This is a genomic window from Cytobacillus sp. MT66, assembly GCF_058792595.1.
The window spans coordinates 1-57,671 of record NZ_JBXAFB010000011.1 but is presented as its reverse complement, the minus strand read 5'-3'; the positions used below and the strand labels follow the sequence as shown (position 1 = coordinate 57,671).

At 41.3% G+C, this 57,671-nt stretch carries 52 protein-coding genes, 1 other RNA gene, 1 pseudogene and 1 other annotated feature (1 of these 55 running past the window's edge); of the genes and pseudogenes, 49 read left to right on the top strand and 5 right to left on the bottom strand.

Annotated features, from left to right (window positions below; translation table 11 throughout):
• The 4 genes and pseudogenes from AC1Q59_RS18295 to yajC form a co-directional block, all read left to right on the top strand.
• Nucleotides 1-33 (top strand): annotated as a pseudogene (locus tag AC1Q59_RS18295) (DUF2905 domain-containing protein); it begins 173 nt to the left of the window's first position.
• A 70-nt stretch (nucleotides 34-103) separates the two neighbouring features.
• Nucleotides 104-1,132: a tRNA preQ1(34) S-adenosylmethionine ribosyltransferase-isomerase QueA gene (gene queA / locus AC1Q59_RS18290; RefSeq protein WP_492367297.1), complete on the top strand. Its 1,029-nt coding sequence runs from the start codon at nucleotides 104-106 to the stop codon at nucleotides 1,130-1,132.
• A gap of 30 nt (nucleotides 1,133-1,162) precedes the next feature.
• Nucleotides 1,163-2,302 carry a tRNA guanosine(34) transglycosylase Tgt gene (tgt, locus tag AC1Q59_RS18285; protein WP_492367296.1) on the top strand — a complete coding sequence of 380 codons (1,140 nt, stop codon included), beginning with the start codon at nucleotides 1,163-1,165 and terminating at the stop codon, nucleotides 2,300-2,302.
• An 85-nt stretch (nucleotides 2,303-2,387) separates the two neighbouring features.
• Complete coding sequence (yajC, locus tag AC1Q59_RS18280) at nucleotides 2,388-2,672, top strand: preprotein translocase subunit YajC (protein WP_492367295.1); 285 nt, start codon at nucleotides 2,388-2,390, stop codon at nucleotides 2,670-2,672.
• Between the two features lie 44 nt (nucleotides 2,673-2,716).
• On the opposite strand, the gene AC1Q59_RS18275 is transcribed toward yajC, so the two are convergent.
• Nucleotides 2,717-3,223 (bottom strand): TIGR04086 family membrane protein, encoded by a 507-nt coding sequence (locus tag AC1Q59_RS18275; protein WP_492367294.1) that lies wholly within the window; start codon nucleotides 3,221-3,223, stop codon nucleotides 2,717-2,719.
• Between the two features lie 78 nt (nucleotides 3,224-3,301).
• On the opposite strand from AC1Q59_RS18275, the gene AC1Q59_RS18270 reads away from it, so the two are divergent.
• Nucleotides 3,302-3,955, top strand: a complete 654-nt coding sequence (locus tag AC1Q59_RS18270) for a DUF421 domain-containing protein (protein ID WP_492367293.1) — start codon at nucleotides 3,302-3,304, stop codon at nucleotides 3,953-3,955.
• A 31-nt stretch (nucleotides 3,956-3,986) separates the two neighbouring features.
• Here the strand turns inward: AC1Q59_RS18270 and spoVB are convergent, their stop codons facing one another.
• Nucleotides 3,987-5,549, bottom strand: a complete 1,563-nt coding sequence (gene spoVB, locus AC1Q59_RS18265) for a stage V sporulation protein B (RefSeq protein ID WP_492367292.1) — start codon at nucleotides 5,547-5,549, stop codon at nucleotides 3,987-3,989.
• A gap of 140 nt (nucleotides 5,550-5,689) precedes the next feature.
• Between spoVB and AC1Q59_RS18260 the strand changes: the two genes are divergently transcribed.
• The 7 genes from AC1Q59_RS18260 (at nucleotide 5,690) to dtd (ending at nucleotide 15,329) form a co-directional block, all read left to right on the top strand.
• A complete protein-coding gene (locus tag AC1Q59_RS18260; protein WP_492367291.1) occupies nucleotides 5,690-5,980 on the top strand; it encodes a post-transcriptional regulator in 291 nt (96 codons plus the stop codon).
• A gap of 178 nt (nucleotides 5,981-6,158) precedes the next feature.
• Complete coding sequence (gene secDF, locus AC1Q59_RS18255; protein WP_492367290.1) at nucleotides 6,159-8,426, top strand: protein translocase subunit SecDF; 2,268 nt, start codon at nucleotides 6,159-6,161, stop codon at nucleotides 8,424-8,426.
• A gap of 105 nt (nucleotides 8,427-8,531) precedes the next feature.
• Nucleotides 8,532-9,437, top strand: a complete 906-nt coding sequence (locus tag AC1Q59_RS18250; RefSeq protein WP_492367385.1) for a cation diffusion facilitator family transporter — start codon at nucleotides 8,532-8,534, stop codon at nucleotides 9,435-9,437.
• A 98-nt stretch (nucleotides 9,438-9,535) separates the two neighbouring features.
• Nucleotides 9,536-11,893 (top strand): single-stranded-DNA-specific exonuclease RecJ, encoded by a 2,358-nt coding sequence (recJ, locus tag AC1Q59_RS18245; protein WP_492367289.1) that lies wholly within the window; start codon nucleotides 9,536-9,538, stop codon nucleotides 11,891-11,893.
• Between the two features lies 1 nt (nucleotide 11,894).
• Nucleotides 11,895-12,407: an adenine phosphoribosyltransferase gene (locus tag AC1Q59_RS18240; RefSeq protein ID WP_492367288.1), complete on the top strand. Its 513-nt coding sequence runs from the start codon at nucleotides 11,895-11,897 to the stop codon at nucleotides 12,405-12,407.
• Between the two features lie 268 nt (nucleotides 12,408-12,675).
• Nucleotides 12,676-14,874: a RelA/SpoT family protein gene (locus AC1Q59_RS18235; RefSeq protein WP_492367287.1), complete on the top strand. Its 2,199-nt coding sequence runs from the start codon at nucleotides 12,676-12,678 to the stop codon at nucleotides 14,872-14,874.
• Nucleotides 14,875-14,888: 14 nt separating this feature from the next.
• Entirely contained in the window at nucleotides 14,889-15,329 is a 441-nt protein-coding gene (gene dtd, locus AC1Q59_RS18230) for a D-aminoacyl-tRNA deacylase (RefSeq protein ID WP_492367286.1), read from the top strand.
• A gap of 53 nt (nucleotides 15,330-15,382) precedes the next feature.
• Here the strand turns inward: dtd and AC1Q59_RS18225 are convergent, their stop codons facing one another.
• Nucleotides 15,383-16,945: an N-acetylmuramoyl-L-alanine amidase family protein gene (locus tag AC1Q59_RS18225; RefSeq protein WP_492367285.1), complete on the bottom strand. Its 1,563-nt coding sequence runs from the start codon at nucleotides 16,943-16,945 to the stop codon at nucleotides 15,383-15,385.
• A gap of 368 nt (nucleotides 16,946-17,313) precedes the next feature.
• Here AC1Q59_RS18225 and AC1Q59_RS18220 point away from each other — a divergent pair, with 368 nt between their 5' ends.
• From AC1Q59_RS18220 to AC1Q59_RS18200, 5 genes are all read left to right on the top strand, one after another.
• Nucleotides 17,314-17,490, top strand: coding sequence for a hypothetical protein (locus tag AC1Q59_RS18220; RefSeq protein WP_492367284.1), 177 nt, complete (start codon nucleotides 17,314-17,316; stop codon nucleotides 17,488-17,490).
• A 59-nt stretch (nucleotides 17,491-17,549) separates the two neighbouring features.
• Nucleotides 17,550-17,821, top strand: a binding site (T-box leader).
• Between the two features lie 64 nt (nucleotides 17,822-17,885).
• Nucleotides 17,886-19,169, top strand: a complete 1,284-nt coding sequence (gene hisS, locus AC1Q59_RS18215) for a histidine--tRNA ligase (protein WP_492367283.1) — start codon at nucleotides 17,886-17,888, stop codon at nucleotides 19,167-19,169.
• 2 nt (nucleotides 19,170-19,171) lie between these two features.
• Entirely contained in the window at nucleotides 19,172-20,944 is a 1,773-nt protein-coding gene (gene aspS / locus AC1Q59_RS18210) for an aspartate--tRNA ligase (RefSeq protein WP_492367282.1), read from the top strand.
• Nucleotides 20,945-21,063: 119 nt separating this feature from the next.
• Nucleotides 21,064-21,252, top strand: a non-coding RNA gene (ssrS, locus tag AC1Q59_RS18205) — 6S RNA.
• Between the two features lie 142 nt (nucleotides 21,253-21,394).
• A complete protein-coding gene (locus AC1Q59_RS18200; protein WP_492367281.1) occupies nucleotides 21,395-22,165 on the top strand; it encodes a tRNA threonylcarbamoyladenosine dehydratase in 771 nt (256 codons plus the stop codon).
• A 106-nt stretch (nucleotides 22,166-22,271) separates the two neighbouring features.
• Here AC1Q59_RS18200 and AC1Q59_RS18195 read toward each other — a convergent pair whose 3' ends face one another.
• Nucleotides 22,272-23,537, bottom strand: coding sequence for a replication-associated recombination protein A (locus AC1Q59_RS18195; protein ID WP_492367280.1), 1,266 nt, complete (start codon nucleotides 23,535-23,537; stop codon nucleotides 22,272-22,274).
• A 147-nt stretch (nucleotides 23,538-23,684) separates the two neighbouring features.
• Between AC1Q59_RS18195 and AC1Q59_RS18190 the strand changes: the two genes are divergently transcribed.
• From AC1Q59_RS18190 to speE, 16 genes are all read left to right on the top strand, one after another.
• Entirely contained in the window at nucleotides 23,685-24,368 is a 684-nt protein-coding gene (locus tag AC1Q59_RS18190) for a YczE/YyaS/YitT family protein (RefSeq protein WP_492367279.1), read from the top strand.
• Nucleotides 24,365-24,784 (top strand): cysteine metabolism transcriptional regulator CymR, encoded by a 420-nt coding sequence (gene cymR, locus AC1Q59_RS18185; protein WP_492367278.1) that lies wholly within the window; start codon nucleotides 24,365-24,367, stop codon nucleotides 24,782-24,784. The genes AC1Q59_RS18190 and cymR overlap by 4 nt, the downstream gene beginning before the upstream one ends.
• Nucleotides 24,785-24,826: 42 nt before the next feature.
• Nucleotides 24,827-25,969 carry a cysteine desulfurase family protein gene (locus AC1Q59_RS18180; RefSeq protein ID WP_492367277.1) on the top strand — a complete coding sequence of 381 codons (1,143 nt, stop codon included), beginning with the start codon at nucleotides 24,827-24,829 and terminating at the stop codon, nucleotides 25,967-25,969.
• A gap of 110 nt (nucleotides 25,970-26,079) precedes the next feature.
• The gene (gene mnmA, locus AC1Q59_RS18175; RefSeq protein WP_492367276.1) at nucleotides 26,080-27,195 is read left to right on the top strand and encodes a tRNA 2-thiouridine(34) synthase MnmA; all 1,116 of its coding nucleotides are present in this window, start codon (nucleotides 26,080-26,082) and stop codon (nucleotides 27,193-27,195) included.
• 104 nt (nucleotides 27,196-27,299) lie between these two features.
• Nucleotides 27,300-27,959, top strand: coding sequence for a tetratricopeptide repeat protein (locus AC1Q59_RS18170; RefSeq protein WP_492367275.1), 660 nt, complete (start codon nucleotides 27,300-27,302; stop codon nucleotides 27,957-27,959).
• A gap of 30 nt (nucleotides 27,960-27,989) precedes the next feature.
• Nucleotides 27,990-30,458, top strand: a complete 2,469-nt coding sequence (gene recD2 / locus AC1Q59_RS18165; RefSeq protein WP_492367384.1) for an SF1B family DNA helicase RecD2 — start codon at nucleotides 27,990-27,992, stop codon at nucleotides 30,456-30,458.
• 67 nt (nucleotides 30,459-30,525) lie between these two features.
• The gene (locus AC1Q59_RS18160) at nucleotides 30,526-30,699 is read left to right on the top strand and encodes a hypothetical protein (RefSeq protein ID WP_492367274.1); all 174 of its coding nucleotides are present in this window, start codon (nucleotides 30,526-30,528) and stop codon (nucleotides 30,697-30,699) included.
• Nucleotides 30,700-30,924: 225 nt separating this feature from the next.
• Nucleotides 30,925-31,398: a PRC-barrel domain-containing protein gene (locus AC1Q59_RS18155; protein WP_492367273.1), complete on the top strand. Its 474-nt coding sequence runs from the start codon at nucleotides 30,925-30,927 to the stop codon at nucleotides 31,396-31,398.
• Nucleotides 31,399-31,410: 12 nt separating this feature from the next.
• Nucleotides 31,411-31,602, top strand: a complete 192-nt coding sequence (locus tag AC1Q59_RS18150; protein WP_492367272.1) for a YrzR-like zinc ribbon domain — start codon at nucleotides 31,411-31,413, stop codon at nucleotides 31,600-31,602.
• 48 nt (nucleotides 31,603-31,650) lie between these two features.
• Nucleotides 31,651-31,773 carry a YrzQ family protein gene (locus AC1Q59_RS18145; RefSeq protein ID WP_492367383.1) on the top strand — a complete coding sequence of 41 codons (123 nt, stop codon included), beginning with the start codon at nucleotides 31,651-31,653 and terminating at the stop codon, nucleotides 31,771-31,773.
• A gap of 117 nt (nucleotides 31,774-31,890) precedes the next feature.
• A complete protein-coding gene (locus AC1Q59_RS18140; protein ID WP_492367271.1) occupies nucleotides 31,891-32,973 on the top strand; it encodes an AI-2E family transporter in 1,083 nt (360 codons plus the stop codon).
• Nucleotides 32,974-33,422: 449 nt separating this feature from the next.
• A complete protein-coding gene (alaS, locus tag AC1Q59_RS18135; RefSeq protein WP_492367270.1) occupies nucleotides 33,423-36,056 on the top strand; it encodes an alanine--tRNA ligase in 2,634 nt (877 codons plus the stop codon).
• Between the two features lie 94 nt (nucleotides 36,057-36,150).
• Entirely contained in the window at nucleotides 36,151-36,417 is a 267-nt protein-coding gene (locus AC1Q59_RS18130; RefSeq protein WP_492367269.1) for an IreB family regulatory phosphoprotein, read from the top strand.
• A gap of 3 nt (nucleotides 36,418-36,420) precedes the next feature.
• Nucleotides 36,421-36,837: a Holliday junction resolvase RuvX gene (gene ruvX / locus AC1Q59_RS18125; RefSeq protein ID WP_492367268.1), complete on the top strand. Its 417-nt coding sequence runs from the start codon at nucleotides 36,421-36,423 to the stop codon at nucleotides 36,835-36,837.
• A 13-nt stretch (nucleotides 36,838-36,850) separates the two neighbouring features.
• Entirely contained in the window at nucleotides 36,851-37,135 is a 285-nt protein-coding gene (locus tag AC1Q59_RS18120; protein WP_492367267.1) for a DUF1292 domain-containing protein, read from the top strand.
• Nucleotides 37,136-37,273: 138 nt separating this feature from the next.
• Nucleotides 37,274-38,167 carry a polyamine aminopropyltransferase gene (gene speE, locus AC1Q59_RS18115; protein WP_492367266.1) on the top strand — a complete coding sequence of 298 codons (894 nt, stop codon included), beginning with the start codon at nucleotides 37,274-37,276 and terminating at the stop codon, nucleotides 38,165-38,167.
• 26 nt (nucleotides 38,168-38,193) lie between these two features.
• Here speE and AC1Q59_RS18110 read toward each other — a convergent pair whose 3' ends face one another.
• Nucleotides 38,194-38,880, bottom strand: coding sequence for an N-formylglutamate amidohydrolase (locus tag AC1Q59_RS18110; protein ID WP_492367265.1), 687 nt, complete (start codon nucleotides 38,878-38,880; stop codon nucleotides 38,194-38,196).
• A 146-nt stretch (nucleotides 38,881-39,026) separates the two neighbouring features.
• Between AC1Q59_RS18110 and AC1Q59_RS18105 the strand changes: the two genes are divergently transcribed.
• From AC1Q59_RS18105 to AC1Q59_RS18030, 16 genes are all read left to right on the top strand, one after another.
• Nucleotides 39,027-41,636, top strand: coding sequence for a putative amidoligase domain-containing protein (locus AC1Q59_RS18105; protein ID WP_492367264.1), 2,610 nt, complete (start codon nucleotides 39,027-39,029; stop codon nucleotides 41,634-41,636).
• Nucleotides 41,637-41,658: 22 nt separating this feature from the next.
• A complete protein-coding gene (locus AC1Q59_RS18100; RefSeq protein WP_492367263.1) occupies nucleotides 41,659-43,071 on the top strand; it encodes a Mur ligase family protein in 1,413 nt (470 codons plus the stop codon).
• A gap of 20 nt (nucleotides 43,072-43,091) precedes the next feature.
• The gene (aepX, locus tag AC1Q59_RS18095) at nucleotides 43,092-43,976 is read left to right on the top strand and encodes a phosphoenolpyruvate mutase (protein ID WP_492367262.1); all 885 of its coding nucleotides are present in this window, start codon (nucleotides 43,092-43,094) and stop codon (nucleotides 43,974-43,976) included.
• Between the two features lie 64 nt (nucleotides 43,977-44,040).
• Nucleotides 44,041-45,171: a phosphonopyruvate decarboxylase gene (aepY, locus tag AC1Q59_RS18090; protein ID WP_492367261.1), complete on the top strand. Its 1,131-nt coding sequence runs from the start codon at nucleotides 44,041-44,043 to the stop codon at nucleotides 45,169-45,171.
• Nucleotides 45,164-47,002, top strand: a complete 1,839-nt coding sequence (locus AC1Q59_RS18085) for a 2-aminoethylphosphonate aminotransferase (RefSeq protein WP_492367260.1) — start codon at nucleotides 45,164-45,166, stop codon at nucleotides 47,000-47,002. The genes aepY and AC1Q59_RS18085 overlap by 8 nt, the downstream gene beginning before the upstream one ends.
• Nucleotides 47,003-47,008: 6 nt before the next feature.
• A complete protein-coding gene (locus tag AC1Q59_RS18080) occupies nucleotides 47,009-47,416 on the top strand; it encodes an NUDIX hydrolase (protein WP_492367382.1) in 408 nt (135 codons plus the stop codon).
• 357 nt (nucleotides 47,417-47,773) lie between these two features.
• Nucleotides 47,774-48,910: an endolytic transglycosylase MltG gene (mltG, locus tag AC1Q59_RS18075; protein WP_492367381.1), complete on the top strand. Its 1,137-nt coding sequence runs from the start codon at nucleotides 47,774-47,776 to the stop codon at nucleotides 48,908-48,910.
• Between the two features lie 192 nt (nucleotides 48,911-49,102).
• The gene (locus AC1Q59_RS18070; RefSeq protein ID WP_492367259.1) at nucleotides 49,103-49,741 is read left to right on the top strand and encodes an O-methyltransferase; all 639 of its coding nucleotides are present in this window, start codon (nucleotides 49,103-49,105) and stop codon (nucleotides 49,739-49,741) included.
• 5 nt (nucleotides 49,742-49,746) lie between these two features.
• Entirely contained in the window at nucleotides 49,747-50,676 is a 930-nt protein-coding gene (locus AC1Q59_RS18065; protein WP_492367258.1) for a peptidase U32 family protein, read from the top strand.
• Between the two features lie 16 nt (nucleotides 50,677-50,692).
• Nucleotides 50,693-51,973: a peptidase U32 family protein gene (locus AC1Q59_RS18060; protein WP_492367257.1), complete on the top strand. Its 1,281-nt coding sequence runs from the start codon at nucleotides 50,693-50,695 to the stop codon at nucleotides 51,971-51,973.
• Nucleotides 51,970-52,605, top strand: coding sequence for a uridine kinase (gene udk, locus AC1Q59_RS18055; protein WP_492367256.1), 636 nt, complete (start codon nucleotides 51,970-51,972; stop codon nucleotides 52,603-52,605). The genes AC1Q59_RS18060 and udk overlap by 4 nt, the downstream gene beginning before the upstream one ends.
• Nucleotides 52,606-52,762: 157 nt before the next feature.
• Entirely contained in the window at nucleotides 52,763-53,239 is a 477-nt protein-coding gene (greA, locus tag AC1Q59_RS18050) for a transcription elongation factor GreA (RefSeq protein ID WP_492367255.1), read from the top strand.
• Nucleotides 53,240-53,343: 104 nt separating this feature from the next.
• The gene (locus tag AC1Q59_RS18045; RefSeq protein WP_492367254.1) at nucleotides 53,344-55,119 is read left to right on the top strand and encodes a peptidoglycan D,D-transpeptidase FtsI family protein; all 1,776 of its coding nucleotides are present in this window, start codon (nucleotides 53,344-53,346) and stop codon (nucleotides 55,117-55,119) included.
• An 86-nt stretch (nucleotides 55,120-55,205) separates the two neighbouring features.
• On the top strand, nucleotides 55,206-55,901 hold the full coding sequence (locus AC1Q59_RS18040; RefSeq protein ID WP_492367253.1) for a YrrS family protein: 696 nt from the start codon (nucleotides 55,206-55,208) through the stop codon (nucleotides 55,899-55,901).
• 65 nt (nucleotides 55,902-55,966) lie between these two features.
• Nucleotides 55,967-56,668 (top strand): 5'-methylthioadenosine/S-adenosylhomocysteine nucleosidase, encoded by a 702-nt coding sequence (gene mtnN, locus AC1Q59_RS18035; RefSeq protein WP_492367252.1) that lies wholly within the window; start codon nucleotides 55,967-55,969, stop codon nucleotides 56,666-56,668.
• A gap of 388 nt (nucleotides 56,669-57,056) precedes the next feature.
• Complete coding sequence (locus AC1Q59_RS18030) at nucleotides 57,057-57,197, top strand: YrzI family small protein (RefSeq protein WP_492367251.1); 141 nt, start codon at nucleotides 57,057-57,059, stop codon at nucleotides 57,195-57,197.
• Nucleotides 57,198-57,671: the final 474 nt, after the last annotated feature.

Sequence of the window (57,671 nt, the reverse complement as noted above, 5' to 3'; positions counted from 1 at the left end):
GTGATTTTTTGGTTTTTAGGAAAATTCCGCTAAAATATTTAAAAATAGGGCAGGCCGCAGCAGCGGCGCTGTCTTAGTTACTTGAAAAGTAGGTGCAAACATCATGAAATTAGACTTATTTGATTTTGATTTGCCAGAGGAGCTTATTGCGCAAACACCGCTTTTAGAGCGGACAAGCAGCCGATTAATGGTGCTGAATAAAACGACCGGGGACATTTCACACCATACCTTTAAGGATGTTAAGGATTATTTGCATCCTGGAGACTGTCTCGTGCTTAATGATACCCGTGTCCTTCCAGCACGGCTTCATGGCGAAAAAGAGGGAACAGGAGCAAATATTGAAGTTCTTCTTTTAAAACAAGGCGATGAAGACGTTTGGGAAACGCTTGTTAAGCCCGCTAAGCGTGTAAAGGAAGGAACAAGAATTGTTTTTGGAAATGGCTTGCTTTCCGCCGTGTGTGTTGGAACGTCTGATCATGGGGGAAGAATGCTTCAGTTTGAGTATGAAGGGATTTTTTACGAAATACTTGATCAGCTTGGCGAAATGCCGCTTCCGCCTTACATAAAAGAACAATTAGATGATAAAGAACGCTATCAGACTGTCTATGCCCGTGAAAGCGGCTCTGCTGCTGCTCCGACAGCTGGTTTGCATTTTACAGAGGCGCTTCTCGAAGAAATCAAACAAAAAGGTGTACATATTGTTTTTATCACTCTTCATGTTGGACTTGGAACCTTTCGACCAGTCAATGTTGAGGACATTGACAAACATGAAATGCATGCAGAGTTTTATCAGATGACAAAGGAAACCGCTGAATTGCTGAATAAAGTCAGCGATCAAGGAGGAAAAATTGTTTCAGTTGGCACTACATCAACAAGAACACTAGAAACAATTGCTTCGGCAAATAACGGACGTTTTACTGAATCGAGCGGGTGGACGGACATCTTTATCTATCCAGGCTATGAATTCAAAGGCATTGATGGAATGATTACGAACTTCCACCTGCCAAAATCAACGTTAATTATGCTTGTAAGTGCATTAGCAGGGCGTGAGAATGTGCTCCACGCCTATAATGAGGCTGTCAGGGAACGCTATCGTTTCTTTAGTTTCGGCGATGCCATGTTAATCATTTGATACGAGAAAAATTGGAAGGAGAAATACTATTTGACTGCCATACGGTATGAATTAATCAAAACATGCAAACAAACCGGTGCCAGGCTGGGCCGTGTCCATACTCCTCATGGTTCTTTCGATACGCCTGCCTTTATGCCAGTTGGTACACTGGCGACAGTCAAGACGATGTCGCCAGAGGAATTAAAAGAGATGGGGGCAGGAATCATCTTAAGCAATACCTATCATTTATGGCTTCGTCCCGGTCAGGAAATTGTTGGTGAGGCTGGCGGCCTGCATAAATTTATGAACTGGGACCGCGCGATTCTAACAGATTCTGGGGGATTCCAGGTTTTTAGCTTAAGTGATTTCCGGAAGATTGAGGAGGAAGGCGTTCATTTTAGAAATCATTTAAATGGAGACAAGCTGTTTTTGTCCCCGGAAAAAGCGATGGATATTCAAAACACATTAGGTTCTGATATAATGATGGCCTTTGACGAATGTCCGCCATATCCTGCTTCATTTGAATATATGAAAAAGTCTGTTGAACGCACCTCCCGCTGGGCTGAGCGCTGTTTAAAAGCGCACAAGTGTCCAAATGATCAAGGGCTGTTTGGCATCGTCCAAGGCGGGGAATATGAGGAGCTTAGGAAGCAAAGTGCAAAGGATTTAGTTTCATTAGATTTTCCTGGGTATGCGGTTGGAGGGCTTTCTGTCGGTGAGCCGAAGGATATCATGAACCGCATGCTGGAATTCACTACGCCTCTGCTTCCATCAAATAAGCCTAGATATTTAATGGGTGTCGGTTCGCCGGATTCCCTAGTCGATGGCGCTATCCGCGGAATTGATATGTTCGATTGCGTATTGCCGACAAGGATTGCTAGAAATGGCACGCTAATGACAAGCGAAGGCCGTCTTGTTGTGAAAAATGCCAAGTATGCCAGGGATTTCCGTCCTTTAGATGAGAACTGTGACTGCTATACTTGCAGAAATTATACACGTGCCTATATCCGCCATTTAATTCATTGTGATGAAACGTTTGGTATAAGGCTTACAACTTACCATAATCTCTATTTTCTGTTAAAATTAATGGAAAGAGTCAGACAAGCGATCAGAGAAGATCGTCTAGGTGACTTTAGGGAAGAATTTTTCGAACAATATGGCTTCAATAAGCCAAATGCGAGAAACTTCTAAGAAAGCCGCCCAGGCTTACGAACATTGTTCGAATGGGGGGAACCCTGTTTGAACAAAACAAAACGGAAAGGAGGAGATTACGTACATGGAAATGCTTGGCACACTAGGACCATTATTGTTAATGTTTGTATTATTTTACTTCTTGCTTATCCGCCCGCAGCAAAAGCGCCAAAAGAATGTTCAGCAAATGCAGAGCAGCCTGAAAAAGGGTGATAAGATTGTAACAATCGGCGGTTTGCATGGTATTGTTGATGCAATTGACGAAGGGAAAATTGTCATCAAATGTGGGGACGGAAGCCGCCTTACATACGACCGCGCAGCGGTTCGCGAAGTAACAGACTCTGCTGGTGACATGCTTGCAAAATCATAATTAAAGACATAAAGAAGCGGGAGCCTAAAAAGGCTCCCGTTTTTTTATGATGCTCTTGTATTTTTATTAGACATATTTACGCCAAGAATACCGCCCATCATGGCCGTTAGAATATAGCATGTATGGTAGATGACTTGCTCTAAATCGAATAGACGGTCCACGCCTAGGAACTGGAATAGAAAAATGACGCCTGTGTAGATCAGACCTGTTAATCCTCCAAGAAGCCAGCCCTTTTGTTTTCCTTTTCCGCCAGAAATAAATCCTCCGATGAAAAGCGCGACAAAGGAAATGGCAGTAACAACAAATTGGATAGATGTTTCTTGCAAAGATGTAAATTTTAATAATAGTGAAAACACTAAGCTGCTAATAATGGCAAGAACAAAAATGGCAATTAATCCAAATAAAATTCCTCCGCCAACATTTTTTGACTCCTCTATATTGACCCTCTCCCTTCTTATGCATACGGATGGAGCAGCTGCATATAGAAGCTGCTTGTTTCCCCTAGTACAAGCATATTCATGAAATAAATAAATAGAATTAAATCTTCTCACTTCAATTGGTAAAAAATCCTTATCATTTTTTTATGGGGTCTGTAAAACATAAAAAGAAATGCCAAAGGGGGGGGAAGTGTGGAGCAATATTTGGTTATTATTTTTCGAACGGTCATATTATATGTTTTGATATTATTAATCCTTCGCATTATGGGGAAAAAGGAGCTTGGCCAGCTAAGTACAATTGATTTTGTTGTTTCGATAATGCTGGCGGAAATGGCTGTTTTATCAATTGAAAAGCCTGATACTCCGATACTCATAAATATAGTGCCGATGGTTCTTTTAATGCTGATTCAAATTGGAATGTCTATTGCAACACTGAAAAGCAAGAAATTACGTGATTTAGTTGACGGACGGCCTTCTATCATCATAAATAAGGGGGAAATTGATGAAGAGGCCATGCGAAAGCATCGATATAATCTGGATGATTTGCTGCTTCAGCTAAGAGGTAAGGATATTAGAAATATTACAGATGTAGAGTTTGCCATTCTAGAGACAACCGGAGAACTGTCGGTATTAAAAAAGCCTAAGAAGAAAAATAGCGGAACTATGACATTTCCGCTTATTGTGGATGGCGAAATACAACAGGAAGGACTTAACCACATCAATCAAACCGAAGCTTGGCTTCATAAGGAGCTTTTAAAAAGAGGATATTATGACGTAAAAGAGATTTCCTTCTGCAGCTGGGAAAACGGAAACTTTTTTATTGATCGATCGGATAAAAAAATATAAAAAGGCAAAGGAACGTTTCTCCTTTGCCTTTTTAGCGGAAGGAAAGCTTTGATAATGGCTTCCCTATCCAAGGGATTCTTATAATTTCATCCTTTCTGACCAATCCTAATACGAGCGTCAGGAAGAAGTACACAATAGAAATGGCGGCTGCAATCAATAAAACCTGGAAAGCAAGATGAACCCCTTGGCTGATATTTTTCAGCAGAAAGATCCCGATCCATCCAGAAACACCCATAACAAAAAAAGTCTTAATATACTCCCGGATATAGAAAGTAAACGATATCTTTTTAAGAACTGTTGATAAATGTAATAAGGTGACAAGTACAAAACCCACCATGATGCCAAGGGCAACACCATTAATTCCAAAAGATGGCTGGCTTGCTAATAAAAAGATGACTGCCGTTTTTACAATGGCCCCGATTAAACTGTTAATCATCGCGGCTCTTGCCAGATTTAACGCCTGCAGGGCTGCCTGCAAAGGCTGCTGAAAATAATAAAAAATAAAAAATGGCGCCATGAGTTTGATGAATGGAGCTCCACTAGCAGATCCATACATCACTTCCATCAGTCCATCTGATAACACATACAAAACAACAACTGCAAGCCCGCCCGTTAAAAACGTCAGGCGGAGTGCCTGCTGGAGCCTATACTCGATAAGCCGCATATTGTTTTTTGAATGTGCCTCGCTAATAGCAGGGACAAGAGCTGTTGAAAGTGAATTGGTAATGAATGAGGGGAGCATTAATAAAGGCAGGGCAAATCCTGTCAGTGCTCCATATTGTTTTGTTGCTGCAATAGCTGCTACCCCTGCTATGGCAAGACTGTGGGCTACTACAATAGGTTCAAAAAACCAGGCAATAGAACCGATCATCCTGCTTCCTGTAGTAGGCAAAGCGATGCTCATAAGTTCATTAAACGTACTTTTCCCAGACTTTACGTATGTGAAAAATTGTCTTCTGACTCTAAACCTTTTCTTAAGCTTAAAGGCTGTAAAAAGGTAAAGGAGTGATGCTAGTTCACCGATAACGGACGCAAGCATGGCTCCCGCAGCTGCGTATTCAATTCCATACGGCAGAAATGCTTTAGTCATTGCAGCAATTAAGGTGATGCGGACAATTTGTTCAAGCATCTGTGATAGGGCTGCTGGTTTCATATTTTGTCTGCCCTGGAAGTAACCTCTGATCACAGAAGAAACGGCGACAATAGGAACAATTGGCGCGATGGCAAGCAATGGCCAATGGATACGCGAATCGGTGAATAAAGTATCTGCCAGCATGGGTGTAAGAAAGAGCAATGCAGGTGTGAAAATGGCTGATAGGGAAATAGTGACTGCCAGGGAAACAACCAAGATTTTTTTTATTTTTGCTATATCCCCGCGTGCTTCGGCCTCAGCAACATTTTTTGAAATAGCTACTGGAAGTCCCAGCTGTGTAATTGTCACAACAAGAATAAGTGTTGGAAAAGCCATCATATATAACCCAACACCCTCTTCTCCGATAAAGCGGGCAATAACAATCCGATTGATAAAACCTAGCACCCTTGTGACAAGACCGGCTGCAAGCAGGATCATTGTTCCTTTTAAAAACTTAGACATTTAGTTCCCTGCCTTCTCAAAATAGGTGTAATCATTTACAATTAACTATATGCTTTAAGGTGGACAAAGCATGACAAGCAATCGTGAAAAGCTTGAAATGTTTTTGAATGATGAATTCCAAAAGGGGAAGTGACACACAAATGGGTAATTTATATGATCATCTTCGCAGCCATGTGCAGCCGGCATTAGAAAGCAAGCTTGAAGAATTTGCCTTACTCGGATATGGACAAGTGTCAGAACAGGAATTGTGGAATTTTTTACATAAGAAGAAATGGAAAAAGGCTGGAGAAGATAAAAGAGTATCCCAAATTGTCGAGGATATTCTTTCCACTAAAGTTGGGGAATTTTTTAATTTTGCATCGGTTGAAGCGTTTAAAGGCGCAGAATTCTCCTTTGATAACGAGGAAGATCTGAAAGAACTTTTAAAGTAGTATTATTATCATCAAGAAATGATAAATTGACAGCTTTTATAAACTGTTTCATAATGAAGAATGGAATTTCCGGTCGGATACTCATGGAATGGATTATTCTGTTCCTATTCACTGATAGTTTTAATCTGGCCAGTTTTTTGCTTTTAGTCTGGCTTGAATTAAGGAGGATTTTTTCATAATGGTTAAGCGCGGTCGCATCGTTGCCTTCTTCCTTATCGTTTTACTGATAGGAAGTTTAATGGGGTCAACAACAAATAACATACTAAAAAATATTAAACTGGGCCTTGATCTTCAAGGGGGATTTGAGGTTCTCTATGAAGTAGCACCTTTAGAAAAAGGCCAAAAAATTGATAAGACGGTCTTGGCCAGTACGGCAAAAGCGCTGGACAAGCGTGTGAACGTCCTAGGGGTCAGTGAACCTAATATTCAAATTGAAGGGGATAACCGGATTCGCGTTCAGCTTGCTGGTGTAACGGATCAGAATAAAGCCCGCGAAATCCTATCAACAGAGGCTAATCTTTCTTTCCGCGATGTTAATGATGTAAAGATGATGGATGGAGCAGACCTTGCTGAAAATGGGGCAAAACAAACATTTGATGAAAATGGAAATCCAAGTGTTTCAATTAAATTGAAAAGTGCCACTAAATTCAAAGATGTCACTGAACAGATTGTCAACATGGGGGCACCTAACAATTTGCTTGTCATCTGGCTAGATTTTGAAGAAGGAAAGGACTCCTTTAAAGCAGAAGCTGCGAAAGAGGATCCTAAATATTTATCTGCACCAAGAGTAAGTGAGGTATTTAACCGGGATACGGTTTCTATTGTCGGAAGCTTTACAATTGAAGAAGCGCAGACTTTGGCAGACCTATTAAATGCCGGTTCGCTGCCAGTTAAGCTGACTGAAGTTTATTCAACATCGGTTGGCGCTCAATTTGGTGAGCAGGCCATGCAAAAAACCGTCCTTGGCGGTATTGTCGGTATTGCGATCATTTATTTATTTATGATTCTTTATTATCGTTTCCCAGGCTTCATTGCCACTGTCACATTATCTATTTATATTTACTTGATTCTGTTAATCTTTGATTGGATGAATGGCGTGCTGACCCTTCCAGGTATTGCAGCGCTGATTCTCGGGGTCGGGATGGCCGTTGACGCGAATATCCTGACGTTTGAAAGGATTAAAGAGGAATTAAGAGTAGGCAGAACGATTAAGTCTGCTTTCCAGGCAGGAAGCAGCAACTCCTTTACTTCTATTTTTGATGCAAATATCACCACGATTCTTGCTGCCGGTGTGTTATTTGCATATGGTACAAGCTCTGTTAAAGGATTTGCAACCATGCTGATCCTAAGTATTGTTGTGAGCTTCCTGACAGCGGTTTACGGTTCCAGATTACTGCTTGGACTTTGGGTGAACAGTAATTTCTTTAACAAAAAACTCAGCTGGTTTGGGGTCAAGAAAGAAGACGTTCATAACATTGCTGAAAATGTGGATACACATGATTTAACAACAAAGTTTGATAAATTTGACTTTGTTAAACATAGAAAAAAATTCTTTACATTTTCTATCGTCTATATCATTATTGGCATCATTTTATTAGCCGTTTTCCGCTTGAATTTAGGCATTGATTTTTCAAGCGGAACGCGCATCGAAATTATGGCCAATGAATCCATTACAAAGCAAGACTTACAGGAAGAGCTTGCTAAGTATGATATTCAGGCAGATGATATTGTCATTTCTGGTGAAGAAAAAAATATTGGTGTCGCAAGACTAAAAGGTGTATTAACTAAGGATGAGATTGCTGATTTAAAGACCGGCTTCCATAAGTCCTTTGGCGCCGATCCAAATGTAAGCACTGTGTCGCCGACAATTGGAAAAGAGCTTGCAAAAAATGCATTGATTGCACTGGCTATTGCAGCAGTAGGCATTATTATTTATGTAACGATTCGTTTTGAAATGATCATGGCTATACCGGCAGTGCTTGCCTTGCTGCACGATTCCTTCTTTATTGTTGCTTTCTTTAGCATTACTCGTTTAGAGGTTGACATCACCTTCATTGCCGCTATCTTGACGGTTGTTGGTTATTCAATTAATGATACAATTGTTACGTATGACCGAATCAGGGAAATGCTCCATAAGAAAAAACGTCTGAAGACGGTTGAGGACATTGCTGAGGTTGTCAATAAAGGACTTCGTCAAGTAATGGGCCGTTCCATTAATACGGTTCTTACCGTTATCATTGCGATATTAGGCCTGCTAATCTTCGGAAGTGAATCAATTCGCAACTTCTCTATTGCATTGCTGATTGGTACAATAGCAGGTACCTATTCTTCCATCTTCCTTGCTGCACAGATCTGGTTTGTGTGGAAGTGCAGGGAATTAAAGAAAAAGGGCACAATCAAAACGGTGAAAGAAAAACGCACATGGAGCGATGAACCGCAAGTTTAATAAGAAGGTTAAAACCTCAGGGGAAATCCTGAGGTTTTTTTTGCTCATAATCAAACGAAAAAGGACAAACTATGGATAAGCTTAAGTGAGGAAGGAAGTTTCGTGTTGAGTAATCAGGACCGTTTTAAAAAGGCAGAATTTGCTGCTGTACTTGGGATTGTGATTAATGTTGCTCTTGCCATATTAAAAGGAGCAATAGGCATTTATTCAGGGAGCCGCGCGCTTATTGCGGATGCTGTCCACTCTGCATCCGATGTTGCGGGATCATTTGCTGTTTATTTAGGTTTAAGAGCTGCGAAACAGCCTCCGGATAAGGATCATCCCTATGGACACGGGAAAGCGGAGTCCATTGCGGCAATTATTGTAGCTGTACTCCTATTCATTGTAGGAATTGAAATTGGCAAGTCATCTTTTTCGGCATTCTTTACTCCGATCGAGGCACCAAAAACGGTGGCAATCGTGGCTGTCATTATTTCTATTGTGGTCAAAGAGGCTCTATTTCGCTATAAATATAAACTAGGGAAAGAGCTGAATAGTGACGCGTTAATTGTAAATGCCTATGAGCACCGCTCGGATGTGTATTCCTCTCTTGCTGCTTTGGTCGGAATTGGATTTGCTGTAGTAGGAGGCAAGCTTGGAATTGAATGGCTGGAGTACGCCGACCCAGTGGCAGGAGTAGTTGTAGCATTAATGATCTTAAAAATGGCCTGGTCCTTAGGCAAGGAATCCATCAATAATACGCTTGACCATGTTCTCGGTGATGACGATTCTGTGGAATTAAAAAAGGCTGCACTAGAGATTGAAGGGGTAAGAAAAATCGGAGAGCTCCATGCACGTGTGCATGGATATTATGTCATTGTCGATATCAAAGTATCAGTGGACCCGCATATGACGGTTGAAGAAGGTCATCGTATCGGCAAAAAAGTAAAGAAAAAATTATTGAAAATGGAAAACGTCCATAATGTATTTGTTCACATAAACCCTTATAATGAAGATGAGGAAGACGATTGAACAGCGGATGACGCTGTTTCTTTTTTTGGCTTCTATCTTTTGTCATTGAAACCCTGGGGGCCCCTCTTGTATAATGAAAAAGCTAAAGGGGTGAACAAATGTTAAATTCAAAATCACGCTGGATTGTTCGGGAAACAGATAAAGAAAAAGAAGACCTGCTTGTCCGGGAACTGAATATTGCTCCTCTTGCAGCAGCACTTCTGGTAAACCGCGGAATGGGTACGGTTGAATCCGCAAGGAACTTCTTATTTGATGAAGGGTTGGAACTTCACGATCCATTTCAAATAAAAGATATGGACAGAGCTGTTGACCGGATTAAAACAGCTATTGATTTAAAGGAACCGATCTTAATCTTTGGCGACTATGATGCAGATGGTGTAACAAGTACAACTGTCATGATGAGAACGCTTACAGAACTTGGAGCCGATGTCCAATTCTACATACCGAACCGCTTTACAGAAGGCTATGGCCCCAATATTCCTGCTTTTGAATATGCTTCAGATATTGGGATTAAGCTGATAATAACAGTAGATACAGGAATCGCTGCCATTGATCCAGCAAAGGCTGCTAAACAATTAAATATGGATTTAATTATTACTGACCATCACGAACCTGGACCTGAGCTGCCTGAAGCTCTTGCAATCATTCATCCGAAACTTCCGGATAGCCAATACCCTTTCCGGGAACTAGCTGGTGTTGGCGTTGCATTTAAATTAGCACATGCCTTGTATGGGAAAGTTCCAGAGCATTTGCTTGAACTGGCTGCGATTGGAACAATTGCCGATCTTGTTCCTTTAACCGGCGAAAATCGCCTGATAGCGAAAAAAGGTATTAGAAACTTAAGGTCAACTTCGAATCCTGGTCTAAAAGCATTATTGAAAAAGTCGGGAGCCGACATATCGGCTATTAATGAGGAGACAATTGGTTTTTTCATTGCCCCGCGTTTGAATGCTGCCGGAAGATTGGATAGTGCAGATCCGGCTGTTGACTTATTGCTGACAGAGGATTCGTCTGAGGCCAGTATGATTGCTGAAGAAATTGACCAATTAAATAAAGACCGCCAAGCAATTGTTCAGCAAATTGCGGAAGAAGCTTTTCGGGAAGTAGAAGAACATTTTCCGGTTGAGGAGAATGCTGTTTTAGTCATTGGGAAAGAGGGCTGGAACCCTGGTGTGGTCGGAATTGTTGCATCAAAGCTTACCGAAAAATACTACAGACCGGCTATTGTTTTAAGCTTTGACTTAGAAAAGGGACTGGCAAAGGGCTCTGCAAGAAGTATTCCAGGATTTGATTTGTTCAAAAACCTGTCTCAATCAAGGGATATTTTGCCCCATTTTGGCGGCCATCCAATGGCTGCTGGTATGACATTAAGGATTGAGCATGTGGAAGAACTTCGCAACAGGCTCAATCAGGCGGCAAAGCAGCAGCTGAATGAGGAAGATTTTATCCCGCTTACCGTCCTTGATGCTGAAATTAATTTAGGCGATGTCGATTTAGCGTCCATTGAACAAATGCAGATGCTCGCCCCGTATGGTACGGATAATCCAAAACCGAAAGTTTTAATAAAAGATGTCAATATTTCAAGCCTAAAAAAGATCGGCTCAGATAAAAATCACTTAAAACTGTCCGTTGAAAACGCTGGAAACACCTTGGATGGTGTAGGTTTTGGACTTGGTTCCCTTTATGAGGAAATTTCGCCTGATGCTAAGATTTCAATGATTGGGGAACTATCAATAAATGAGTGGAATAACATGCGAAAGCCGCAAATGTTTCTGCAGGACGTTGCTATTACACAATGGCAGCTGTTTGATATACGGGGTTTGAGACAGTTTGAAAAGCTAATAGATCATGTCCCTGGCAATAAGGGGAAGTGGTTTGTCTTCAACGAGGATAATATAGCTAAGTTTCAAACATATGCTGGCCCAAATTTGGTAAAAATACAAACGATAGATGAAGCAATGAAAGTTAATATTGAAAATGAATATATTGTATTAGCAGATTTGCCCCAATCAAAAGAGCTGCTCACTTCTTTATTTTTTGGGAAAAACCCAGCAAGGATCTACGCGCATTTTTATAAAGAAAACAGCGCATTCTTTAGCATCCTTCCAACAAGAGAACATTTTAAATGGTTCTATGCCTTTTTGGTGAAAAAAGGACCCATTGATTTAAAGAGATATGGGAGTGATCTTGCTAAATTAAAGGGCTGGAGCACAGAAACGATTAACTTTATGTATCAAGTGTTTTCAGAATTAGAATTTGTTAAAATGGATAATGGCGTCGTTTCTATTAATCATTCAGCAAAGAAGCATGATTTATCAGAATCTCAAATTTATGAGCAAAGACGATTGCAATCTGTGCTTGAAAACGAGCTGCTGTACTCTTCATACCAGCAATTAAGAAGCTGGTTTGATGAAATTATTAAAGGTTCTGCAAAAATTGAGGAGGCATTAAAATAACATGGACTTAAAAAAATACATTACCATTGTCCAGGATTGGCCAAAACCAGGCATTCAATTTAAAGATATTACGACATTAATGGATAACGGAGATGCTTATCGGTACGCAACAGACCAAATTGTGGAATATGCCCGCAAAAAGCAAATTGATTTAGTTGTTGGCCCAGAAGCACGCGGATTTATCATTGGCTGTCCTGTTGCCTATTCACTTGGAGTTGGTTTTGCACCAGTCAGAAAGGAAGGAAAGCTTCCTCGTGAAACGATCAAAGTGGATTACGGTCTTGAGTATGGCAAGGATGTTCTAACCATTCATAAGGATGCCATTAAGCCGGGACAGCGCGTTCTCATTACAGATGACCTGCTTGCTACAGGCGGAACCATTGAAGCAACGATTAAGCTGGTAGAAGAGCTTGGCGGTGTAGTTGCAGGGATTGCTTTCCTCATCGAATTATCTTATCTGGATGGCCGCAAAAAGCTTGGAAAATATGATATTCTTACATTAATGCAATACTAATTTCATTATATTAGAGCGTCAGGCTGGCGCTCTTTTTTCTATTTTTATCAGAAATAAATATTTTCTGCTTCGAAAATTGTCAGCCCCAGCGCTTTTCATTTTTCGACAAACTTCTTATTTTTTCTTAAAATTCATTGCTTTCCCTTTACATATTCGTTTTTTTTTTCGATAATAGTAACAATCATTCTAATTTTGGCCTTATATATATTAGGTAACTATAAACGGAAATGGCATAAGAGAAAAAAATTTATTGATAAAAGGTGATCCCATGGCGAACGATCATGTTCTGACCGCCGAACAAGTCATCGACAGGACAAAATTATATTTAAATGATGAGCATGTGGCTCAAGTGAAGGAAGCATATGAGTTTGCAAAGCATGCCCATCGTGAACAATATAGAAAATCGGGTGAGCCTTATATCATCCATCCTATACAGGTTGCAGGCATTTTAGCAGATTTAGAAATGGATCCTTCCACATTGGCGGCTGGTTTCCTTCATGATGTGGTTGAAGATACCGAAGTGACTTTAGATGATATAAAAGAAACATTCAACGAAGAAATTGCGATGCTTGTCGACGGCGTGACTAAGCTTGGAAAAATTAAATACAAATCGAAGGAAGAACAGCAGGCGGAAAACCACCGAAAAATGTTTGTCGCTATGGCACAGGATATCCGCGTGATCCTTATTAAGCTGGCAGACAGGCTTCATAACATGCGAACGTTAAAGCATCTTCCGGCAGAAAAACAGCGAAGAATTTCCAATGAAACATTAGAAATTTTTGCGCCTCTTGCCCACCGTTTGGGGATTTCCAAAATCAAATGGGAACTGGAAGATACGGCTTTAAGATATTTAAATCCGCAGCAATACTATCGAATTGTTAATCTGATGAAGAAAAAACGCGCCGAGCGGGAGCTATATTTGGATGAGGTTATCCAGGAGATGCGCGGCCGATTAAATGACGTATCTATCAAAGCTGATATTTCAGGCCGGCCTAAGCATATTTACAGCATCTACCGAAAAATGGCCTTACAAAATAAGCAGTTCAATGAAATCTATGATTTGCTTGCCGTTCGAATTGTCGTGAACAGCATTAAAGATTGCTATGCGGTACTCGGGATTATTCATACATGCTGGCGTCCAATGCCGGGCCGGTTTAAAGACTATATTGCAATGCCAAAGCAAAATATGTATCAATCCCTTCATACAACAGTCATTGGCCCTAAGGGAGAGCCGCTTGAAGTACAGATCCGCACATTTGAAATGCACCGGATTGCTGAATTCGGTATTGCTGCCCATTGGGCGTATAAAGAAGGCAAAAAGATCGATGACAGTTCATCCATTGAAAATAAATTTACATGGTTCCGGGAAATTCTCGAATTCCAGGATAACTCAGTAAATGCTGAGGAATTCATGGAATCGCTAAAGATTGACTTATTTTCCGATATGGTTTTTGTCTTTACACCAAAAGGGGATGTTATTGAGCTGCCTGCCGGTTCTGTACCTATTGATTTTGCCTATCGGATTCATTCTGAAATTGGAAATAAGACCATTGGTTCAAAGGTGAACGGCAAAATGGTCACTCTTGATTATAAGCTGAAAACTGGCGATATCATTGAAATTTTAACCTCCAAGCACTCATACGGTCCAAGCAAGGATTGGCTCAAACTTGCCCAAACTTCCCAAGCGAAAAATAAAATAAGACAATTTTTCAAAAAGCAAAGACGGGAAGAAAATGTTGAAAAGGGCAGAGAGCTGGTTGAAAAGGAAATTAAGAATCTGGATTTTGATTTAAAGGAAATCCTAACGCCAGATAATATCAAAAGAGTCGCGGAAAAATTTAATTTTACCAATGAAGAAGATATGTATGCAGCTGTAGGCTACAATGGGGTTACGGCTCTGCAGGTTGCAAACCGCCTAACGGAGAAATGGCGGAAAAAGCGCGATTTAGAGCAGGCAACTGCCAATATTACGAATGCGGTTTCTGAATTAAGGTCCTTCCCGCAAAATAAAAAACGCGAATCAGGGGTTCGGGTTTCCGGAATTGATAACTTATTAATCCGGCTTTCCCGCTGCTGTAATCCGGTGCCTGGAGACGAAATTGTCGGATTTATTACAAAAGGCCGCGGTGTTTCTGTTCACCGTTCGGATTGTACAAATATAAATACCGATGACGCTAAGGAAAGATTGATTCCTGTCGAATGGGAGACGGCCTTAAGTGACCGGAAGGAATATAATGTTGAAATTGAGATCACCGGCTATGATCGCCGCGGGCTGCTAAATGCAGTACTGCAGGCTGTTAACGAAACGAAAACGAATATATCAGCGGTTTCAGGCAGATCTGATCGAAACAAGGCAGCCACTATCAATATGACCATTGCGATTCATAATGTTGCTCACCTGCAAAAGGTGGTAGAACGGATAAAACAAATTCCCGATGTTTATGCTGTTCGCCGAATAATGAATTAAGGGGTATTAGATAAATGCGTGTTGTTGTACAAAGAAGCAAAAAAGCAAGTGTTACTGTTGAAGGTGAAATAGTCGGCAGCATCGAAAAGGGTTTTGTTCTCTTAGTTGGTGTTACCCATGACGACAGCCTGGAGGATGCTCGATTCCTTGCTGAAAAAATTGCGGGTCTCCGTGTTTTTGAGGACGAGTCAGGAAAAATGAATCTGTCTATCCTTGATAAGGGTGGGGAAATTCTTTCTGTTTCCCAATTTACCTTATATGGGGACTGCCGGAAAGGCAGAAGGCCAAGCTTTATTGAAGCGGCTAGACCGGATCATGCATTGCCGATCTATGAAGCGTTCAATGAATTCTTGCGTGAAAAAGGATTGAAGGTAGAGACAGGTAAATTTGGCGCTATGATGGATGTTCAGCTGACCAATGACGGCCCTGTTACATTAATCATAGAAAGCAAGTAAATATAAAAAAGAGGTTAGAATCGGATTTGATTCTAACCTCTTTTGTTTTTGGATTAGCGGCCAAAGTAATTCACTAGACCCTGATAGATTCCTGATGTTACTTGATCTTGAAATTGTCCTGAAGTAACCAGCATCTCTTCAGCGGGGCTGCTTAAATAGCCAAGCTCCAGCAGTATTGCATTTCTCATATTTTCTCTTAAAACATAATAGTCTCCAAATCTGTAGCGGCGGTCACTTAAGTTCACTGTTGAATTCACTGAAGAATGAACGGCGGCCGCAAGATTTTTTTGGAAGGAATGATAGTAATAGGTGGTCATCCCTCTTACACTTTGGTCTGCGATGCTATCATAATGAATACTGATAAAGGCGTCTGCATTATGGTAATGTGACGCATAGACCCTAGAAGACAAAGGGATGTATGTATCATTGTTCCTTGTCAGAATGACATTAGCTCCAGCTGCCCTTAATTTTTCGTAAAGAAGCTGTGCGGTTTTTAAAGTTAGGTTTTTTTCCAGGGTCCCGCCATTTCCTGTCGTTCCATTATCTTGCCCGCCATGTCCAGGGTCAATGATGATCTTCTTATTTGCTAAGCCAGCTTTTGAACCAGGTCTTTGAACGCTTGGAAGGGTTGTCCCGCTAAGGGTAACAATCCATCCGGCAATAAAGCCGCTCTCCCCATTGGCAAGCTCGATTTCATACCAATCGTTTTTAACCCCTTTAATTGCGAAAGTTTCTCCCTGGTTGGCCCTCTGAACTACTGGAGAGGCTGTGTTCGCTTCTTTTCTAATGTTTGAGCCATCATGCAGGATTTGCAATGTTCCATCTTTGACCTTTTCAGGAGGAGTCTGTTCGTTCCCGGCTGATTTATTTAGATACCAGCTGGCAACCCAGCCGAATGATCCTTTTTGATACTCAATTTTTGTCCAGTTATTGGCTTCCTCGATGATTTCGAATTTTTCCCCTTTGGCTACAGTGCCAACAGCTTTACTATTTAGGGATCCTTCATTTCTGACTGTCAGTACGGATGCAGTTACCGTTGCCGTCTGACCTGCTGCATCACTTTGCTTTTCTTGTACTTTCTCAGCTGGCTTTTCAGCACTAACCGTGTTTTGTGACGCTTGTGCTGTGTCAATAAACTCACCGCTGATCCATGCGCTGTTGCCTTGATAGGAGATTTCAATCCATTCTCCTTTTTGTGACAGCAGTTTAAAATGATCCCCTTTATTGACCGATCCAATAATTCGGTAATCGGTGCCAGGGCCCGTCCGGACTCTTAATCCATCTGTGAGTACACGTGCGGTCTGATTTTTGCTAATAGAAGAATTATTATGATTGCTATTTTCCTTAATCACAAGCCAGCTTGCTGCCCAGCCTTTAGAGCCATTACCTAATTGAATTTGTACCCAATCATCTTTTTCTCCCAGGAAAACATAGCTTTCTCCTCTTTGCGCCTTTGCTACTACAGGATAGCTTAGACCAGGCCCTTTTCTGACATTTAAAATATCAGTGGCAATTTTCACGGTTGGTCCTGCTGCATGCGCGCGCTGCAAAGGCATAAATGATCCTATAAGAAGAATTAGGCTTAGGATCATAAGGTATGATTTCTTTCTTGGCAATGAAAAGCCTCCTTTCTCCTTTTTGCGAAAGTCTCCCACTTTAAATACTTCTCTATTAAAAAACAGATTTCCTTCAAAAAAATTGATTTTGTTAAGGCAGTTTTAAAAACATGTTGGCTTTAAAACTAGTTGATTGGAGCGGAAGGCACGTAGACTCCTGCGGGAGAAGCGTGTCCAGGGGAGACCCCGCAGGAGCGAAGCGACGAGGAGGCTCCACGACCGCCCGCGGAAAGCGAAGTGCCTGGAGCGGAAATCAACAACTAATTTTAATACACCCTATTTTTTCAAAGTCTCTTTCATCTACAAGAAAGATTTTCGCATTTTTTGGGAAGAATAGAAAGGACTTCAAGAAAAAAAGGATGATGAAAATGAGATTTGGCGATAAAGGGCTGGATATACAAAAGGGAGAAAACAAGATTTTTGGTGTGGATTTTCATGATTTTCTCCAAAAAGAGCAAAGTTCTAATATGGTTGAGCTAGCTTCAGAATTCGGCCTGTCTGTAAGGGATATAAGGAAGCTGAAAAAACATTTGGAACGTTCTTAGAAATACCTATTGACATTATTCGAGTTGATTCGTATCATTATATAAATATAAAAGGCAAATAGTATCCGATGATGAAGAAGAGTAGTTAAGCCCCACATGGAAAGAGAAGAAATGCCTTGGGCTGAAAGCATTTCTGCATGATGATTTAATGAAAGAACACTTCGTAGGATCCTCTCTGAAAAAAGCAAGCTTTTAGTAGGAGACGGACGTTTACAGGCGTTAACTGTCAAAGAGGAGGATTACGTTTTTTCACTGATGGATTTTATCCGCAGCAGAATAATCCTCAACTAGGGTGGCACCACGGGAAAAATATCAAGCTCTCGTCCCTTGTATTGTATACAAGGAACGAGAGCTTTTTTATGTTTTTACATAAAGTTGCAATAGGAGGAAAGAAAATGGCGTCTATTCGAATACCAAGGGGAACGCAGGACATTCTCCCTGGAGAAGTAGAAAAATGGCAGCTTATCGAAGAAACAGCGAGAAAAATTTGCGCGAAATTTCAATACAAAGAAATCAGAACACCGATTTTTGAGCATACAGAGCTATTTCTGCGCAGTGTCGGTGATACAACAGACATCGTCCAAAAAGAAATGTATACATTTGAGGACCGCGGCGAACGCAGTCTGACATTACGCCCGGAAGGAACAGCAGCGGTTGTTCGCTCCTTTGTCGAAAATAAAATGTACGGTGATGCGAATCAGCCTGTAAAGCTTTATTATATGGGGCCAATGTTCCGTTATGAACGCCCGCAGGCAGGAAGATACCGCCAATTTGTTCAGTTTGGCGTTGAAGCGATTGGAAGTTCTGATCCAGCCATTGATGCGGAAGTTATCTCCTTAGCAATGTCTCTATACAAAGAGATGGGCTTAAAGAAATTAAAGCTTGTCATTAACAGCTTAGGAGATAAGGAGAGCCGCAATGCACATCGTGAAGCCTTGGTTAACCACTTCAAACCAAGAATTGGCGAGTTCTGTTCTGATTGTCAAAGCAGACTGGAAAAAAATCCAATGCGCATACTCGACTGTAAACAGGATCGTGACCATGAGCTGATGAAAACGGCACCATCCATTATTGATTACCTAAATGAGGAGTCAAAGAATTATTTTGAAAAGGTGCAGAAATACCTTAATGATCTTGACATCCCTTTTGTAGTCGATTCTAATCTTGTACGCGGCCTCGACTATTACAACCACACAGCCTTTGAAATTATGAGTGATGCGGAAGGCTTCGGCGCGATTACGACCCTTTGCGGAGGTGGCCGCTACAATGGATTAACCGAAGAAATTGGCGGTCCGGAAGCACCTGGAATTGGTTTTGCTATGAGTATAGAGCGCTTTATTGCTGCATTGAACGCTGAACAGGTTGAACTGGAGCTTGGCAATCAGCTTGACTGCTATCTTGTATCTTTAGGCGATGAAGCTAAGGATTACACAGTCGGCCTGCTGCAAAAGCTGCGTTTGGCAGGCTATTCTGCTGAAAGAGACTACCTTGATCGAAAAATTAAAGCCCAGTTCAAAGCAGCTGATCGACTGCATGCCAAGTATGTCGCTGTTTTAGGCGAAGATGAACTGAAAGCAAATAAAATTAATCTTAAATTTATGGAAACTGGAGAACAAATGGAAGTCAATCTTGATCAATTTATTGAAAAGTTCTCAGAGTTAAACAATCGGGAGGAATAAACATGTTTGGGAGAACCTACTTCTGCGGGGAAGTGACAGAAGCCGCTATCGGTGAAAAGGTAACGTTAAAAGGCTGGGTGCAAAGACGACGTGATTTAGGAGGAGTCATCTTTGTTGATCTTCGTGACCGCACTGGAATCATTCAGGTCGTTTTTAATCCAGAGATTTCAAAGGAAGCACTGGAGATTGCTGACAAAATAAGAAGTGAATATGTAATTGACATCCAGGGTGAAGTTGTAGCCCGTCAGGAAGGAACTTTTAACGAAAATCTTAAAACAGGCCGTATTGAAATTTTTGCTGAAAAAATTACGATTATAAATGAAGCAAAAACACCGCCATTCATGATTGAAGATAAAACAGACGTTTCAGAAGATGTTCGTCTTAAATACCGTTATATGGACCTAAGAAGACCAGTGATGTTTGAAACATTAAAAATGCGTCACCAGGTAACAAAAACGATCAGGGACTTTCTTGATGGCGAAGGCTTTCTTGATGTTGAAACACCAATCTTAACAAAGAGCACGCCAGAAGGTGCACGTGATTATCTTGTTCCAAGCCGTGTTCACCCAGGAGAATTCTATGCATTGCCGCAATCACCGCAAATTTTTAAACAGCTATTAATGGTTTCAGGATTTGAGCGCTATTACCAGATTGCCCGCTGTTTCCGTGATGAGGACCTGCGTGCAGACCGCCAGCCTGAATTTACACAAGTCGATATTGAAATGAGCTTTTTAAGCCAGGAAGATATTATGGGCATGATGGAAAGAATGATGGGAAAAGTCATGAAAGAAGTAAAAGGGATAGAGGTGCAAACTCCATTCCCTCGCTTAACCTATCAGGAAGCTATGGACCGGTATGGTTCAGATAAGCCTGATACAAGATTTGATATGGAGCTGACAGATGTATCTGAAATCGTTAAGGATTCAAGCTTCAAGGTATTCGCAGGTGCTGTGTCTTCAGGAGGACAAGTAAAGGCCATCAATGTGAAGCAGGGTGGGGAGAAATATTCAAGAAAGGATATTGATGCCTTAACTGAATTTGCTGCTGTCTATGGTGCAAAAGGCCTTGCCTGGCTAAAAGCTGAAGAGGATGGACTAAAAGGACCGATTGCCAAGTTCATTACGGAAGACGAGCAAAAGGCATTTACTTCCGTGCTATCTGCAGAAAAAGGCGATTTACTGTTGTTTGTTGCCGATAAGAAAAATGTGGTTGCCGATTCTCTTGGCGCACTGCGCCTTAAGCTTGGAAAAGAACTTGACCTTATTGATCAGAGCAAGTTTAATTTCCTTTGGGTAACGGATTGGCCATTGCTTGAGTATGACGATGAAGCGGGACGTTATTTTGCTGCCCACCATCCGTTTACAATGCCTGTAAGAGAAGACTTGCCGCTGCTTGAAACAGATCCATCCAAAGTGAAAGCACAAGCCTATGACATTGTGTTAAATGGCTATGAGCTTGGCGGCGGATCTTTGCGTATTTTTGAGAAGAATGTTCAGGAAAAAATGTTCAAAGCCCTCGGCTTCTCTAAAGAAGAGGCATATGAACAATTTGGCTTCTTGCTAGACGCTTTTGAATACGGAACACCTCCGCATGGCGGAATTGCTTTGGGTCTAGACCGTTTTGTTATGCTGCTGGCTGGAAGAACGAATCTTCGCGACACGATTGCCTTTCCTAAAACAGCAAGTGCAAGCGACCTGTTAACGGACGCTCCTGGAGAGGTCAGCGAAGCACAGCTAAATGAACTAAATTTAAAATTAAAAATGGCTAAGAAATAAATAAGCAGGATAAAAGGGGCAGCACTGGCTGCTCCTTTTATATTAAAAAGGTATATTTTTCCTATTCTTATTTTATTGAAAGCGTTAACATCCTGTGATAAAATACAATTAATTCAGAAAGAGTCCTGATGTGTTCGTTGTGTAACCTGAAGTTTGACCGAACACATTTCCTTCGGGAGTCTCGAGTTTCAATGCAGCGTACATGCCCCTATGGATGGGGGACTTACAAAAGCATGAACAGGACACCCACCTGCTGAGTGCGGGTTCAAACGAAGGCATCCTAAAGCGACGGCACGATTGGGACTCTTTCCCATACATACGTTTAATCAATCCATACTAAATTAGTATGGATTTTTTGTTTTTACTATGCATTTTGACAAAAAAGTATGATATATTCGTTAACGGGAAAAAGATAAAGAAATGAATTGATAAAGTTTGGAGCTGAGATAGATGTTGCATCAATTTTCAAGAAATGAGCTTGCGATTGGCACAGAGGGATTAGACATCATGAAAAACAGTACCGTCGCTGTGCTTGGGGTCGGCGGTGTCGGTACCTTTGCAGCAGAGGCGCTTGCTAGATCTGGTGTAGGAAAGCTGGTTCTTATAGACAAAGATGATGTAGATATTACGAATGTGAACCGGCAAATTATTGCGTTGCTGTCAACCGTTGGTCAGCCAAAAGCGGATTTAATGAAAGAAAGAATTAAGGATATCAACCCTGAATGTGAAGTGGTTGCTCTGAAGATGTTCTACACAGAAGAAACATATGAGGAAATTTTTGCTCATAAACTCGATTTTGTTGTAGATGCGTCAGATACGATTATTTACAAGATCCATTTAATGAAGGAATGCTTGAAAAGAAATATTCCAATGATTTCAAGTATGGGAGCGGCTAATAAAACAGATCCTACCCGTTTCCGGATTGCAGATATTTCAAAAACCCATACAGATCCGATTGCCAAAGTGATTCGCACACGCTTGAAAAAGGATGGAATCCGTAAGGGGATACCGGTTGTCTTCTCTGATGAAAGCCCGATAGTGATTCGCGAAGATGTCCGCAAGGTAGTTGGAAAAGACGATGCAGAAATCCGCAAAGCTAAAATGCCGCCGTCCTCCAATGCCTACTGCCCATCCGTGGCTGGTCTCATCATGGCAAGCTACGTCGTCAATAACCTGCTAAAGGACATCAAAATTACACGAGTCAGCGACGAAAATAAATAACAAACAGCAGTAGCAGTTTAACGCTTTAAAGGAATGGGGGTCAGTCCCCCGCTGCTTTAAAGCGCCGGGGGACTGACCCCCATCGCGTTAGAGTGGTAAAGTATTACTATTTTTGCAAATTGGCATAGATTCCTGCCAAGGCCTGTTCAAATTTGCCTGTTTTCTTTGGCTGGTAATAGATTTTGTTTTTGATCCGGTCCGGCAGGTATTGCTGTTTGACCCAGCCTGATTCATAGTCATGCGGATATTTATAGTCGATTCCTCTGCCGAGCTCTTTCGCACCTTTGTAGTGGGCATCTTTTAAATGATCCGGCACTTCGCCGCTAATTCCAGTGCGGATATCTGCAATAGCCGAGTCAATGGCCATAATAGCCGAGTTTGATTTAGGCAGCAGACAAAGCTCAATCACCGCATTGGCAAGCGGAATTCTTGCTTCCGGAAAGCCCAGTCTTTCTGCGGTCTCTATGGCAGCGAGTGTTCTGGCACCAGCTTGCGGTGAAGCTAGTCCAACATCCTCATAAGCAATGACAATGAGGCGCCTGCTGATACTCTGCAGATCTCCTGCTTCTATTAATCTTCCTAAGTAATGCAGGGCAGCATTCACGTCACTTCCGCGGATAGACTTTTGAAAGGCAGAAATCACATCATAATGTCCATCCCCATCTTTATCATAGGTCAGGCTTTTTCTTTGAATGCATTCTTCTGCCGTCTGTAAATCAATTTGTATGATCCCTGCTTCATCAGGCTCTGTCGACAAAGCGGCGAGCTCCAAAGCATTCAACGAGCTTCTAACATCTCCATTTGATGCTGTTGCTAAATGGGTAAGAGCTTCGTCTGAAATGTTAATATTTTTTTCGCCAAGACCGCGTTCTTCATCCTCAATTGCCCTCTTTAGAGCCTTTTTAATATCTTCAACAGCCAAAGGCTTCAATTCAAATATCTGGCATCGGCTTCTGATTGCCGGATTGATGGCATGATAGGGATTGCTTGTTGTTGCCCCAATCATTGTAATCATCCCATTTTCTAAATAAGGCAAAAGAAAATCCTGCTTAGCCTTATCAAGACGATGTACCTCGTCTAATAAAAGAATGACCTTTCCAGACATTTTTGCCTCGGCTGCGACAACTTCCATATCCTTTTTATTATTGGTTACCGCGTTTAAAGTCCGAAATGCATAACGGGTGCTTCCGGCAATCGCGCTGGCAATCGATGTTTTTCCGATACCTGGGGGTCCATATAGTATCATGGATGAAAGCTGTTTTGCCTTTACCATTCGGCTGATAATTTTTCCTTCTGCTACTAGATGCTCCTGCCCGATAATCTCTTCAATAGTCCGAGGCCGCATCCGGTAGGCTAATGGTTTTATGCTCAAATCAATCACTCCAGTAGCTGACACATTATTCATTAAACATACCATAAATAAAGTATGGACTAAATGATTTATCCTTGGCAAATATGCTATAATTACAAAAGTCTATCTAAATACTAAGAATATGCCTATGGCGGGGAGAAAAGGCAAATGAATAATAAAATAAGCGGGCAGATAGGTGCAAGATTTTTTGTCTTTGTCATTGGCTTGCTGCTGATGAGTCTTGGCATCGTATTACTGATTGTTGCGGATTTAGGGGTTTCACCTTGGGATGTCCTTCACGTTGGACTATATTATCAGCTTGGTCTGACTATAGGAAGCTGGTCCATTATTGTTGGGTTGGCCATATTAACTGCTTCCTCGCTGATCCTGAAGGAATTCCCGAAAATGGGAGCCTTTTTAAATATGATTCTTATTGGCTTATTTATGGATTTTTATCTATGGCTGCCTTTTATGCAAACACCTTCGTCATTAATTGGCAAGCTGGTTATGTTTCTTTCTGGTTTAGTCATTTGCTGCTATGGCATGGGGACTTACATATCAGCCCAGTTTGGTGCAGGTCCCAGAGATAGTCTGATGATTGCCTTAACATCGAAAACAGGCTGGAAGATCGGCCATGTCAGAGGCGTAATGGAAATTGTTGTTTTGATTATTGGATGGCTGCTTGGCGGCCCTGTTTTTTGGGGAACAGTGATTATCGGTTTACTGCTTGGGCCAATTGCCGGGGTTGCTATACCGCAATGCAAGGCGTTAACAGAGCGATTTTTATCAAGGATGAAAAAGAGAAAGGATATCCTTGTTATCAATGAAAAAGATAGAGGTGTCAGTTCATGAAAATTTCGACTAAGGGCCGCTATGGCTTAACAATTATGATGGAACTAGCAAAGAAATATGGAGAGGGTCCAATTTCCTTAAAATCAATTGCCCAGATGAATGACCTTTCTGAGCATTATCTAGAGCAGTTAATCGCGCCATTACGGAATGCTGGCTTGGTAAAAAGCATTCGTGGAGCGTATGGCGGCTATATTTTAGGTGAGAGCCCTGAAAAAATCACGGCTGGAGATATTATCCGCGTCCTTGAAGGGCCCATTAGCCCAGTGGAAGGAATTGAAAATGAAGAGCCTGCAAAAAAACATCTATGGATGAGAATCCGCGATGCAGTAAAAGAGGTTTTAGATGGAACCACCCTAGAAGACCTTGCCAATTATGCGGATGATGGCTCAACAGAGGGTTATATGTTCTATATTTAGGCATTACTAGAAGTAGAGATAAAAATAAAGAAGGTGAATCAGATGGAGAGAATTTATGTTGACCATGCGGCAACATCTCCCATGCACCCAAACGTCATCGAAAAAATGACAGAGGTAATGAAAACTGAATTCGGGAACCCGTCAAGCATTCATTCTTTCGGAAGAAGTGCCCGTCACATTGTTGATGAGGGCAGAGCAGCTATTGCCAAAAGCATTGGTGCCGAGGTGAATGAAATTATTTTTACAAGCGGGGGCACCGAAGCTGACAACCATGCAATTTTTGGCACAGCAGAAGCTAGCAAGCAGCATGGCAGACATATTATTACAACACAAATTGAACACCATGCCGTCCTTCACGCATGCCAGGAGCTTGAAAAGCAAGGCTTTGAGGTTACTTATCTGCCTGTAGATGATAAAGGACGGATTTCAGCTGAAGCTGTAAAAAACGCGCTTAGAGATGATACCATCCTTGTGACTGTTATGTATGGCAATAACGAGGTCGGTACGATTCAGCCAATAAAGGAAATTGGTCAGATTTTGGCTGACCATCAGGCAGTTTTTCACACGGATGCAGTTCAGGCTTTTGGGCTGGAAAAAATAAATGTAAAGGAACTGGGCATCGATTTGATGTCCATTTCTGCCCATAAAATAAACGGTCCAAAAGGAATCGGGTTTTTATTTGCCAATAAAGACATCACGCTGTACTCGCGCATGTTCGGCGGTGAGCAGGAGAGAAAAAGACGGGCAGGCACTGAAAATGTTCCTTCCATTGCAGGCTTAAGACAAGCTGTGGAAATAGCACAGAGCGAAATGGAAAAAAGGGTGAGCACCTATAAAGAATATAAATCAGCTTTCATGAAGAAGCTCACAGATCATGGTGTTAAATATAGCCAAAACGGATCGCTTGATTATTCTTTGCCGCATGTTTTAAACTTAAGCTTTCCAGGAACAAATGTGGAGGCAATGCTTGTTAATTTGGATTTAGCCAAAATTGCGGCATCCAGTGGTTCAGCATGCACAGCTGGCTCTATTGACCCCTCTCATGTGCTTGTCGCCATGTACGGAAAAAACGACGAGCGCCTGCAGAATTCCATTAGGTTCAGCTTCGGAATTACCAACACCCTGGAGCAAATCGAAAAGGCTGCTGAAGAAACAAGCAAAATCGTCCATCGTTTAACGCGTTAAACGATTGGGGGCCTGACCCCCATTGCGGTGATGCGTTAAACCGCTGGGGGCCTGACCCCCGGTACGTTAAAGTGTTAAAGAATTTTTTGTTTAGAAATGTGGTGATATAGATGAAGAAGGATCCTAAGGATACGCGTGTGGTTGTGGGAATGTCCGGTGGTGTTGATTCTTCTGTTGCTGCGCTTTTGTTAAAGGAACAGGGGTATGATGTCATCGGGATTTTCATGAAGAACTGGGATGATACTGACGAAAATGGCGTTTGTACAGCGACAGAAGACTATAATGATGTCATCCGCGTGTGCAACCAGATCGGCATCCCGTACTACGCCGTTAACTTTGAAAAACAATACTGGGATAAGGTGTTTACCTATTTCCTGGATGAATATAAAGCAGGCAGAACGCCGAATCCTGATGTCATGTGCAATAAGGAAATTAAATTCAAAGCCTTTTTAGAGCATGCCATGCAGCTTGGCGCAGACTATTTGGCAACAGGCCACTATGCCCAAGTTGCCTATCGCGACGGAGAATACAAAATGCTCCGCGGTGTCGATGAAAATAAGGACCAAACCTATTTTCTTAACCAATTGGGCCAGGATCAGCTTGAAAAAGTCATGTTCCCGATTGGGGATATCGAAAAAGCAAAAGTGCGTGAAATCGCCCTAAAAGCCGGATTGGCTACAGCTTCGAAAAAAGACAGTACAGGTATTTGCTTTATCGGCGAACGAAACTTCAAGGAATTCTTAAGCGGCTATCTTCCAGCACAGCCTGGCAATATGGTTACCTTTGACGGCAAGGTGATGGGGAAACATGACGGTCTGATGTATTATACAATTGGACAGCGTCATGGCCTAGGCATCGGCGGCTCAGGAGAACCATGGTTTGTGATTGGAAAAGACCTTAAGAAGAATCTCCTTTACGTCGGACAAGGCTTCCACCATGACAAGCTTTACTCCGATTCCATTACAGCAGTCAATGTAAGCTGGGTATCCAAAAAAGAAAAACCGGCATCGTTTGAGTGTACGGCTAAATTTAGGTACCGTCAGCCTGATAATAAAGTGACCGTTGAACTAATGGAAGATAACAAAGCAAAGGTAATCTTCCACCAGCCGATCAGAGCGGTCACACCAGGGCAGGCCGTTGTTTTCTATAATGGCGATGAATGCCTTGGCGGCGGAACGATCGACGAAATTTACAAAAATGAAAAGCGGCTAGATTATGTGGGGTAAATAGGAGTGGGGACTGTCTAAGTGGAAACACATTGGACAGTCCTCTTTTTTTTCATAGAAGCATGAATATGGTATACTTTTTTGAGAGAAATGGAGTGTTGTCATTGGATAAAAACCAGTTAGGTATTCAATATATGCAAGAAGGAAAATGGGAGGACGCTGCGAAAGTATTTATGGAAGCGATCGAGGATAATCCGCAAGACCCTACCTCTTATATTAACTTTGGAAATGTCTTAACAGTAGTAGGAGAGACTGAAAAGGCACTGAAATTTTACCAGAAAGCCATTGAGCTTGATGAGAATGCTGCCGCTGCTTATTATAGTGCGGGCAGCCTTTATTACGAACTTCAAGCATTTGAACAAGCAAAAACCATGTTTGAAACAGCACTGAAAAAAGGATTAAATAACGGCGATACTTTTTTCATGCTTGGTATGACGCTAGCTGCTCTTGATCAGCAGAAATTTGCCCTTCCTTATTTGCAGCGCAGCACGGAATTAAATCAGGAAGATGCACAAGCGCAATTCCAGTATGGATTATGCCTAGCCAAGCTTAATTTTATAGATGAATCAATTTCCCAATTAGAAAGATGTCTTGAAATAGATCCGTCTCATGCGGATGCCTGCTATAATCTTGGCGTTGCCTATGGCTTTAAAGAGGATGAGAAAAAGGCGCTGGCATACTTTGAAAAAACATTGGAAATTCAGCCGGATCATCTACTTGCAGGCTATGGCAAAAAAATGATTGAGGAAGCGAAAGAACAATAAATCTGTTTTGACCGGAAGGAGGCGAGAATGATGGAGAGGCAGGATGTTCAGGGTTCTCTTGAACTTTTTTCAGAACAAGAAAAGAAATATGTCAAGGGCAGGCCGATTGTGACGATTTTTCACAATGAGCAAAATTTGTATACGGTTATACGGATTCGTGTGGATGAAACCAATCATGTTTATGAGGAAAAAGAAGCGGTCGTCACCGGCTATTTTCCAAAAGTGTATGAACAGGAAACCTATATTTTCTATGGAGAATTCAAGGAACATCCGAAATTTGGCCTTCAGCTTCATGCCAGTCATTATCGCAAAGATATTCCGCAAACAAAACAGGGCGTAATTAGCTATCTATCCAGTGAGCTTTTTAAAGGCATCGGGAAAAAAACAGCTGAAAGTATTGTTGAAGTCCTAGGGGAAAATGCTATTACGAAAATCTTGAATGAACCTTCTTTGCTTGATAGCATCCCGCGTCTGCCGCCAGATAAGGCAAAGTCCTTGTACGATACACTTATGGAGCACCAAGGACTCGAGCAGGCGATGATTGCCCTAAACCAATACGGGTTTGGCCCTCAGCTATCAATGAGAATTTATCAGGTTTATAAAGAAACAACCATTGATGTGATCCAAAACAATCCCTATAAATTGGTTGAGGATGTGGAAGGGATAGGTTTTGCCAGGGCGGATGAGCTCGGCTATCAGCTGGGGATTTCAGGGAATCATCCAGATCGGATCAGGGCAGCCAGTCTTTATGTTTTAGAGACGGAGTCGATGCAGGCTGGCCATGTTTATGTGGAAGCAAAAGACCTCCTGCAAAGGACAAAAGGGCTTTTGGAGGAAAACAAACGGGATCAGATTGAATTTGCTGATATTTCCAATGAAATCGTGAAGCTTGGCGAAGAGGGCAAAATCATTGTGGAAGAAAGAAAATTATATTTGCCCTCTCTTTATTTTTCCGAAAAAGGGCTTGTGACTAATATCAAACGCCTCTTAAAGCAGACAGAATATGAGGATCAATTTCCTGAATCGGAATTTTTGCTTGCGCTCGGGAAGCTGGAAGAACGGATAAAAGTACAGTATGCTCCCTCGCAAAAAGATGCTATTCAAACAGCATTAATGTCTCCAATGCTTATTTTAACCGGGGGGCCAGGAACAGGAAAGACAACCGTAATTAAGGGGATTGTTGAGCTTTATGCCGAGTTGCATGGCTGTTCCTTGAATCCTAAAGATTATAAAAAGGAAGAACCTTTTCCATTTTTGCTGGCGGCTCCTACGGGAAGAGCGGCAAAAAGAATGGCGGAATCCACTGGTTTACCTGCCGTTACGATCCATAGACTGCTTGGGTGGAATGGTACAGAAGGCTTTGATCACCATGAGGAAAATCCTTTAGAGGGAAAAATATTAATTGTAGACGAAACATCGATGGTTGATATTTGGCTGGCAAACCAATTATTTAAAGCTTTGCCTGATCATATTCAGGTGATTTTAGTGGGAGATGAAGATCAGCTTCCATCCGTGGGGCCAGGACAGGTTCTAAAAGACCTGCTAAGATCGGAACGTGTTCCTACTGTCAGGCTGACGGACATTTACCGCCAGGCAGAGGGGTCTTCAATTATTGAATTAGCCCATGAAATGAAAAAAGGCAAGCTCCCTGTTAATATCACTGCCCAGCAGGCTGACCGTTCATTTATAAGATGCACCCAGGCACAAATTCCAGCCGTTGTTGAGCAGGTTGTTTCAAATGCTAAAAGAAAAGGGTATACGGCAAAGGATATCCAGGTGCTGGCACCGATGTATAAAGGTCCCGCAGGCATTGATAAATTAAATGAAATCTTACAGGAAATTTTTAACGCAAATCCTGATGGAACACGGAAGGAAATCGCGTTTGGCGATATCAAATATCGCATTGGTGATAAGGTCCTCCAGCTTGTTAACCAGCCGGAAAACCATGTGTTTAATGGAGACATGGGCGAGATTGTATCCATTTTTTATGCGAAGGAAAATACGGAAAAACAGGATATGATTATCGTTTCGTTCGATGGGATTGAAGCCACCTATACGCGGCAGGATTTAAATCAGATTACCCTGGCCTATTGCTGTTCAGTGCACAAATCCCAGGGCAGTGAGTTTCCTATTGTTATCTTGCCCGTTGTCAGAAGCTATTATCGCATGCTGCGAAGAAATTTGCTGTATACCGCCATTACCCGAAGCCGGCAATTTTTAATCCTGTGCGGGGAAGAGGATGCGCTAAGGACAGGTGTCTCTAGAGCCGATGATCATGCAAGGTTAACCAGCTTAACAGAAAGGCTGCAGGAAGCCATTTTTGATTCGAATTCGGCTGCTGTGGCCACAATAGATGAAAATTCATCTAAAGATGAAGCTGCTTTGGAAGAGACTGTAAAACAGCCTTTAAGCTATGAAGAAGAGCTCATGAAAGTCGACCCGTTAATTGGTATGGCAAATTTAACACCGTATGATTTTATGGAAACAGAAAAAAGCTAAAGGAGAGAACAGTCTAAATGAAGGCTGTTCTTTTTGTCTCTAAAGAAAAAATAGAGGGGTGCCGACAATGGGAAAATGGAATGAAGAAGCTGCACCAAACAATAATCTAAACCCAGCAGACCTCAAAAAGTCAAAATTCCTTGGTACAGCATCAAACCAGACCCACGAATTCTCCGAAGAACTAGCCGACGGCGGCGTAAGAAACGAAAGATTCAACAAGCCTCGCTACAATAAGCATTAACGCTTTAAAGCACCGGGGGACTGACCCCCAGCTTATTAACGCTTTAAAGCACCGGGGGACTGACCCCCAGCTTATTAACGCTTTAAAGCACCGGGGGACTGTCCCCCAGCTTATTAACGCTTTAAACCGCTGGGGGCCTGACCCCCAGCGCGGTGGTGGGCTAAAGGGGTATGTTTTCGGTGTAAAGACGCAAACTAAGGGTGTTCCGGAAAGGTGGGACAACTTTTGCGGACATTTTCTCTTCTTAAGGGTCTTCCGGTTATTGAGCTGAAGAGCGGGACGAAGATTGGCGATGTGTATGATTTGAATATTTCGGCGAGCGGAACCGTGAAGGGTTTGCTTGTCCGAAGGGGCGCATTGCTAAGGAAGTCCTTTCTCCTGGAAGTAAAGGATGTAAAATCATTTGGCTGGGATGGCATTATGGTTCAGGATCAATCCTTCATGAAGCCAATCAAAAAGCTTGATGAGTATACATTCGAAAGCCAGAATAGTTTGACCGGAAAATCAATTATGACTAGTGAAGGACAGCGGCTTGGTTTGCTTGATGATGTATATTTTCACGAAGAAGTGGGGACAATCGTAGGGTATGAACTATCGGATGGCTTCTTTTCAGATATGATGGAAGGAAAACGAGTAATTAAGACCGAGGTTCCCCCTGCTATTGGAAAGGACGCCATCATCGTAAACGTGAAAGAGTGAGGTGTCTTTTCCATGCTTAAATGTCCCAACTGCCAAAGCAAAGATATTGGAAAAATAGGAATCAGCCAGTACTATTGCTGGAACTGTTTTATTGAATTAACGATTTCCAAAGGTGTCATTAACACCCATCAGGTAGAAGAAGATGGAACATTAAGTTCACTTGATGATTTATTTGCAGAGGAAGAGCGGCGCTACCTCTCATAGAAAAATTTATCTACTACCAAAACTAGCGAGGTGGTCATATTGAATCGGATGTTGACCTCAGGCTTAGCATTTGCAGCGGGAATGGCAGCATATAATCTGCTGCAGAAAAATAATATGATGTCTGCAAAACAAATGAAAAAAATGCAAAAACGCATAACCAAAATGTTTTAACACTATTGCGCTAAATCCAGGGCTAACGCAAAAGCTTGCGTTGGCCCTTTACATACCAAAAATAGAATAAATTTTCCGCTGCATACTCACAATACTTGTGAGGAGGGAAAAAAACGTGTGGATATTCGGCTAAAATGGTATTATCGTCTAGGTTTTCTCCTTCTCTTATTTATTGTCCTATTTGTCTTTCTTAAGCTTCAGCAACTGTGGATGCCGGTATTAAAGGTAATATTAGCTGTTTTATTTCCTTTTATTATTGCAGCCTTTATTACATATTTGCTTCATCCTCTCATAGAGAAATTAAACGACAGCGGACTTCATAAAGGTGTTGCTGTGTTCGGCATTTATATCCTTTTTTTTGGCAGTTTAGGTTTTGCCTTTTATAAAGGGGTACCTGCATTCATCCATCAGCTTAAGGATTTATCGGAAAATGCACCAGTTTTTGCTGATCAATACCGAGGATGGATTCAGCTCATTCAAGAAAAAACCTCTACATGGCCAGAAGGGCTGCAAACAAGGATTGATGAAGGCATTGCAGCGATGGAAGCCTATATTGATAAAATTTTTACGAAAAGTGTTAATATATTGATGGGGATTTTAAATGACCTGATCATCATCGCACTTATTCCGTTTATCTCCTTTTATATGCTGAAGGATTATGATTTAATCAAAAAAACTGCCTGGTATTTAACGCCGAGAAGATGGAGACAGGAAGGAATTCTATTCTTAAAAGATGTTGATAAATCTCTTGGGAGCTATATTAGAGGGCAGCTTCTGGTATGTGTAGCAATCGGAACAATCTCATCATGCCTTTTTTGGATTTTTGATATGAAGTATCCGCTATTGCTTGGATTTATTATCGGGCTGACGAATGTGATTCCGTATTTTGGGCCTGTTATCGGCGCTATTCCAGCTGTCATTATTGCCTCTACAATCTCGATAAAAATGGTCATTATTGTTGTGGTTATTGTTGTTATTCTGCAATTTCTCGAAGGAAACATTCTGTCTCCGCTCATCGTTGGAAAAAGCCTGGATATGCATCCGCTGATCATTATGTTTGCCTTGCTAGCGGGAGGGGAAGCAGGCGGAGTCGTTGGGCTGATCATTGCTGTACCTATCCTAGCGGTTATTAAGGTAAGCCTTGTCCATGCAAAATCACATTTTGGAAAAAGGCCAAACCCTAAATTCTCCAGGACGTAATTGAAATATTGACAAACCATATTTTATATCGCTATAATGCGACTATACCAAATATATAAGAAACATGAAGAAGGAACGAGTATGTTATAGTCCATCTACAGAAAGGGAGCTCCAAGGCTGAAAGAACTCCCAGATGAAGGATAACAGAAAGCTAATCCAGAGTGCAGCTAATCCCTGCCGTTATCCGCGTTAAGGAGTATTGAGATAAAAAGCTAAAAAGCAGCAATACGCTTACGCTTTTTAATCAGGGTGGTACCGCGAGCAAGCTCTCGTCCCTGTCCAGGGATTGGAGCTTTTTTTGTGCAAAAAAATAGTCCGCTGTAATGCTTTAAACCACCGGGGGTCAGGCCCCCGATATGGTAACGCATTAACGCGATGGGGGTCAGGCCCCCGGTGCGGTGATGTGTTAAAGTCATTAGAAAATAAATAGCTCGACAGGAGGAAGAACAATGAAACAATTATCTGGATCTGAGATCCGCCGTATGTTTTTAGAGTTTTTCAAGGAAAAAGGACATTCTATTGAACCAAGTGCACCACTTGTTCCGCATGATGACCCATCTCTTCTTTGGATTAACAGCGGAGTTGCAACGCTGAAAAAATATTTTGACGGTCGCGTGATTCCTGAAAATCCTAGAATTACAAACGCACAGAAATCAATCCGCACAAATGATATTGAGAACGTTGGAAAAACCGCGCGTCATCATACTTTTTTCGAAATGCTCGGCAACTTCTCTATTGGTGACTATTTCAAAAAAGAAGCGATTGAGTGGGCATGGGAATTCTTAACGGATGAAAAATGGATTGGCTTTGAAAAAGAGAAATTATCTGTTACCATCCACCCAGAAGACGAAGAAGCGTATGAGCTTTGGAAGAACGATATTGGCGTTCCAGAAGAAAGAATCATCCGCCTAGAAGGTAACTTCTGGGATATTGGTGAGGGCCCAAGCGGACCAAACACAGAAATTTTCTACGATCGCGGATCTGAATATGGAAATGATGAAAGCGACCCTGAATTATATCCAGGCGGGGAAAATGAACGTTACTTAGAGGTATGGAACCTTGTATTCTCAGAGTTCAACCATAACCCGGATGGAACATATACACCGCTTCCGAAAAAGAACATTGATACAGGGATGGGCCTTGAACGCATGGCATCTGTTGTGCAAAATGTGCCAACCAACTTTGATACAGATTTATTTATGCCGATTATCCGCGGAACAGAAGAAATCTCCGGTGAGAAATATGGTGCAAGCAAAGAAAAAGATGTGTCATTCAAGGTTATTGCCGACCATATCCGTACGGTTGCCTTTGCGATTGGTGATGGAGCACTTCCATCAAATGAGGGCCGCGGCTATGTATTGCGCCGTCTGCTCCGCCGTGCTGTCCGTTATGCAAAGCAAATTAATATCAACCGTCCTTTCATGTACGAGCTTGTCCCGGTTGTCGGAGAAATTATGCAGGATTTCTACCCGCAGGTGAAAGAAAAAGAGGATTTCATTCAAAAGGTTATCAAAAATGAAGAGGAACGATTCCATGAAACTCTTCATGAAGGCTTGGCAATTTTATCTGAAGTGATCAAGAAAGAAAAAGAAAAGGGCAATGATATTATCCCTGGAACAGATGTATTCCGCCTGTATGATACTTATGGTTTCCCTGTTGAATTAACCGAGGAATATGCGGAAGAAGAAGGCATGAAAATCGACCATGATGGCTTTGAAGTTGAAATGGAGCATCAGCGTGAACGTGCACGTGCTGCAAGACAGGACGTAGAATCCATGCAGGTACAGGGCGGTGTCCTAGGTGAAATTAAAGTCGAAAGTAAATTTGTCGGCTATGACACGCTTGAAGCCGATGCACAAATTGTCGCGATTGTTAAAAATGGTCAATTAATTGAAGAAGCAAAAGCAGGCGAGGAAGTTCAGCTTATCCTTGACCAGACACCATTCTATGCAGAAAGCGGCGGTCAGATTGCCGATAAAGGCTTGCTGACAGCCGACGGCCTAAAAGTATCCATTAAAGACGTGCAAAAGGCGCCAAATGGACAAAACCTTCATAATGTAACGGTGGAGGAAGGAACCTTAAATCTGAATGATCGCGTTCATGCTGCTGTTGATGAAAAAACGCGTTCAAGAATTATTAAAAATCATACAGCAACCCACTTGCTTCACCAGGCATTAAAGGATGTTCTTGGCAGACACGTAAACCAAGCTGGCTCTTTGGTAGAACCTGACCGTCTGCGCTTTGACTTTTCTCACTTTGGCCAGGTAACACAAGAGGAGCTCGAGAAGGTAGAAAGCATTGTCAATGAGAAAATCTGGAACAGCATGGATTTAAATATCGAGTACAAGGGTATTGATGAAGCTAAGGCGATGGGAGCAATGGCTCTTTTCGGTGAAAAATATGGAAAAATTGTTCGTGTCGTTCAGGTAGGAAGCTACAGCCTTGAGCTTTGCGGAGGCTGCCACGTCCCTAATACGTCGGCAATAGGACTGTTTAAGATTCAATCCGAAACAGGCATTGGTGCAGGCACTCGCCGAATTGAAGCAGTAACTGGAGAAGCTGCTTATCATGTTATGAATGAACAAATAGGCATTCTTAAAGAAGCTGCGGGCAAATTAAAAGCGAACCCTAAAGACCTTGCTGGAAGAGTGGATGCATTGCTTGGCGAAATAAAACATCTTCAAAGAGAAAATGAATCCTTAACAGCTAAGCTTGGCAATATTGAAGCAGGAAGTCTAGTTAACCAAGCTAAAGAGGTAAACGGGGTAACGCTCCTGACAGCAAAGGTATCTGCAGCAGATATGAACAACTTAAGAAATATGGCTGATGATTTGAAAAACAAGCTCGGATCTGCTGTTGTTGTTCTTGGCAGTGTCAACGAAGGCAAGGTGAACCTGATCGCAGGTGTAACCAAGGATTTGATTGAAAAAGGCTACCATGCAGGAAAAATTATTAAAGAAGTAGCATCACGCTGCGGCGGCGGCGGCGGGGGCCGTCCAGATATGGCACAAGCTGGCGGTAAGGATCCGGATAAATTAGAGGGTGCACTGAATTTTGTAGAAGAATGGGTAAAATCCGTTTGATATCATGGGAAAGTAGTGTAGAATAGTAGTAACATATGGAAATGTTTGTTGCTTTTTGCGCCAATCAATTTCTAATTTAAGCGAGGTGTAAGGTATGAGCTCATTTGATAATACAATGAGATTCAGTTTTCCCGAGGAGCCAATGGAACATGATGTCAAACAAGTGCTATTTCAAGTATATGAAGCACTTCAAGATAAGGGCTATAATCCTATAAACCAGATCGTTGGTTATTTGCTTTCAGGGGATCCTGCCTACATTCCCCGCCATAAAGATGCACGAAATATTATTCGCAAGCTTGAACGGGACGAAATTATTGAAGAGCTTGTTAAATCATATTTAAATCAGCAGCGAAAGGGTTAAATAATGCGGACAATGGGACTCGATGTCGGCTCTAAGACAGTCGGCGTTGCTCTTAGCGATTTATTAGGTCTGACAGCTCAAGGCTTAGAAACATTGCAGATAAATGAAGAAAGACAGCAGTTTGGATTTGAAAAAATTGGACAAATTATTAATGAATATGAAGTCAGTAAGATTGTTGTCGGTCTGCCAAAAAACATGAATGGAACAATCGGTCCGCGCGGGGAGGCAAGCCAATTTTACGCTGAAGAGCTAAGAACCCGTTTTGGCTTGCCGGTTGTTCTCTGGGACGAGCGTCTAACAACAATGGCCGCAGAAAGAGTGCTGCTTGAAGCAGATGTCAGCCGGAAGAAACGGAAAAAGGTTATTGATAAGATGGCCGCAGTAATGATTTTACAAGGCTACTTAGATAGCCAAATTTAATGAGGTGAATAGAATGGATCACGGAGAAAATAATATTACAGTCGTAGATGAAGAAGGAAATGAGCAATTATGCGAGGTGCTTTTTACTTTTGATTCTCAAGAATTCGGAAAATCCTATGTGCTTTACTATCCAATGGGTGCAGATGAAGATGATGATGAAGAAATCGAAATTCATGCATCTGCGTTCATTCCGAATGAAAATGATAAAGATGGCGAACTAATGCCTATCGAAACTGATGAAGAATGGGATTTAATCGAGGAAATGCTTAATACATTCCTTGAAGAAGAGGAAGAATAATATCTGGAAACTGGTCTTTTATAGGCCAGTTTTTTATTTTACTAAAATAATTTAAAATAGTGCGGCTCTCTTATGTCAAAATGCAGCATGTCTCCATAAATTAATAAGTGTACAGGCATTTGATATGGAGGTGAAATAATGTCTAATCGCAGTCCTCTTTCAGGATTTAAAAAAGACGACGATAGTGTTGTCTGGATTTGGAATTATGTCGGGAATGCCAAAATCAAGATTGGCTATAAAATAAAAAAAGTGCTGCACCATGAACAATCGGAATTTCAGCAAGTTAGCATTGTTGAAATGGATGGGTTTGGCAGGGTATTAGTTCTTGATGGAACCCCGCAAATCTCTACCTTTGACGGATTTATTTATAACGAAATGATCAGTCATGTTCCTATTGTCACCCACCCAAACCCTAAGAAGGTTGCTATGATTGGCGGCGGAGATTGCGGGAATGCCCGTGAAGCGATGAAATATGATGGCATTGAAAAAATTGATGTCATTGAAATTGATGAGAAAGTAACTGAAATATGCCGAAAGTGGCTTACACCCCCTTCAGTATTTGAAAAGGACAACCGTTTTAACATCATCCATTGTGATGGGCTGGAATGGATGAAAGAAAATGATGAGAAATATGATGTGTTAGTCATCGACAGGCCAGACCCTGTGGGTCCTGGGAAAAAACTGTTTCAGCCGGAATTTTATCAGTATGTTTTTGATCGGCTGACAGAAGATGGCATCGCAGTCTTTCAATCAGGTTCCCCATATTATAATCAAGCCACTTTAAAGCGGACGGTTCAGCAATTACAGGAAAGATTTCCAATTGTCCGGACCTACCTGGTTTCTATCCCTTTATATCCCTGCGGAATTTGGAGCTTTACAGCAGCTTCAAAAAAATGGGATCCTCTCAATGCAGACCTGACAAAACTTAAACATCAAAGGACAAAATATATAACCCCTGAAGTTTTTCAAGCCTCTTTTGCCCTGCCGAAGTATGTTCAGGAATTATTTGATGAGGCTATAGAGGAAAGCTAGCTTAGAAAGGGACGCCAAAGTCCCTTTTAAAAAAGATCTTTTGCAACAAATTCTGTTTGAAAATCACTCATAATATCGGCAAATACATTAGCAGCTTCGACCGAATGGCTTTTCCTTAGGGTATAAGATAATTCGATTTGAAGGGAGTGAAAGTTTGGGCCATAGCCCGCATAATTTTTTCCATCCCCTTGGCGATGAAAGGCGATGGATGCGTCACCTTTGAACTTTTTGTCAAATATAATCGTGATATTTGGAAGTACTCCGTTTGCTTTTTCTATTAATTTTTCCCTAAACCAGCGTCTTATTTCAGGAGAACATGATCGGCCGCAAAGCGTTCCTATTTCTATAGCTGCAGGGCCATAATGCTTATCTTTCATCCCGTGAAAGGAAAGGTGCAAATAGGGCTTTATAATTTTTTTCTGCGACATATCGTAAATATGTAAATACTCAATCACCTCACGGATAACTCTCCGGTATTCTTCCACCCCTTTATTGTTTTGAATGTTGGGGACACGATTTAAATCACAGATTACCCTCGAAACCGAGCTGATAATTCCCGCACATCCAGTCCTCTTTATGATGTTCTCCACAATGACATCTGTGAATTGATCTGCATTAGGCGGGGCCGCATGCAGGGCCTCTGCATGACCAGATATAAATCCTTTGCCGATATTGTATTTTAGAAATTCTTGCTGAATATAGGGCACATGCATGGGTAACCACCTCTTGTAAGAATCATATTACATCATATTAATTATGAACTTTATTTGTGTTTTCATAATATATTAGAAAGTATTACAAGAAAAAATTTCCTCACAGAAAGACAATTAAAGGATAATTTCAATTGGAGGTTTTACATATGGAATTGACCGGGAAGCGATTCTGTATGATTTCAGATAAAGAACAATTACTGAAAATCCTCAATCTGAATAATGTGCCTTCTATCGAATTAGTTCATCCAAAGACATGTTCTTATCCGATTGTTGGAAGACTATTTGGCCATGATGGCGGAAGAAACCTTGGAGTTATTCATACCAAGGAACAGGCACTTGATGAAGGGTATGATTATTATACAAAGCTTTATTCATTAGAGAAGGAATATTATTTGGAAATTGAGTCACTTGCCATAAAAAAGGCTTATATTGCTGTCGGAGAGCATGTTATTCTTCATGACATTCCTATTCGAACCGGTGCTTTTGGCTGGCGCTGGAAAGAAACAGATATAAGTGAGTGGCAGAAGGAATTAAAAAATTTAGCCATCCGGGCATTGTACGTGACAGGTCTTAGGAGCGGTTTTGTTAAACTTGGCGAGTTAGCAGGAGGCTCTTTCATTGTAACGGATGTTAATCCGGCAAAAGACATGGATATGGAGCCAATTCATAAAGTCATAGAGCCTTTTACACTTGGGGCAGATGTAGAATTTATGCTTAGCTGCGAGGGAGAACTTTTGCCTGCATCAGACTTTTTTCCGATAGACGGTGGGGTTGGCTGCGATGCCCGCCAAATTGAGCAGGATAGCGGAGAATATGCTTTGGCAGAAATAAGGCCAGAACAGGCAGATAATCCGCATGACCTTTTCCGAAATATAGAAAGCCTTATTCATAAAGCATCAGAAATGGTTCCATTTAAAAATATTGAATTCTGTGCCGGGAGCATGCCTTTTTATGGCTATCAGGTTGGAGGGCATATTCATTTCGGTACTCCCCTTTCATTTTCTCTTCTAAAAGCGCTAGATTACTATCTCGCCATTCCAGTTTCGATGGTAGAGACTCCAAATACTGCAAGAAGAAGACGTAAAACTAAACATGGAGGACTTGGGCGTTATCGGGAAAAAAGCTATGGCTTTGAATATCTAACCTTGAGTTCCTGGATCATAAATCCAAAACTCACGATGTCTGTAATTTGTTTATCTCGCCTTATTGTCATCCATCATCATGAGTTAAAATCAGATTTATTATTCCATCCGCTTGTCCAGCAGGCATATTACCAAGGCAATCGCATCTTCCTCAAACAGCTATGGGGGGATATTAAAGAAGCTTTGATGAATACTTCGAGCTTTCCGCAGTATGAAAACGAGTTAGGCTATCTGTTTGAAGCAATTGAGGAAGGCTATTTATTTGCTGAAACGGAAGATATTCGCAATAACTGGGGAATCCAGCCTCATGAAAACCTATATGACCGCGGTCTTGTTATACAAATTCCAAAGAAGATGAGACAAAAGTTTAAGTTTCAGGAAGGACAACAGGCTTTTGTATGTGCAGGGAAAAATATATCCCAGGCTGAAATATGTGCTTATCCTTTTGCCTTCCGATATAGAAACACGGTTTATTTATCAGACGCACTAAGGGAGAGATTGTCTATTCCGAAAAATTGGAACCCAAGGATCACTTCTGTAAATGGTGTGATTTCACTTGGCCCGATTATTGGAATTCTGGCGTCAAGGCCATTTGATAGGCAGACGACCTATTTTCAGCATCTAGGCCGGCTAGCGCATGAGAAACAAATGCTAGTTTATGTTTTTGAACCAGACGACATCAATTGGGAACAGCAGCTGATTAAAGGTACAACAATTGAGGGGGAGGGATATTTTCCTTTTCCTGCAGTCATTTATGATCGATTTTTCTATGACGGGGAATGTGAGTATGACATTGATGAAATTCGTACAAAACTGGAAACTGTGTACAATATTCCATTTGTTAACCCAGTCACCTTATTCCGTTTAACAGGGGATAAATGGAATACGCATAAGCTCCTCTCTGATGAATTTGCCGAGTTTCTTCCTGAAACGCGACTTTTGCAGGGAGTATCAGATGTAACTGAACTGCTTGATAGTTACGGTGATATATATTTAAAGCCAGTTGGCGGGGCATTAGGCATGGGGATTATTCGAGTTATACGACGGCCTGCAGGAATTTTTTGGATTAGCAGCAGACAAAAGGCGTATGAACGGATCAATGATATCCAGGAACTGGAAGATCTAGTGGGCGGCCTTATGAACCAAACACCATATATTGTCCAAGAGGGAATTCGCAGAAAACAGCATGACAGAAGAAACCTGGAGATAAGAGTCTACATGCAAAAAAATGGCGGGAAAAAGTGGCTTCGGACCGGAATGGTGGCTAGGCTGGCAGCGGAAGATATGCTGACGGCTGAAACAGAGTCAAATATGCGTGTCTCAAAAGTGCTCCAGCTCATTTACCCTGATCCTGCGTTAAGGCGGCAAATAGTCAATCGAATGGCAGATATTACACGTGATGTTGTATTAGCCGTAGAAAGGGAAGTCGGTGATTTTGGTGAATTGGCAGTCGACTTGTGCATTGACCAATATGATTCCATAAAAATAGTTGAGATTAATTCAAAGCCCGATAATTTATTTTCACAGATAAAGGCCTATAAACTAAGAAGTTTGGCAGGGATTCGCCTTCTTAATTATGCAGCGTCCTTAGCAGGGTATTTGGATGAAAATTAAAGGGGATTAAAGGGGGATTATTTTGAAAAGCCTTGAGCTGAATGCCATTCTCAAGCAAATTGGCGGAGGCGTATTTCTCCATGGAGCTGGAAATCCGCGGATTGATTATGTCATGGACTCATCTGAAAAGGACATTGAAGACCATACACTTGTTTTTCATATGGATCATGAGCGCATTAGGGGAAAGTATTGGAAAAATAATAAGGCCATTGTCATTGTTACAGACCAGCCTGATTTATGTACCGATCTTAGTAAAGAAATTATTTTAATACAAACAAAGAATCTCAGCGAGGCATATTGGAGATTTATAGATTATTACCGAAGTCTTTTTGACATCCCGATCATTGGTGTAACCGGAACATGCGGAAAAACAACAACGAAGGAAATGATCCGCCAGATCCTCCGTGAGGATTATAATGTGGAATACACATGGAAAAGTATGAACTCCATGTCGGTAAATTTACGCTATTTAACTGACATAGATGAGTCTACAGAAGCAGCTGTTTTTGAAATGCCGGTAGCTTATCCAGGATACTTGAAAGTTGCATGCAGATGTTTTCAGCCGCAAATTCGAATTTTGCTGAATATCGGAATCCATCATCTGGCCGATTGTGAAACGCCTGAAGCATATATGAAGGCAAAAGGTGAAATTACCGAAGGCCTTGATACAGATAGCGGAACACTTATTTTAAATGCTGATGATGAAAATATCAAAAAGGTCATTGATGCAAAAAGGTACCAAAATGTTATTTATTTTGGAAAAAGTCGACACGCCCATTTCCGAATAAACGATATTCAGTATGCAAAGTCTGGGATGGATTTTACATTTGAACATGTTGGCCTTCAGTATGAAGCCTATATTCCAGGCTTTGGGGAACACAATGTGTATAATGCTCTTGCAGCCATTGCGGCTGTATCAAAAGTTAATGTATCAATTCCCGATGCGATAGAACGTCTGGCTCGATTTAAACAGGTAGAAGAGCATCTCGAAGTAGTTCCGGCAGCTAATGGAGCGACGGTTCTTAAGGATACCTGGAATTCCTCGCCATTGTCAATGGAGGCAGGTCTTACAGTCCTGAAGGACGTGGCAAATGGAAGAAAAACGATTGCTCTTTTAGGCTATATGCCTCAGCTTGGAGATGGCCAGCATGCGATCGAGCTTTATGAAAAAATGGGGAAAAAAGCTGCTGATACAAAGGTAGATTTGCTTATTGTTGCAGATGACAGGGCATGGGAAATTGGAAAAGGTGCATTAAAGCACGGAATGAATCCAGCTAAGGTGCATTTTTGTGAAGATGGGGATGAGGTATATGAGGTTTTACAGCCTTTTTTAGACGAGAACGCGCTCATCTTATTGAAAATTACGCATCGGGTAATGAAAAGGCCCAGCTTTCAAAGGTTAAGAAGCAGACTTATGCCAGAACCCGACCAGTAAAAAGATAAAGGAGCATAGCTGTGAAGAAAACAACACAACTTAGGAACTTAATTAACAGCGGACAGCTTGAATTTATTATGGAGGCCCATAATGCCTTATCTGCAAAAATCGTTGAGGAAACGGGTTTTAAGGGGATATGGGCAAGCGGTTTGTGTATGTCGGCAGCACTTGGTGTCCGAGATAATAACGAAGCGTCCTGGACACAGGTTTTAGATGTTTTGGAGTTTATGAGTGACAGTACAACAGTTCCAATCCTTCTAGATGGTGATACAGGCTATGGGAATTTCAATAATGCCAGAAGATTGGTAAAAAAACTGGAACAGCGCAATATAGCCGGCGTTTGTATTGAGGATAAAGTTTTTCCGAAGACGAACTCATTTATAAATAGTGAAACACAGCCTTTAGCCGAAATTGATGAGTTCTGCGGGAAAATTAAAGCAATGAAGGATACCCAATCTGATCGCGATTTTGTTGTAGTCTCAAGGGTAGAAGCTTTTATTGCCGGATGGGGACTGGAAGAAGCGCTAAAAAGAGCTGAGGCCTATCGGAAGGCAGGAACGGATGCAGTCCTTATTCATAGTAAACGTTCAGACCTCAATGAAATTGCAGCATTTATGAAGGAGTGGGGCAGCAGGCTTCCTGTTATTGTTGTACCAACTAAGTACTATACTGTGCCAACAGATCAAATCAGGAAATTAGGCATTAGTATGGCTATATGGGCTAATTATAATTTGCGCTCAGCCATTCAATCGATGCAGAAAACATCAAAGCAAATTTTCCAGGATGAAGGCATTATGAATGCTGAGAAAGAGGTGGCGGCATTAGAAGAGGTGTTTCGCCTTCAGGATGCAGAAGAGCTAGCACAAGCGGAAAAAAAATACTTGAAATCAGCGCCAAAAGAATAAACGAAAAAAGCAGGCATATCTAATTTAACAGAGCAAATAAACTCTCTTAAAGATGGTGGAAAAAATGATCAGTACCTCTTTATTCGGGGATGAGTTAAAAAGCATGGGGTATACATTATTCAGCGGTGTTCCCTGTTCGTATTTAAAGGACTTAATTAATTATGCCATTAATGAGTGCGATTTTGTTATGGCTGCAAACGAGGGGGATGCTGTGGCAATTGCCGGCGGCTCTTCCATTGGGGGAAGGAAATCCGCTGTCTTAATGCAAAATTCTGGTCTAACCAACGCTCTATCCTCACTAACCTCTCTTATCGATCCATTTCAAATTCCCATTTTAGGTTTTGTCAGCCTTCGAGGTGAGCCAGGGAAAATCGATGAGCCCCAGCATCAATTAATTGGTGAAATAACACCTGACTTGCTTAGTCTTTTGAACATCAACTGGGACTATCTTTCAACAGATATAAACAAAGCCATAGGCCAGCTTCGGCATGCCAATCAGATCATTGAACAAGGAAAGCCTTATTTCTTTATTGTAAGAAAAGGCACTTTTGAACCTGTAAAGCTTCAGGAAAAACCTTCAGAATTCAACAAGACCCCTTTCATAAAAAATAAATCCAAGGAGGATCAGCAGCCATCCAGATATGAGGTGCTGCAAGCCATAAGTCTGCTTGCTGACAGACAGACGGTGAACCTCGCTGCAACGGGAAAAACTGGGCGTGAACTTTACGAGATTAATGATGCAAAAAACAATTTGTATATGGTTGGATCCATGGGCTGTGTCAGTTCGCTTGGATTAGGCCTAGCCATAGCCAGACAGGATAAGTCAATTATCGCCATTGATGGCGATGGTGCACTTCTAATGCGAATGGGTAATTTAGCAACAAATGGCTATTATTCTCCTGAAAATCTTCTCCATATCCTGCTGGATAATAATAGCCATGATTCAACAGGAGGACAGCAGACAGTTTCCCATAATGTCGATTTTGTTGCTGCAGCAGCTGCTTGCGGCTATCAAAGCTCAATCTATATTCATCATATTGATGAGCTGCAGAAAGCGGTTGAAGATTGGAAGCAGACTAAAGGCCTTACCTTTCTCTATATGAAAATTGCATCTGGTTCGAAAAAAGGGATTGGGCGTCCGGAAATACGGCCTTTTGAAGTCAAAAAAAGATTGCAGGTGTTTCTGAATGGTTAATAGTGCAATAATCTTGGCTGCCGGTTTAGGCAGCCGAATTCAAAAGCATGCTGGGCAAAAGCCAAAAGGTTTTTTGATGTTAGCAGAAAAGCCAATCATAGAGCACTCCATCGCTAATTTACTGGAAATGGGATTTGAAAAAATATATTTAGGTACTGGATATCGGGCAGAGGAATATGAGAAACTCGCCCTCAGGTACCCACAATTGGTATGTATTCCTAATCCGGAATATGCCCAAACAGGAAGCTTATGGACCCTCTATCAATTCAAGGAACATATCCACGAAGATTTTCTGCTGCTGGAGTCAGATTTAATATATGAAAAAGCAGCTTTAAAAGTATTGAAGGACATGGATAAACCTGATGTCATTTTGGCCAGTAAGTTTACCAGCAGCGGGGATGAAGTTTTTATTGAGACAGACGAAAATCAGTTACTTTTAAACATGTCTAAATCAAGGGATAGCCTGAACGAGATTTACGGTGAATTGGTTGGAATCACAAAACTTTCATTTCAATCGTTTCAAAAAATATGTTCTGAGATTGAAGGAGATCCTAGGTATTGGAAGTGCCGAGATTATGAGGATGGCATCATTAAAGTTTCAAAGGATGTTAAAGTTTATGTTCTTAAGCATGACATTGTCTGGTGTGAAGTAGATGATGAGCACCATTGGACAAGGGCAAATCAATACATCTATCCGCTTATTCAATCAAGACAAAAAGCCAAGCCTCCTGTTCACAGAAATATATTATTAAATCCTGGACCAGCGACAACCAGTGATTCAGTTAAGTATGCCCAAATTGTCCCGGATATTTGTCCGCGGGAAGGTGAATTTGGAGAAATCATGACATTTATCTCTGAGGAGCTGACAAAGATGGCAGGGTCTCCTGATACCTGCACCACTGTATTATTTGGCGGATCTGGAACCGCTGCTGTTGAATCGATCTTAAGCTCCTGTATTGACACAGACCCTGTGATTATTATCAATAACGGAGCATACGGAAAAAGAATGTGTCAAATGGCTGAGGCTTACCGGCTGGAATATATAGAATACAAGAGTGAAGAGGCTGTCCCGCTTGATTTGCAGAAGCTTGAAGATACTATCAGGAATCTTAAGAGGAAGCCTTCGCACCTGGCGATTGTTCATAATGAGACAACAACAGGCATGCTTAATGATATTGAGGCTGTTGGAAGGCTTTGTGCAAAGTACAAAATGGAAATGATTGTTGATGCTATGAGCTCATTTGCAGCTATACCCATTAATATGGAGCAAATGAATATAAGCTATCTTGCTGCGAGCTCCAATAAAAACCTTCAAGGCATGGCGGGTGTTTCCTTTGTAATCGCTAATCTTACTCCATTGCAAAAAACAAAAAATATACCGCCAAGAAACCTCTACCTACAGCTATATGATCAATTTGACCATTTTAAAAGGACAAAACAAATGAGGTTTACTCCTCCGGTACAAACCTTATACGCTCTTAAACAGGCCATTCTTGAAACGAAATGGGAAGGCATCGAGCAGCGCTATGAGCGCTATGCGAAATCATGGGAGACTTTAGTTAATGGTCTAACCCGGCTGGGACTGAAATATTTGGTGCCCGAAAGTGCCCATTCGAAAATTATTACTTCAGTTGCTGAGCCGGAAAATGAACATTATGACTTTGAAGAAATGCACGAGTTTTTTTATAAGAGAGGATTTACCATTTATCCGGGGAAGCTTGATGATCGAAAAACTTTCCGGATTGCCAATATCGGGGATATAACTTCTAAAGATATGGAGGAATTTATTGTTCATCTGGAACAGTACTTAAAAGATTTGGAAAGGAGGTGAGGGAAGATTTCATGTTATCTGCTTGCAGTAGCAGTAATGGTCTCTGATGTAAATGGCAAAGTCCTTCTAGTAAAAGATAATCGGAGAGGATGGGAGTTTCCCGGCGGATTTACAGGCCTGGGTGAACCATTGGCAGACTCTGCCATAAGAGAAGTAAAAGAGGAGTCTGGAGTTGATATTCTATTAACAAAACTTTTAGGCATTGAACAAGATATTGAACAATCCCATATGGTCTTTATTTATAAAGGCTCTCCCATTGGCGGCAAGCTATCGTCCTCAAAAGAGACAAAGGCGGCTGGGTACTTTACAGTGGATGAGGCCCTCCAAATGATGCAGCTGGTACATTCAAAAGAGCGGCTGCTTCGCTGTATGAATGAAAAGGAAATTCCATTTAGCATTGAAATCGGCAAATAGCCGCACCAAAAACATGGTGAGGCTTTTTCTTTGCCTAAAAACAGCTTTTGTCATTTTATTGTTAAGAATAAAAGTGTGTTAAAAGTTAATGTTTTTTTAATCGCTGAGTTGATTGGAACGGAAGGCGCGAAGACTCCTGCGGGAGAAGCGTGTTCAGGGGAGACCCCGCAGGAGCGGTAGCGACGAGGAGGCTTCCGAACCGCCCTAAGGTGCGCGCAGCGCCTGGAGTGGAAATCAACGGCAAAGTATTACATAGCCATATAAAAAGAAAATATAGTATAATAAGCCGAGAAGAAGAGCTTAGGCCTGCAGGATGCAGGTTCTTAGCCTGCGAATAATGTTTCTCAAAGGAGGGGGATCATGTCAGAGGATAAAAAGACTAACAAAGAGATCATCCGTCAAAAAATGATAGAGCGCCAAAGTGAAGCCAAAGTAGTCAGGAAAATTGTCTTTATAATTACCCTTATATTAATCATTGGTGTTGGTGCCATTGCCGGCGGTGGTTATTTTTATATTAATTCAGCTTTAAAGCCTGCGGATCCAAATAACCAGACAGAAAAAAACATAGAAATTCCAATAGGATCGACATCTTCAGGGATTGGAAAAATACTTGAAAGCAAGGGGATTATTAAAGACGCACGGGTTTTTAAGTATTACGTAAAATTAAAAAATGAAGCTGGATTTATGGCCGGTGATTACAAACTAAGTCCGTCCATGACCATTCCGGAAATTATTAGCAATTTAAAGACAGGAAAAGTGGTCGAAGAGGTCGTCTTTAAATTAACCATTCCAGAAGGTAAACAACTTAAGCAAATTGCCAGTATTATTGCGGAAAAAACCAATAGAGATCCAAATGAGGTGCTGAACAAACTAAATGATCAGGCATTTATCAGTTCTTTAATGAAAAAATATCCTGATATTTTAACAAATGACATTATGAATGAAAATGTTCTTCATCCGTTAGAAGGATATTTATTTCCTGCCACCTATCCTTTTTACAAGGAAGATCCAACCATTGAGGAAATCGTTTATGTAATGCTGGACAAAACGGCAAATGTGCTGAAAAATTATCGCGGCGAAATGGAAGCAAAAGGAATGTCCGTTCACCAGCTTCTGACAATGGCCTCCCTCATTGAGGAAGAAGCAACTGAAAGGGTAGACAGGGATCAAATTTCAAGTGTATTCTATAATCGAATCGAAGCGGGAATGCCGCTGCAAACTGATCCAACCGTTCTTTATGCTCAGGGTGAACATAAGGACAAAGTACTCTATAAGGATTTAGAAGTAGACTCGCCATATAATACGTACAAATATCCAGGATTAACACCGGGTCCGATTGCTAATGCGGGCGAGACATCTATTCAGGCGGCATTAAAGCCGGCAGATTCTGATTTTTACTACTTTTTGGCAACATCTACAGGAGAAGTTTTATTCTCTAAAACTCTCGAAGAACATAACGTAAAGAAAGCGAAATATATTACCAACAATCAATAGGCGAAATGGATTAGCATTCAATCTTTTTTTATGCTAAAATAATTCAAGTGTTTTATAGCGTTTTTCACGGATGACATGGATTTTCTTGTTTTTTTTAAAATCCCCTTTTCGTGAACGCTATTTTTTTCTGTAAAAACGGAACCCCATGGAACCACAAGGCTGGGGCCCGATTAGGATCGAGGTGATGACAGCTTGCAAAATGATAAGCTGCATGCATATATTGAAGGGCTGATTCCTAATAGGCAAGCTCTTTTCAACGAGATGGAAATGTTTGCGAAGGAAAATCATATTCCCATCATGGAGCTGGCTGGTATTGAGGCTATGCTGCAAATACTTAGAATTCAAAAGCCGAAGCAAATTCTTGAGGTCGGAACGGCAATCGGCTATTCGGCATTGAGAATGGCTGATGCTCTCTCAGAATGTAAGATTGTTACGATTGAGAGGGATGAAGAGAGACTGGGTCTTGCCGAAAAATATATTCAAAGAGCTGGCAAAGAGCGCCAAATCCATATCATCAGGGGGGATGCTTTAGAAGTTGAATCTGAAGTAAAAGATCATGCCCCATATGATGCGATATTTATTGATGCGGCAAAAGGCCAGTATAAGCGGTTCTTTGAGCTTTATGCTCAATATTTAAGTGAAGATGGGATTATTGTCACAGATAATGTCCTATTTAAAGGTTTAGTATGTGAGAAGGAAATAGAAAATAAACGAATTCGAAATCTAGTTAAAAAAATAGATGAATTCAATCATTGGCTCAGCAATCATCCTGATTATCAAACGATTATTTTGCCCGTTGGTGATGGAGTTGCAATCAGTAAAAAGAGGTGAAAGAAATGACAAAACCAGAACTGCTAGTTACACCTAGAAGTGTGGATGATATTGTGCCGCTGGCAAAAGCGGGAGCAGATGCTTTTGTTATTGGTGAACAGCGCTACGGCCTTCGCCTTGCCGGAGAATTTAATAAAGAAGATGTCAAGAAGGCAATCGAGCTTGCTCATTCAAAAGGGAAAAAAGTATACGCAGCAATGAATGCTATTTTTCATAATGACAAACTCGACGAGCTTCCTGACTATATCAAATTTCTTCAGGAAGCAAAGGCAGATGCGATTATCTTCGGCGACCCTGCTGTATTATTAGCAGCACGCGAAACAGCCCCAGATATGTTGCTGCATTGGAACACGGAAACAACCGGAACAAACTGGTATACATGCAACTATTGGGGCCGCAAAGGTGCTAAACGTGCGGTTCTTGCCCGTGAAATCAGCATGGATGCCGTTATTGAAATCAAAGAAAATGCAAAAGTGGAGATCGAAGTTCAGATTCATGGAATGACAGCTATGTTCCAGTCCAAGCGTTCACTATTAGGAAACTATTATGAATATCAGGGCAAAGTGATGGAAATCGAAAACCGCAAACAAAGTGATCAAATGATACTCCATGATAAAGATAGAAACAACAAATACCCAATCTTTGAAGATGCCAATGGCACACATATCATGAGCCCTAATGATATTTGTATGATTGACGAGCTTCAGGACATGATTGAAGCTGGTGTTGATTCATTTAAAATCGACGGGATTTTAAAAACTTCAGAATATATCCTTGAAGTAACAAAGCTTTACAGAAAAGCCATCGATCTTTGCGTGGAAGATCCTGATCAATATGAGGATGAAAAGGATGGGCTTTTAAGCAAGGTGGAAGAAATCCAGCCGGAAAGCCGTCCGCTGGATACAGGATTCTTCTTTAAAGAAACGGTTTATTAAAAGGAGGTTTTAACTTATGACAGTGGTGAAAGAGCCTATTTCACAAATCATTGATGGAAAACGTGTCATTGTTAAAAAGCCTGAATTGCTTGCTCCGGCAGGAAATTTAGAAAAACTAAAAATTGCTGTCCATTACGGGGCTGATGCCGTTTTTCTTGGCGGTCAGGAATATGGTCTCCGTTCAAATGCAGATAATTTCACCTTCGAGGAAATGAAGGAAGGTGTTGAGTTTGCCAAGAAATATGGGGCTAAAATCTATGTAACAACCAATATCTATGCCCATAATGAAAATATTGACGGACTTGAGGATTATCTTCTCGGTCTAAAAGAAGCAGGCGTGGCTGGAATTATCGTAGCAGACCCATTAATTATTGAAACATGCCGCAGAGTAGCACCGGAAATTGAAGTTCATTTAAGCACCCAGCAATCCCTGTCAAACTGGAAAGCGGTTCAGTTTTGGAAGGAAGAAGGACTAGAGCGGGTTGTTCTGGCACGTGAAACAAGTGCAGAAGAAATTCGTGAAATGAAAGAAAAGGTCGATATTGAAATTGAAACCTTTATCCATGGCGCCATGTGTATTGCGTATTCCGGACGCTGTACGCTCAGCAATCATATGACAGCGCGGGATTCTAACCGTGGCGGATGCTGTCAATCCTGCCGATGGGATTACGATCTTTACAAGCTTGAAGGGGATCAGGAGATTCCGTATTTCAATGAAAAGGATGCACCATTTGCCATGAGTGCAAAAGACTTAAACTTACTGCAATCCATTCCAGGCATGATTGAACTGGGCATTGACAGTTTTAAAATTGAAGGACGGATGAAGTCCATTCACTATATTGCGACAGTCGTCAGTGTATACCGCAAAGTAATTGATGCCTATTGTGCGGATCCTGATAACTTCCAGCTTAAAAAGGAATGGCTTGACGAGCTTGCTAAGTGTGCAAACCGTGAGACAGCTCCAGCATTTTTTGAAGGTGTTCCAGGGTATAAGGAGCAATTGTTTGGAAACCATAGCAAGAAGGCAAGTTATGATTTTGTCGGCTTAGTGCTAGATTATAATCCGGAAACTCAAATTGTTACCATCCAGCAGCGGAACCATTTTAAACCAGGACAAGAAGTAGAATTCTTTGGTCCTAATATGGAAAATTTCACTTTTACCATAGGGGAAATTTGGGATGAAAAAGGGAATGAACTTGACGCAGCCCGTCACCCGCTGCAGATTGTTCAATTTAAGCTGGATAGGCCTGTCTCACCTAGTGATATGATGCGAAAAGGAGAAATTCAGCCAGCATGAATCGCAAACCCGTTGTGATCGGTGTTGCCGGAGGCTCTGGGTCCGGAAAGACGAGTGTGGCAAGGGCTATCTATGAGCGTTTTAAAGGCCACTCTATCTTAATGTTAGAACAGGACTATTATTACAAAGATCAGGCTCATTTGCCTTTTGAGGAAAGACTGAAGACGAATTATGATCATCCGCTTGCATTTGATAATGATCTGCTCATTAGGCATCTAAAAAAGCTGATCAATAAAGAATCAGTCAATAAGCCTGTCTATGATTATGCCCAGCACACTAGATCAGAAAAAGTTATTATGGTTGAACCGAAGGATGTTATTATCTTAGAGGGAATACTGGTTCTGGAAGATGAACGTCTCCGCGATCTGATGGATATTAAATTATTTGTAGATACGGATGCTGATTTACGTATAATTCGCCGTCTAACTAGAGATATTAATCAACGCGGCAGAACATTTGATTCAGTAATTGATCAATACGTAAATGTTGTTCGTCCCATGCATAATCAGTTTATTGAACCCACAAAACGCTATGCAGATCTGATTATTCCTGAAGGCGGACATAATCATGTCGCTATTGATTTAATGGTGACAAAGATTCAAACAATTCTTGAACAAAAGTCATTTTTGTGACACAATAGCATAGACAATATATAACGGTCCATGTTTTAGGACAAAAATGTGGTGCGCGACCTATTAATAGGCCGCGCTCCTATATTAATTTGACTTACATAATTTTAGAAAGAAAATCATTTTTAGAATGGTTAATTTTTTTTTAGGAGTGATGGTTGTGGCTACTGAAAAGGTTTTCCCTATGACACAAGCTGGGAAAGAGAAGCTTGAACAGGAATTAGAATTATTAAAGACTGTAAAGCGTAAAGAAGTTGTTGAAAGAATAAAGATTGCAAGAAGCTTTGGCGACCTTTCTGAGAACTCCGAGTATGATTCAGCGAAGGAAGAACAAGCATTTGTGGAAGGCAGAATTACAACAATTGAAAATATGATCCGTAATGCAAAGATTATTTCTGAAGCTGAAATGAGCGCTGATACGGTTTCATTAGGAAGTTCTGTTACGTTCATCGAGCTTCCAGACGGTGAAGAAGAGACTTACACGATTGTTGGAAGTGCAGAAGCAGATCCGTTTGATGGAAAAATTTCAAATGACTCACCAATCGCCAAAAGCTTAATGGGACGTAAAATTGGTGAGGAAGTAAAAGTGCAAACCCCTGGCGGAGATATGGATGTCCGCATTATTGCAATTAAATAGGCCTGAAAACGGAAATCAATTTTAGCAATCAAATAAGAAATTGTCTTAAAATTCGGGTTTGAATAGATGAAACCTCGTCAAAACTTTTGACGAGGTGTTTTTTTATGTGGAGAAAAAGAGCGGTTGTCTGGCTTTGTATTTGTTTATTAGGGCTTGGGCTATTGACTGCCAGGCTTACACAAATCCAATTAGTATCAACAGAACATTTTACAAAACATAAAATAAATTTGCTTGAGGCGAGCGTTGCGCAAAGATCCCATGAAATGGTACTTGATACAGGCAGGGGGAATTTCCTGTATCAGGATGGAAAGCCAATCACTCATCAGTATTTGCCAGTCCTGATACTTTTTCCATTTTTAAAACAAATGGAATGGGATAGCAAAAAAGTATCAGAAATCCTTGGCATTTCGGAATATGCCTTACAGCATGCGGTGGAAAAGGCCAAAAAACCTTTTGCCTATGGAGAGCCTAAACCCATCGAGTTAACTGAAAAACAAATGGAACAGATTAATTCACTGAAAATCCCTGGCGTATTTGCTGTAGAGAAAAAATATCATGCTTCACAGAATTTGGCTGAGCATCTAGTCGGCATCACTGGTGAAAATGAAAAGCTACTGCGGTCCCGGTATCCGGACAAGGAACTGCCGGTCAAAACAATGGTTGGGTTAACGGGGATGGAAAAAAGCTTTGATGAATTCTTGCTTCCAGATGGGGAGTCCAAGCTCATCTATCATGTAGATGCCACAGGAGGCCCTCTCTTTGGCATTAATGTTAAATATGTTGAACCAGCAAATCCTTTTTATCCGATTAATATCAAAACGACTCTTGACTATGATGTGCAGGCAATGCTGGAAGATCTTGCGGATAAACATAAGATTAAAAAAGGCGGCATTGTCTTATTGGACATCAAAACAAATTCTGTATTAGGAATGGTATCGCGTCCATCCGTCAATCAAAAAAACCCCTTTGATAAAGATACAGGCGGATCAGAAAATTTAATGGTGAAACAGCAAATTATGGGGTCTGTATTTAAAACCGTTGTAGCGGCTGCAGCTATAGATCGGCAGCTGGTCACCCCAGACAGAAGGTTTGACTGCAGCAGGAAAATAAATGGTGAACCAGATTTGCAGTTTCAATACGGAATGCTAAATTTCGACGATAGCTTTGCTAGAAGCTGTAATAATACATTTGCTACATTGGCGAAGGAACTTAAGGATATTGATGAAAACCTTCTCGAGAGTTATGCTAAAAGGCTTTCTTTAATCGGATCGGTAGGCTGGAAAGGCGACATTTACCATTTTGAAGACTTTGAGCAATTAAAGGATGAGGACCCGGGCAGGATCTTTCTTACAGAGGACGCCAAAAAAGATGAAAACTTTGTTGGCTTAACGGGAATTGGCCAGCACGAGGTTCGGGCAACTCCGTTAGCAGTAGCAAATATGATGGCAACAATTGCCCGGGGCGGTAAAAAAGAAATGGTGAGGGTAGCTTCAAAAATTGAGTATAAAAATGGGACGTCACTGCTTGAGTTCAAACAGCAAAAACTAGCAGGTGATACGATTTCGCCCTATGCTGCTATGAGACTGCAAAAGCTTTTGCGTGAGGTCGTGACCAATCCAAATGGCACAGGCCGATGGTTTCAGGGACTCCCTTATGAGGTAGCTGGAAAGTCAGGTACGGGGGAAACAGGAAGAAAGAAGGATGGTGAGCTTTTATATAATAAATGGTTTGCCGGCTATTTTCCGTATAAAGACCCAAGATATGCGCTTGTTACGGTTAATTTTGATGTAACCAGTAATAATGGAGGAGTAAATACCCTGTTTGCCGACATTGTTCGAGGGTTATATCAGCTTGACAATCCACAGGTACAACCCCAATAAAAGGGATATTTCTTGGCTGAATTTTTGAGACGTGTTAAAATGTTGAAAGTTAAAAATATGCAATGTCTTCTGGGGAGGAGAAAACGGTGAAAGGAAATAAGTTATCAAATTCGCGTCAATCCCGTTCTGAAAAACTTGGAAAACGAAGAAAAACCAATTTGATTTTAAATCTATTAATTGGCTTGGTCATCCTGTTAATTGTAGTCGTTTCATCCGCTATTTTTCTCGGAGGAAATGATAACGAGGCAGCTATAGAAGATAAAAGCACACAAACAGAGCAGAACAGCAAAAAGACAGAGGCAGAAAAAGCACCATCCAAAAAGGATGAGTCAACAAAAGAAACGGCTGAAGATCGGGCAGAAAGCGAAGATAACGTGCCGGAAGAACAGCCAGCAGAAGAAACCGCTGATGATGAACAAGCCCAAGAGGTTGCTCCGGCTGATAAAGAGCAGGAAGTGGTTAAAGAAGGGGGAGATGGTGAGGATGTTGCCAAAACCGTTGTCAACCCAAGCTGGAAGCCAATTGGCACCACACAGACAGGAGAACACGCTAATAATTTTGATACAGAGTCAACAGATTGGAAGGAAATGCTGCAAGCGGTTTCCTATGCAACAGGATTGGGCCAGGATCAAATGACGCTTTGGTATCTCGGTAATAATGGCCATAATAAGGCAGTCGCGACGATCTCACCTAAAGGGCAGAAAGAAAAATCCCGCGTCTATATTGACTGGGTGGATGGCCAGGGATGGAAGCCAACTAAAATAGAACAAGTAACTGAATAAGCGGAAGAATAAATAAAAAAGAATCATAAAATATCTTAGCAACGAAAGAAGAGGTAAATTCGCAAATGAAAATAGGCATCATTGGAGCAATGGAAGAAGAAGTAACCCTTTTACGTGAAAATATAACAAATGAAACACAGGAAGTCATTGCCGGCTGTGAGTTCACATCAGGCAAGATGAATGGCGCAGACGTTGTCCTTCTGCGCTCAGGGATTGGAAAAGTGAATGCAGCTTTATCAACAGCCATCCTTCTTGACAGATTCCAGCCTGATTATGTAATTAATACAGGATCAGCAGGAGGCATAAATCCTGAACTGAATGTTGGGGATATAGTCATTTCAACGGAGGTTAGGCATCACGATGTGGATGTAACTGCATTTGGCTATGAATATGGCCAGGTACCGCAGCTGCCGCCGGCTTTTGAAGCTGACAGCTACTTAATGCAAGTAGCTGAAAAATGTGCGGAGGAAATTTCCGATGTGACAGCAGCAAAAGGGCTAATTGCTACGGGAGATTCTTTCATGAATGATCCCAAAAGAGTAGATTTTGTTAAGGGGCAATTTACCGGCCTGCAAGCACTGGAAATGGAGGCAGCAGCAATTGCGCAAGTCTGCCATCAATTCAAAACTCCGTTCGTCATCATCCGTGCCTTATCTGACATCGCTGGAAAAGAGTCGGACATATCTTTTGACCAATTCCTCGACAAAGCCGCACACCACTCAGCAAGCATGGTTATGAGGATGGTTTCGGAAATTGTTAAAAAGTAAGAATAGCTGCTGTTTGTAATCGGAGCAGAAGGTGCAAAGACAAAACGTAAAAAAATTTAAAAAATTAGGCAAAAAATATGTTTACAAACATATCAAACGTGGTTATAATTACCAGTGTAAAGTGAAAAATTTCCAAAGGAGGTCGAATCAAATGATCAATGTATGTGGATTAACAACTGTAATGCTTAATACAACTTTATACTTTACAAATTCGACCTATAGGAAATGGTTCGCTTAATGTTTAATTAACATACGACATCCATGCCGCAGGGAGAATGATGTTTCCTGCGGCTTTTTATGCCCAAAAAGCTTAACCGCAGGAGCAGTGTCTCATTGCGGCTTTTTTGTGCCCAAAAATGGATGTCTGCTAAAAGGGAGGTGATAGGAGATGACATTGAACATATTATTTTTAACCATCACAATTAAAAAACGTAAAGTAACTATGGAAGAAGCTCTTCATGATGAAATGATGAAGCAGATTCAGGAAGAAATACGTGATCGTCAATTTACATTGTATCGTACGTTTTAATTTTTAAAAAAACTTTTGGGAAAGGTGGAGATGATGATGATTTTTATTCATGTTAGAAAGCAATCTATTTTACCGGTGGAGAAAGATTCCACTTAGCTAAACTAAGTGAGGGGATGTTTATGGTGCTGCATGTACTGCTTATATCGCTGGAATTTATTAAAAAGAAAAAGAATAATTAAAAAGAGACCCTCTTAAATTACAGTATTTTCCTGTAACAGAATGTTCAATATTTATTTGAAATACCTGAAGCGAAATATGGTACATTTGAGGTGAAATACAATAGTATTTTAAGGGGGAACCGTGTATGTTTATCATGGTAATGGGGATCACAATTTGTGCTGTTATCGGATGCGTTATCACTGCGGAGGTTAGTGTGGAGTAGAAATAGATAAAAAAGAGGGGCTGTCCAGAAAGTAAGTTTCGATTAACTTTCTGGATCCCCCTTTTTTTATTTCTGGCTCTTTGAAATTTGGC

Coding starts and splice junctions, on each gene's coding strand:
- queA (WP_492367297.1), top strand. CDS start 104: ATGAAATTAGACTTATTTGATTTTGATTTGCCAGAGGAGCTTATTGCG.
- yajC (WP_492367295.1), top strand. CDS start 2,388: ATGGAAATGCTTGGCACACTAGGACCATTATTGTTAATGTTTGTATTA.
- spoVB (WP_492367292.1), bottom strand. CDS start 5,549: ATGTCTAAGTTTTTAAAAGGAACAATGATCCTGCTTGCAGCCGGTCTT.
- AC1Q59_RS18260 (WP_492367291.1), top strand. CDS start 5,690: ATGGGTAATTTATATGATCATCTTCGCAGCCATGTGCAGCCGGCATTA.
- secDF (WP_492367290.1), top strand. CDS start 6,159: ATGGTTAAGCGCGGTCGCATCGTTGCCTTCTTCCTTATCGTTTTACTG.
- recJ (WP_492367289.1), top strand. CDS start 9,536: ATGTTAAATTCAAAATCACGCTGGATTGTTCGGGAAACAGATAAAGAA.
- AC1Q59_RS18240 (WP_492367288.1), top strand. CDS start 11,895: ATGGACTTAAAAAAATACATTACCATTGTCCAGGATTGGCCAAAACCA.
- AC1Q59_RS18235 (WP_492367287.1), top strand. CDS start 12,676: ATGGCGAACGATCATGTTCTGACCGCCGAACAAGTCATCGACAGGACA.
- dtd (WP_492367286.1), top strand. CDS start 14,889: ATGCGTGTTGTTGTACAAAGAAGCAAAAAAGCAAGTGTTACTGTTGAA.
- AC1Q59_RS18220 (WP_492367284.1), top strand. CDS start 17,314: ATGAGATTTGGCGATAAAGGGCTGGATATACAAAAGGGAGAAAACAAG.
- hisS (WP_492367283.1), top strand. CDS start 17,886: ATGGCGTCTATTCGAATACCAAGGGGAACGCAGGACATTCTCCCTGGA.
- aspS (WP_492367282.1), top strand. CDS start 19,172: ATGTTTGGGAGAACCTACTTCTGCGGGGAAGTGACAGAAGCCGCTATC.
- AC1Q59_RS18200 (WP_492367281.1), top strand. CDS start 21,395: ATGTTGCATCAATTTTCAAGAAATGAGCTTGCGATTGGCACAGAGGGA.
- AC1Q59_RS18190 (WP_492367279.1), top strand. CDS start 23,685: ATGAATAATAAAATAAGCGGGCAGATAGGTGCAAGATTTTTTGTCTTT.
- cymR (WP_492367278.1), top strand. CDS start 24,365: ATGAAAATTTCGACTAAGGGCCGCTATGGCTTAACAATTATGATGGAA.
- AC1Q59_RS18180 (WP_492367277.1), top strand. CDS start 24,827: ATGGAGAGAATTTATGTTGACCATGCGGCAACATCTCCCATGCACCCA.
- mnmA (WP_492367276.1), top strand. CDS start 26,080: ATGAAGAAGGATCCTAAGGATACGCGTGTGGTTGTGGGAATGTCCGGT.
- recD2 (WP_492367384.1), top strand. CDS start 27,990: ATGGAGAGGCAGGATGTTCAGGGTTCTCTTGAACTTTTTTCAGAACAA.
- AC1Q59_RS18160 (WP_492367274.1), top strand. CDS start 30,526: ATGGGAAAATGGAATGAAGAAGCTGCACCAAACAATAATCTAAACCCA.
- AC1Q59_RS18150 (WP_492367272.1), top strand. CDS start 31,411: ATGCTTAAATGTCCCAACTGCCAAAGCAAAGATATTGGAAAAATAGGA.
- AC1Q59_RS18145 (WP_492367383.1), top strand. CDS start 31,651: ATGTTGACCTCAGGCTTAGCATTTGCAGCGGGAATGGCAGCATATAAT.
- alaS (WP_492367270.1), top strand. CDS start 33,423: ATGAAACAATTATCTGGATCTGAGATCCGCCGTATGTTTTTAGAGTTT.
- AC1Q59_RS18130 (WP_492367269.1), top strand. CDS start 36,151: ATGAGCTCATTTGATAATACAATGAGATTCAGTTTTCCCGAGGAGCCA.
- ruvX (WP_492367268.1), top strand. CDS start 36,421: ATGCGGACAATGGGACTCGATGTCGGCTCTAAGACAGTCGGCGTTGCT.
- AC1Q59_RS18120 (WP_492367267.1), top strand. CDS start 36,851: ATGGATCACGGAGAAAATAATATTACAGTCGTAGATGAAGAAGGAAAT.
- speE (WP_492367266.1), top strand. CDS start 37,274: ATGTCTAATCGCAGTCCTCTTTCAGGATTTAAAAAAGACGACGATAGT.
- AC1Q59_RS18110 (WP_492367265.1), bottom strand. CDS start 38,880: ATGCATGTGCCCTATATTCAGCAAGAATTTCTAAAATACAATATCGGC.
- AC1Q59_RS18105 (WP_492367264.1), top strand. CDS start 39,027: ATGGAATTGACCGGGAAGCGATTCTGTATGATTTCAGATAAAGAACAA.
- aepY (WP_492367261.1), top strand. CDS start 44,041: ATGATCAGTACCTCTTTATTCGGGGATGAGTTAAAAAGCATGGGGTAT.
- AC1Q59_RS18085 (WP_492367260.1), top strand. CDS start 45,164: ATGGTTAATAGTGCAATAATCTTGGCTGCCGGTTTAGGCAGCCGAATT.
- AC1Q59_RS18065 (WP_492367258.1), top strand. CDS start 49,747: ATGACAAAACCAGAACTGCTAGTTACACCTAGAAGTGTGGATGATATT.
- AC1Q59_RS18060 (WP_492367257.1), top strand. CDS start 50,693: ATGACAGTGGTGAAAGAGCCTATTTCACAAATCATTGATGGAAAACGT.
- udk (WP_492367256.1), top strand. CDS start 51,970: ATGAATCGCAAACCCGTTGTGATCGGTGTTGCCGGAGGCTCTGGGTCC.
- AC1Q59_RS18045 (WP_492367254.1), top strand. CDS start 53,344: ATGTGGAGAAAAAGAGCGGTTGTCTGGCTTTGTATTTGTTTATTAGGG.
- mtnN (WP_492367252.1), top strand. CDS start 55,967: ATGAAAATAGGCATCATTGGAGCAATGGAAGAAGAAGTAACCCTTTTA.
- AC1Q59_RS18030 (WP_492367251.1), top strand. CDS start 57,057: ATGACATTGAACATATTATTTTTAACCATCACAATTAAAAAACGTAAA.